Origin of the sequence: Cupriavidus respiraculi, assembly GCF_914271545.1 — a bacterium.
GTDB lineage: Bacteria > Pseudomonadota > Gammaproteobacteria > Burkholderiales > Burkholderiaceae > Cupriavidus > Cupriavidus respiraculi.
Map to the genome: position 1 here is coordinate 903,993 of NZ_CAJZAH010000001.1, position 56,261 is coordinate 960,253.

General features: G+C 68.9%; 54 protein-coding genes (2 of these 54 cut by a window edge). 31 read left to right on the top strand and 23 right to left on the bottom strand.

Going from position 1 to position 56,261, the window contains the following annotated elements:
* Both LDO27_RS04025 and LDO27_RS04030 read right to left on the bottom strand, forming a co-directional pair.
* A protein-coding gene (locus LDO27_RS04025) for a URC4/urg3 family protein (RefSeq protein WP_224039824.1) crosses the window boundary here: on the bottom strand, positions 1–444 show its start. It extends 882 nt beyond the left edge of the window; 444 of the gene's 1,326 nt are visible here — the first part of the coding sequence; it begins with the start codon at positions 442–444; its stop codon lies beyond the left edge, outside the window.
* On the bottom strand, positions 441–1,679 hold the full coding sequence (locus LDO27_RS04030) for a GTP cyclohydrolase II (RefSeq protein ID WP_222206889.1): 1,239 nt from the start codon (positions 1,677–1,679) through the stop codon (positions 441–443). Before LDO27_RS04030 ends, LDO27_RS04025 begins: the two co-directional genes overlap by 4 nt.
* Before the next feature lie 339 nt (positions 1,680–2,018).
* On the opposite strand from LDO27_RS04030, the gene LDO27_RS04035 reads away from it, so the two are divergent.
* The 3 genes from LDO27_RS04035 to LDO27_RS04045 are packed head-to-tail and all read left to right on the top strand — an operon-like array spanning position 2,019 to position 4,732.
* A complete protein-coding gene (locus LDO27_RS04035) occupies positions 2,019–2,546 on the top strand; it encodes an SRPBCC family protein (protein ID WP_224039826.1) in 528 nt (175 codons plus the stop codon).
* Positions 2,547–2,587: 41 nt separating this feature from the next.
* A complete protein-coding gene (locus LDO27_RS04040; RefSeq protein ID WP_224039828.1) occupies positions 2,588–4,072 on the top strand; it encodes a DHA2 family efflux MFS transporter permease subunit in 1,485 nt (494 codons plus the stop codon).
* Between the two features lie 9 nt (positions 4,073–4,081).
* Entirely contained in the window at positions 4,082–4,732 is a 651-nt protein-coding gene (locus tag LDO27_RS04045) for a TetR/AcrR family transcriptional regulator (RefSeq protein WP_224040799.1), read from the top strand.
* Between the two features lie 51 nt (positions 4,733–4,783).
* Here LDO27_RS04045 and LDO27_RS04050 read toward each other — a convergent pair whose 3' ends face one another.
* Positions 4,784–6,007 (bottom strand): acyl-CoA dehydrogenase family protein, encoded by a 1,224-nt coding sequence (locus tag LDO27_RS04050; RefSeq protein WP_224039830.1) that lies wholly within the window; start codon positions 6,005–6,007, stop codon positions 4,784–4,786.
* Between the two features lie 218 nt (positions 6,008–6,225).
* On the opposite strand from LDO27_RS04050, the gene LDO27_RS04055 reads away from it, so the two are divergent.
* The 5 genes from LDO27_RS04055 to LDO27_RS04075 are packed head-to-tail and all read left to right on the top strand — an operon-like array spanning position 6,226 to position 12,169.
* Complete coding sequence (locus LDO27_RS04055; RefSeq protein WP_224039832.1) at positions 6,226–7,854, top strand: ABC transporter substrate-binding protein; 1,629 nt, start codon at positions 6,226–6,228, stop codon at positions 7,852–7,854.
* A 29-nt stretch (positions 7,855–7,883) separates the two neighbouring features.
* Complete coding sequence (locus LDO27_RS04060) at positions 7,884–8,897, top strand: ABC transporter permease (protein ID WP_224039834.1); 1,014 nt, start codon at positions 7,884–7,886, stop codon at positions 8,895–8,897.
* A 39-nt stretch (positions 8,898–8,936) separates the two neighbouring features.
* On the top strand, positions 8,937–9,848 hold the full coding sequence (locus LDO27_RS04065) for an ABC transporter permease (RefSeq protein WP_224039836.1): 912 nt from the start codon (positions 8,937–8,939) through the stop codon (positions 9,846–9,848).
* A gap of 59 nt (positions 9,849–9,907) precedes the next feature.
* Positions 9,908–10,459, top strand: a complete 552-nt coding sequence (locus LDO27_RS04070; protein ID WP_222206895.1) for a carboxymuconolactone decarboxylase family protein — start codon at positions 9,908–9,910, stop codon at positions 10,457–10,459.
* 24 nt (positions 10,460–10,483) lie between these two features.
* Complete coding sequence (locus LDO27_RS04075; RefSeq protein WP_224039838.1) at positions 10,484–12,169, top strand: ABC transporter ATP-binding protein; 1,686 nt, start codon at positions 10,484–10,486, stop codon at positions 12,167–12,169.
* Between the two features lie 17 nt (positions 12,170–12,186).
* On the opposite strand, the gene LDO27_RS25575 is transcribed toward LDO27_RS04075, so the two are convergent.
* Together LDO27_RS25575 and ssuD are read right to left on the bottom strand one after the other, a co-directional pair.
* A complete protein-coding gene (locus LDO27_RS25575) occupies positions 12,187–12,315 on the bottom strand; it encodes a hypothetical protein (protein WP_290368798.1) in 129 nt (42 codons plus the stop codon).
* Between the two features lie 10 nt (positions 12,316–12,325).
* A complete protein-coding gene (gene ssuD, locus LDO27_RS04080; RefSeq protein WP_224040801.1) occupies positions 12,326–13,489 on the bottom strand; it encodes an FMNH2-dependent alkanesulfonate monooxygenase in 1,164 nt (387 codons plus the stop codon).
* A gap of 318 nt (positions 13,490–13,807) precedes the next feature.
* Between ssuD and LDO27_RS04085 the strand changes: the two genes are divergently transcribed.
* The 5 genes from LDO27_RS04085 (at position 13,808) to msuE (ending at position 18,289) form a co-directional block, all read left to right on the top strand.
* Positions 13,808–14,902 carry an ABC transporter substrate-binding protein gene (locus LDO27_RS04085; RefSeq protein WP_224039840.1) on the top strand — a complete coding sequence of 365 codons (1,095 nt, stop codon included), beginning with the start codon at positions 13,808–13,810 and terminating at the stop codon, positions 14,900–14,902.
* Positions 14,899–15,792, top strand: a complete 894-nt coding sequence (locus LDO27_RS04090; protein WP_224039842.1) for an ABC transporter ATP-binding protein — start codon at positions 14,899–14,901, stop codon at positions 15,790–15,792. Before LDO27_RS04085 ends, LDO27_RS04090 begins: the two co-directional genes overlap by 4 nt.
* A gap of 17 nt (positions 15,793–15,809) precedes the next feature.
* Positions 15,810–16,577 (top strand): ABC transporter permease, encoded by a 768-nt coding sequence (locus tag LDO27_RS04095; RefSeq protein ID WP_224040803.1) that lies wholly within the window; start codon positions 15,810–15,812, stop codon positions 16,575–16,577.
* Entirely contained in the window at positions 16,570–17,577 is a 1,008-nt protein-coding gene (locus LDO27_RS04100; RefSeq protein WP_224039843.1) for a type 2 periplasmic-binding domain-containing protein, read from the top strand. The genes LDO27_RS04095 and LDO27_RS04100 overlap by 8 nt, the downstream gene beginning before the upstream one ends.
* 145 nt (positions 17,578–17,722) lie before the next feature.
* A complete protein-coding gene (gene msuE, locus LDO27_RS04105; RefSeq protein ID WP_224039844.1) occupies positions 17,723–18,289 on the top strand; it encodes an FMN reductase in 567 nt (188 codons plus the stop codon).
* An 81-nt stretch (positions 18,290–18,370) separates the two neighbouring features.
* On the opposite strand, the gene LDO27_RS04110 is transcribed toward msuE, so the two are convergent.
* From LDO27_RS04110 to LDO27_RS04125, 4 genes are all read right to left on the bottom strand, one after another.
* Positions 18,371–19,729: an LLM class flavin-dependent oxidoreductase gene (locus LDO27_RS04110; protein ID WP_224039845.1), complete on the bottom strand. Its 1,359-nt coding sequence runs from the start codon at positions 19,727–19,729 to the stop codon at positions 18,371–18,373.
* Positions 19,729–20,979: an SfnB family sulfur acquisition oxidoreductase gene (locus LDO27_RS04115; RefSeq protein WP_224039846.1), complete on the bottom strand. Its 1,251-nt coding sequence runs from the start codon at positions 20,977–20,979 to the stop codon at positions 19,729–19,731. The genes LDO27_RS04110 and LDO27_RS04115 overlap by 1 nt, the downstream gene beginning before the upstream one ends.
* Before the next feature lies 1 nt (position 20,980).
* Positions 20,981–22,237: an SfnB family sulfur acquisition oxidoreductase gene (locus LDO27_RS04120; protein ID WP_224039847.1), complete on the bottom strand. Its 1,257-nt coding sequence runs from the start codon at positions 22,235–22,237 to the stop codon at positions 20,981–20,983.
* 140 nt (positions 22,238–22,377) lie between these two features.
* Positions 22,378–23,184, bottom strand: coding sequence for an IclR family transcriptional regulator (locus LDO27_RS04125; protein WP_224039848.1), 807 nt, complete (start codon positions 23,182–23,184; stop codon positions 22,378–22,380).
* A gap of 99 nt (positions 23,185–23,283) precedes the next feature.
* On the opposite strand from LDO27_RS04125, the gene LDO27_RS04130 reads away from it, so the two are divergent.
* The 10 genes from LDO27_RS04130 (at position 23,284) to LDO27_RS04175 (ending at position 32,928) form a co-directional block, all read left to right on the top strand.
* Complete coding sequence (locus LDO27_RS04130; protein ID WP_224039849.1) at positions 23,284–24,282, top strand: Bug family tripartite tricarboxylate transporter substrate binding protein; 999 nt, start codon at positions 23,284–23,286, stop codon at positions 24,280–24,282.
* 20 nt (positions 24,283–24,302) lie between these two features.
* Positions 24,303–25,823, top strand: a complete 1,521-nt coding sequence (locus LDO27_RS04135) for a class I adenylate-forming enzyme family protein (RefSeq protein ID WP_224039850.1) — start codon at positions 24,303–24,305, stop codon at positions 25,821–25,823.
* Between the two features lie 10 nt (positions 25,824–25,833).
* Positions 25,834–26,631 carry a citryl-CoA lyase gene (locus LDO27_RS04140; RefSeq protein ID WP_224039851.1) on the top strand — a complete coding sequence of 266 codons (798 nt, stop codon included), beginning with the start codon at positions 25,834–25,836 and terminating at the stop codon, positions 26,629–26,631.
* 8 nt (positions 26,632–26,639) lie between these two features.
* Entirely contained in the window at positions 26,640–27,464 is an 825-nt protein-coding gene (locus LDO27_RS04145) for an SDR family NAD(P)-dependent oxidoreductase (RefSeq protein ID WP_224040806.1), read from the top strand.
* A gap of 219 nt (positions 27,465–27,683) precedes the next feature.
* A complete protein-coding gene (locus LDO27_RS04150) occupies positions 27,684–28,400 on the top strand; it encodes a c-type cytochrome (protein WP_224039852.1) in 717 nt (238 codons plus the stop codon).
* Between the two features lie 98 nt (positions 28,401–28,498).
* The gene (locus LDO27_RS04155; protein WP_377747381.1) at positions 28,499–29,725 is read left to right on the top strand and encodes a c-type cytochrome; all 1,227 of its coding nucleotides are present in this window, start codon (positions 28,499–28,501) and stop codon (positions 29,723–29,725) included.
* Positions 29,726–29,740: 15 nt separating this feature from the next.
* A complete protein-coding gene (locus LDO27_RS04160; protein WP_224039854.1) occupies positions 29,741–29,932 on the top strand; it encodes a hypothetical protein in 192 nt (63 codons plus the stop codon).
* Positions 29,929–30,513, top strand: coding sequence for a cupredoxin domain-containing protein (locus LDO27_RS04165; protein ID WP_377747367.1), 585 nt, complete (start codon positions 29,929–29,931; stop codon positions 30,511–30,513). Before LDO27_RS04160 ends, LDO27_RS04165 begins: the two co-directional genes overlap by 4 nt.
* A complete protein-coding gene (locus tag LDO27_RS04170) occupies positions 30,500–32,119 on the top strand; it encodes a cbb3-type cytochrome c oxidase subunit I (protein WP_224039855.1) in 1,620 nt (539 codons plus the stop codon). The genes LDO27_RS04165 and LDO27_RS04170 overlap by 14 nt, the downstream gene beginning before the upstream one ends.
* Positions 32,119–32,928: a c-type cytochrome gene (locus tag LDO27_RS04175; protein WP_222206913.1), complete on the top strand. Its 810-nt coding sequence runs from the start codon at positions 32,119–32,121 to the stop codon at positions 32,926–32,928. Before LDO27_RS04170 ends, LDO27_RS04175 begins: the two co-directional genes overlap by 1 nt.
* Positions 32,929–32,950: 22 nt before the next feature.
* Here the strand turns inward: LDO27_RS04175 and LDO27_RS04180 are convergent, their stop codons facing one another.
* The 3 genes from LDO27_RS04180 to LDO27_RS04190 form a co-directional block, all read right to left on the bottom strand.
* Positions 32,951–34,066 (bottom strand): acyltransferase family protein, encoded by a 1,116-nt coding sequence (locus LDO27_RS04180; protein WP_224039856.1) that lies wholly within the window; start codon positions 34,064–34,066, stop codon positions 32,951–32,953.
* A 69-nt stretch (positions 34,067–34,135) separates the two neighbouring features.
* The gene (locus LDO27_RS04185) at positions 34,136–34,537 is read right to left on the bottom strand and encodes a hypothetical protein (RefSeq protein WP_224039857.1); all 402 of its coding nucleotides are present in this window, start codon (positions 34,535–34,537) and stop codon (positions 34,136–34,138) included.
* The gene (locus tag LDO27_RS04190) at positions 34,534–35,322 is read right to left on the bottom strand and encodes a hypothetical protein (protein ID WP_224039858.1); all 789 of its coding nucleotides are present in this window, start codon (positions 35,320–35,322) and stop codon (positions 34,534–34,536) included. Before LDO27_RS04190 ends, LDO27_RS04185 begins: the two co-directional genes overlap by 4 nt.
* Before the next feature lie 267 nt (positions 35,323–35,589).
* Between LDO27_RS04190 and LDO27_RS04195 the strand changes: the two genes are divergently transcribed.
* Entirely contained in the window at positions 35,590–36,525 is a 936-nt protein-coding gene (locus LDO27_RS04195; protein ID WP_224039860.1) for an amino acid ABC transporter substrate-binding protein, read from the top strand.
* A gap of 166 nt (positions 36,526–36,691) precedes the next feature.
* Entirely contained in the window at positions 36,692–36,973 is a 282-nt protein-coding gene (locus tag LDO27_RS04200) for an amino acid ABC transporter permease (RefSeq protein WP_224039862.1), read from the top strand.
* A 75-nt stretch (positions 36,974–37,048) separates the two neighbouring features.
* Here LDO27_RS04200 and LDO27_RS04205 read toward each other — a convergent pair whose 3' ends face one another.
* The 4 genes from LDO27_RS04205 to LDO27_RS04220 form a co-directional block, all read right to left on the bottom strand.
* Positions 37,049–39,433 carry a heavy metal translocating P-type ATPase gene (locus tag LDO27_RS04205; RefSeq protein WP_224039864.1) on the bottom strand — a complete coding sequence of 795 codons (2,385 nt, stop codon included), beginning with the start codon at positions 39,431–39,433 and terminating at the stop codon, positions 37,049–37,051.
* 143 nt (positions 39,434–39,576) lie between these two features.
* Entirely contained in the window at positions 39,577–39,948 is a 372-nt protein-coding gene (locus LDO27_RS04210) for a hypothetical protein (protein WP_224039866.1), read from the bottom strand.
* 286 nt (positions 39,949–40,234) lie between these two features.
* On the bottom strand, positions 40,235–41,479 hold the full coding sequence (locus LDO27_RS04215; protein WP_222206922.1) for an MFS transporter: 1,245 nt from the start codon (positions 41,477–41,479) through the stop codon (positions 40,235–40,237).
* A gap of 232 nt (positions 41,480–41,711) precedes the next feature.
* A complete protein-coding gene (locus LDO27_RS04220) occupies positions 41,712–42,641 on the bottom strand; it encodes a LysR family transcriptional regulator (protein WP_224039868.1) in 930 nt (309 codons plus the stop codon).
* Between the two features lie 109 nt (positions 42,642–42,750).
* Between LDO27_RS04220 and LDO27_RS04225 the strand changes: the two genes are divergently transcribed.
* The gene (locus LDO27_RS04225) at positions 42,751–43,512 is read left to right on the top strand and encodes a 3-oxoacyl-ACP reductase family protein (RefSeq protein WP_224039870.1); all 762 of its coding nucleotides are present in this window, start codon (positions 42,751–42,753) and stop codon (positions 43,510–43,512) included.
* A gap of 77 nt (positions 43,513–43,589) precedes the next feature.
* Here LDO27_RS04225 and LDO27_RS04230 read toward each other — a convergent pair whose 3' ends face one another.
* The 7 genes from LDO27_RS04230 to cyoA are packed head-to-tail and all read right to left on the bottom strand — an operon-like array spanning position 43,590 to position 50,578.
* Positions 43,590–44,159 carry a response regulator transcription factor gene (locus LDO27_RS04230; protein ID WP_224039872.1) on the bottom strand — a complete coding sequence of 190 codons (570 nt, stop codon included), beginning with the start codon at positions 44,157–44,159 and terminating at the stop codon, positions 43,590–43,592.
* Positions 44,140–45,525, bottom strand: coding sequence for an ATP-binding protein (locus LDO27_RS04235; RefSeq protein WP_224039874.1), 1,386 nt, complete (start codon positions 45,523–45,525; stop codon positions 44,140–44,142). The genes LDO27_RS04230 and LDO27_RS04235 overlap by 20 nt, the downstream gene beginning before the upstream one ends.
* A gap of 37 nt (positions 45,526–45,562) precedes the next feature.
* Complete coding sequence (locus LDO27_RS04240) at positions 45,563–46,348, bottom strand: SURF1 family protein (RefSeq protein ID WP_377747382.1); 786 nt, start codon at positions 46,346–46,348, stop codon at positions 45,563–45,565.
* Positions 46,345–46,767 (bottom strand): cytochrome o ubiquinol oxidase subunit IV, encoded by a 423-nt coding sequence (gene cyoD / locus LDO27_RS04245; RefSeq protein ID WP_224039876.1) that lies wholly within the window; start codon positions 46,765–46,767, stop codon positions 46,345–46,347. The genes LDO27_RS04240 and cyoD overlap by 4 nt, the downstream gene beginning before the upstream one ends.
* Positions 46,764–47,429 (bottom strand): cytochrome o ubiquinol oxidase subunit III, encoded by a 666-nt coding sequence (gene cyoC / locus LDO27_RS04250; RefSeq protein WP_222206929.1) that lies wholly within the window; start codon positions 47,427–47,429, stop codon positions 46,764–46,766. Before cyoC ends, cyoD begins: the two co-directional genes overlap by 4 nt.
* Positions 47,422–49,425: a cytochrome o ubiquinol oxidase subunit I gene (gene cyoB, locus LDO27_RS04255; RefSeq protein WP_222206931.1), complete on the bottom strand. Its 2,004-nt coding sequence runs from the start codon at positions 49,423–49,425 to the stop codon at positions 47,422–47,424. The genes cyoC and cyoB overlap by 8 nt, the downstream gene beginning before the upstream one ends.
* Positions 49,418–50,578, bottom strand: a complete 1,161-nt coding sequence (gene cyoA / locus LDO27_RS04260) for a ubiquinol oxidase subunit II (protein WP_222206933.1) — start codon at positions 50,576–50,578, stop codon at positions 49,418–49,420. The genes cyoB and cyoA overlap by 8 nt, the downstream gene beginning before the upstream one ends.
* A gap of 229 nt (positions 50,579–50,807) precedes the next feature.
* Here cyoA and LDO27_RS04265 point away from each other — a divergent pair, with 229 nt between their 5' ends.
* The 5 genes from LDO27_RS04265 to LDO27_RS04285 all read left to right on the top strand — a co-directional run.
* On the top strand, positions 50,808–52,133 hold the full coding sequence (locus LDO27_RS04265; RefSeq protein ID WP_222206935.1) for an MFS transporter: 1,326 nt from the start codon (positions 50,808–50,810) through the stop codon (positions 52,131–52,133).
* Between the two features lie 69 nt (positions 52,134–52,202).
* Positions 52,203–52,607 (top strand): cation efflux protein, CzcI family, encoded by a 405-nt coding sequence (czcI, locus tag LDO27_RS04270; RefSeq protein WP_224039878.1) that lies wholly within the window; start codon positions 52,203–52,205, stop codon positions 52,605–52,607.
* Positions 52,608–52,702: 95 nt separating this feature from the next.
* Positions 52,703–54,028 carry a TolC family protein gene (locus LDO27_RS04275; RefSeq protein WP_224039880.1) on the top strand — a complete coding sequence of 442 codons (1,326 nt, stop codon included), beginning with the start codon at positions 52,703–52,705 and terminating at the stop codon, positions 54,026–54,028.
* Between the two features lie 15 nt (positions 54,029–54,043).
* Positions 54,044–55,294, top strand: a complete 1,251-nt coding sequence (locus tag LDO27_RS04280) for an efflux RND transporter periplasmic adaptor subunit (RefSeq protein WP_222206939.1) — start codon at positions 54,044–54,046, stop codon at positions 55,292–55,294.
* 12 nt (positions 55,295–55,306) lie between these two features.
* Positions 55,307–56,261, top strand: the 5' portion of a protein-coding gene (locus LDO27_RS04285) for a CusA/CzcA family heavy metal efflux RND transporter (RefSeq protein WP_224039882.1). Its footprint extends 2,222 nt past the window's final position; only the first 955 of its 3,177 coding nucleotides appear in the window; its start codon is at positions 55,307–55,309; its stop codon lies beyond the right edge, outside the window.

A 56,261-nucleotide genomic window follows, 5' to 3' on the forward strand; every position in this document is an offset into this window, starting at 1 on the left:
GGCGTCCAGCAGCACGCTGGGGATCACCAGGTCGATGCCGATGCGCGCGCGCTCCTCGTTCTGATCGTCGCCCGTCATGCCGGCCCGCTCGCAAAGGATGGCCCAGCGGTCGACCAGCTCGCCCGGCACGCCGCTTTCGAAATGCCGCCAGCGGCTGTGGTAGGGCACGTCCAGCTTCCGGTAGCGCTGCTTGATGGTGGCCGCCACGTAGTCGGCCACGGCGGCGATGCGGTCGGGATGCCAGGTGAACAACGCGGATTCCCCGCTGCCCACGAATTCGGTCACCGCGGCGCAGCGCGAGCGCACCGCCTCCGCGGTCAGCAGCGGCGCAGCCGGATGTTCCCGCGGCACCGGTGTATGCCAACCCGCTTCGGCGCCCTCCGTCCTGGCGGGCCGCCGCGCCTCGTCGTCGCCGGCAGCGCCCGCGTCGTATGTCTCGTTCATTCGTCCAGTCCCCTCCCCTTGGCCACGGCCAGATCGGTGGCATCCGGGGGTGTGAAATGCGTGAAGTAGCCGGCGGCGACCTTGGCGTCGATCTCCACCCTCGCGTCGGCCGGAATCAGGGCATCGGGAATGGCGACCTGCTCCACCACCTCGATACCCTGCGCGGTCAGCGCGCCATGTTTCATATTGCTCATCGACGCCCAGCGGTCGATGCGGCGAATGCCGAGCCAGTGGAAGACGTCGGGCATCAGTTCCTGGAAGCGCATGTCCTGCACGCCTGCCACGCATTCGGTCCGCTCGAAGTAGGTCTCCGCCCGGTCGCCGCCGACCTGGCGCTTGCGCGCGTTGTAGACCAGGAACTTGGTGACCTCGCCCAGCGCCCGCCCTTCCTTGCGGTTGTAGACCACCAGGCCGACGCCGCCCTCCTGGGCCATCTCGATGCAGACCTCGATGCCGTGCGCGAGATAGGGGCGACAGGTACAGATGTCGGAGCCGAACACGTCCGAGCCGTTGCACTCGTCGTGGACGCGGCATGCCACGCGCGTCTCGGGCTTGCCGAGCTGGCTGACATCGCCGAAGAAATACAGCGTCATGCCGCCGATCGGCGGCAGGAAGACCTTCAGGTCCGGCCGCGTCACCAGTTCGGGAAACATGCCGCTGGTCTGCTCGAACAGGCTGCGGCGCAGCACGCTTTCCTTGATATTGAAGCGGCGGGCCATGCCGGGCAGATACCAGACCGGATCGATCGCCGCCTTCGTCACGCGGACGTCGCCGTTGGAGAACAGGATCCTGCCGTCCGGCTTGAGCCGGCCCGCGGCGATGGCGGCGACCAGCTCGGGCATGTTGATATGGGCCCGCGTGATCGCGATGGTCGGGCGGATGTCCACACCGGCCGCGATGCGGTCGGCAAATACAGTCGATACCAGATGGCCCCAGGGGTCCAGCGAGACGATCCTGTCCGGGTCGGCCCATTGGGGATGGGGCCCGATGGATTCTGCCGGCGCGGTATTGGTCAGGTCCGGCCGATGATCGCGCTGCAAGGCGCCCGAGGCCACGGCGAGCGCGCGATACACCGCGTAGGCGCCGGCGTGCGTACCGATGACGTTGCGATGCGCGGGATTGCCGAGGCTGGCGATCACCGGCCCGCGTTCTGCGGCGGTGGCCGCGCCCCACTGGATCGGCTCGGCAGGCTTGTCGCGCCGGGCATGCGACGTCAGGACGATGTGATCGGACATGGGAGCCTCGAACAGGAATCCTGACCAAATGGTCAGGTTTATATCCCATGGTAGGCAACGATCGTGCCACGGAAAAATGCGCGTTTTCCCACCCGTTTCGGGACCGCAACACTGCTCCGCCCAGGTGAACTGCACGACACCGGTGCAACGTCGCGCGCCCGGCCGCACCGCGACGGCTACCCTCGCACCACGGCAAGGCGCACCCCACCAAATTCATGTGGACAGCGTCAACTTTCGTGGCTATCGTTTGTGGACGCTGTACACAAAGCATCGGCGACGCACCAGCCGCACTTGCGCGATCGCCGCATTCGAGACCCCGTACCGGCCCTGGAGGCCCCCGTGTTGAAAGTCGTTTCCCTGGTCGTGGCCGTACTGGTCGCGGCCGTACTGATCCTCGCCGCCACGCGCCCGGACAGCTTCCGCGTCGAACGCGCCATCACCATCGACGCGCCGCCGGATCGCGTCTACGCTTTGCTCGCCGATTTCCGGGAATGGAGCGCGTGGTCTCCCTACGAGAAGCGTGACCCCGCCATGCGCCGCAACTTCGAGGGTCCGGCCAGCGGCCCCGGCGCCGTCTATGCGTGGGCCGGCAACAAGGAAGTCGGCGAAGGCCGCATGGAGATCGTCAACTCGGCGCCGCCCACCGAGCTGACCATCCAGCTGAACTTCATCGAACCGTTCACGGCCCACAACACCGCGCAGTTCACGCTGGCGCCCGCGCAAGGCGGCACCCGTGTCACGTGGGCGATGTGGGGACCGAGCCCGTTCGTGTCGCGCCTGATCGGGCTGTTCATCGATATGGACACGATGATCGGCCGCGATTTCGAGGCGGGCCTGGCCAATCTGAAAGCGCTGGCACAACGCTAGCGATGGCAAAAGGGGCCGCGCCGGCCCCGAAAGGAATAGCGATGCATCACGCAATCGACGACCGCAAGCGCTGGCTTGCGCTGACGGTGCTCTGCCTGGGCGTCCTGATGATCGTGCTCGATACGACCATCGTGAACGTTGCCCTGCCCTCGATCCGCACCGACCTGGGCTTTACCGAAACCTCGCTGGTCTGGGTGGTCAACGCCTACATGCTGACCTTCGGCGGCTTCCTGCTGCTGGGCGGCAGGCTGGGCGACCTGTTCGGCCACCGCCGGCTGTTCCTGCTCGGCATCACGCTGTTTACGCTGGCGTCGCTCGCGTGCGGGCTGGCACAGGGCCAGGCGCTGCTGGTCGCGGCGCGCGCCGTGCAGGGCGTTGGCGGCGCGGTGGTATCGGCCGTGTCGCTGTCGCTGATCATGGATCTGTTCCGCACGCCGGGCGACCGCGCCAAGGCGATGGGCGTGTATGGCTTCGTGTGCGCGGGCGGAGGGAGCATCGGCGTACTGCTCGGCGGCCTGCTGACCGGCGCGCTGAGCTGGCACTGGATCTTCCTGGTCAACCTGCCGATCGGCGTGGCGGTGTATGCGCTGAGCCTGGCGCTGATTCCTAACCTGCCGGGGTCCGCCAACGGCCAGCGGCTCGACGTGGGCGGCGCGGTCACGATCACCAGTTCGCTGATGCTCGCCGTGTACGCGGTGGTCAACGGCAACGAGGCCGGCTGGCTGGCGGCCTCGACGCTGGTCATGCTGGCCGTGGCCGTCGCGCTGCTGCTGGCATTCCTGCTGATCGAGTCGCGCGTGGCCAATCCGCTGATGCCGCTGGCGCTCTTCCGGCTGCGCAACGTCGCCGTGTCGAACGTGGTCGGCGTGCTGTGGGCCGCGGCGATGTTCGCGTGGTTCTTCATCTCGGCGCTATACATGCAGCTGGTGCTCGGCTACAGCCCCATGCAGGTGGGGCTCGCCTTCCTCCCTGCCAACCTGATCATGGCCTTCTTCTCGCTCGGACTGTCGGCGCGGCTGGTGATGCGCTACGGCATCCGCGCGCCGCTGGCGGTGGGGCTGCTGCTGGCCGCGCTCGGGCTGGCGCTGTTCGCGCGGGCGCCGGTCGATGGCGTGTTCCTGCGCGACGTGCTGCCCGGCATGCTGCTGCTCGGCCTTGGCGCCGGGGTCGCCTTCAACCCGGTGCTGCTCGCGGCGATGAGCGACGTCAGGGAGAGCGACTCCGGGCTGGCGTCGGGCGTGGTGAATACGTCGTTCATGATGGGCGGCTCGCTCGGGCTGGCGGTACTGGCCAGCCTCGCGGCCGCGCGCACCGCCGGCATGGCGGCGACAGGGGCCGCCCCTGCCGTGGCGCTCAATGGCGGCTACCAGCTTGCGTTCCTGGTGGGCGCGTTGTTCGCCACCGTCGCCGCCCTGCTAGGCGGCGCGCTGCTGCGCACGCGCACGCAGCCGCCCGTCGCGGTCACGCCGTCCGGCGGCGATGTCGCCACCGACGACATGGACGCGGGAGGCGGCCAGACGGCCTGAATCGTGCCCATCCCCATCCCGCCCGTCGAAGCCCCCACGCGGTCCACCTACCGTCATGGCGACCTGCGCCAGGCGCTGATCGACGCCGGCGTGCAGCTTGCGCGCGACGGCGGGCCCGATGCGGTCGTGCTGCGCGAGGCCACCCGCCGGGCCGGCGTCGCGCCCAATGCCGCGTACCGCCACTTCGCCAACCGGCAGGACCTGTTCGAGGCGGTGCGCGCGGCGGCGCTGCGCGCGCTGGCCGTGACCATGGAGGCCAAGCTGTCCGAGGCCGGCGGTGATGTGGACGCCGATGCAGCGGCGGCCGCGCGGGCAAAGCTGCGGGCCGTCGGCGCTGGCTATCTCGCCTTCGCGCAGGCCGAGCCGGGGCTCTTCCGCACCGCCTTCGCCGCCGCGCCGCCGGTGGAGCAGGACCCCGATCCGTCCAAGGCCGGGGCCAGCGGGCTGAATCCCTTCCAGCTGCTCGGCGCCGCGCTCGACGGCCTGGTCGCCGCCGGCGTCATCCCGGCGCAGCGGCGTCCGGGCGCCGAGTATCTGGCATGGTCGGCGGTTCACGGGCTGGCCATACTGCTGATCGACGGACCACTGCGCCATGTCCCCGAAGCGCAGCGCCTCGCGCTCGGCGGACGTGTGCTGGCGATGGTGGAAGACGGCCTGTAGGCGACACGCGTCGCCTACCTGCAGACGCTCCCGACAGGCGGCCTTGCGCGGCTATGCCGCCTTGGTGCCCACCGACCAGTAGAAGCTCGGCGCGGTTCCGTTGATCGCATGGTCGCCCAGCAGGCGCGCCTTGTAGATGACGGGGTTGTGCGACGCGAGCGTGCGGGCGTTGCGCCAGTGCCTGTCGAGCTGCGCGTCGGGGCCGAGGGCCGAGGCGCCGCCCACGTCGAACAGGCGGCTCGCGGCCGCGAGCACCATGTCGAGGATTCCAACCTGGGCCCTCGCCGCGCTCAGCTCGACTTCCTGCAGCGCCTCCCCGGACACCGCATCGCCGCGCCGGCGCCGCTGGTCGATCTCGCCCAGCAGCCGCGCCACCGCGCCCACCGTCGCGCCGGCGACGAACGCCGTACCGCTCAACTGCCCCACCACCTGCTGCACCAGCGGGTCCTGCGCGGCGGTGTCGCCGCTGCCATGGCTGTACACCCGCCTGCGATCGCGCACGAACGCCGCGGCGTCACGCTCCACGGCGCGGGCGAGGCCCGCCAGCGTGGCCAGATGGACCAGCTGGAACGTGGCGGTGACGGTGGTCGGCTCCTGGCGGGAAAAGATCAGCACGTTGGCGTCCGGCACCGCCACGCGATGAAAGCGCGTCGTGCCGGAGGCGCTCATGCGCTGGCCGAAGCCGCGCCAGTCGTCGACGCGTTCGACGCCTGGCGCATCGGCCGGCACCAGCACATAGACGGGCACGCCATCGTCCACGCGCGTGGCCGAGACCGCGATCCAGTCGGCGTACAGCGTGCCGGTGCTGTAGAACTTCTCGCCGTCGAGCACCCAGCCGTCGCCGTCGCGCGAGAGTTCGGTCTGGTAGCGCCCGAGCTTGCCCTCGCCGCGCTCCATCGCGGCATTGCCGAAGATCGCGCCCTGCGCGGCCAGCCGCAACCACGGCTCGCGCCGCGCCAGCGGGATTTCGGCATGGAGACGCTCCACGAAGCCGATATGTGCCCGCAGGATCTGCGGCAGGTTCGAATCGGCCTCGCCAAGCTCGATCAGCAACGCGAACAGCTGTTCCACCGAAGCGCCCAGTCCCCCCAGCGCCACCGGCACGCGCAGCGCGCCGAAGCCCGCGTCGCGCAGCTGCGCCACCGCGTCGTACGGCAGGTCGCGTTCGCGCTCGCGGCGCACGGCCTGCGCGGCGATATCGGCGAACACAGGGCGAAAGCGCGCCGCGAGATCTGGGGTCGAAGGTGAAGCGGGGATTGGGGTGTGGTCGGCCATGGGGGTGGGTCGGAACGGAACCGCGCCACGATAGCGCAGCGGCGCGATCGGCCGAACGACGCGTTTGTTCTATGGATACGCGGTGATCCCGCATATGCCGATGCCAAATCATTCGTTCTGCTGCGCAAGCGGCTTTCATACAGTGGCCCCCTCGCTTGCTGTTCCGTCCTTTCTGTTCCGTCCTTTATCGCTACTCGTCGATCTCACCTCGGGCCACTATGACGACCTTATTCTGGCATGCGCGCCTGGCGCGTCCCCTGACCCTGCTGGCCAGCGCGCTGGCGCTGACCGCTTCCACCCTGGCCCATGCCGAGACCCCGCGCGCGGGCGGCACGCTGACCGCGGTGATCCAGCCCGAGCCGGTCATCCTGACCTCGGCGCTGAACTCCGCCGCGCCGACCGGATTCTTCAGCGCCAACGTGTTCGATGGCCTGGTGGAGTACGACAACGATTTCAAGCTGCGGCCGGCGCTGGCGGAGCGCTGGGACATCTCCAAGGATTCGAAGACGCTGACGTTCCATCTGCGCCCCAACGTGAAGTGGCACGACGGCAAGCCCTTCACTTCGGCCGACGTCAAATGGACGCTGGAAAACGTCTGGAAGACGCTGCATCCCCGCAACCAGACGCTGTTCGGCAAGGTCACGCAGGTCGATACGCCCGATGCGCTGACCGTGGTGCTCCGCTTCTCCGAGCCTTCGCTGGCCGTGCTCAGCTCGCTGAACAGCAACGGCGCGCAGGTGCTGCCCAAGCATCTGTACGAGAACACCGACATCCTGAACAACCCCTACAACAACAAGCCGGTCGGCACCGGGCCCTTCGTGTTCAAGGAATGGAGCAAGGGCAACTACATCGTGCTCGAGCGCAATCCGAACTACTGGGACAAGGGCAAGCCGTACCTGGACAAGATCGTCTTCAAGGTCATTCCGGATGCCAGCGCGCGCGCCGCGGCGCTGGAAAAGGGCGAGGTGCAGTACGCCCCGTTCAGCCCCGTGCCGCTGAAGGACGCCCAGCGCCTGGCGCAACTGCCCACGCTGAAGCTGGAGACGCGCGGCTACCAGTGGCTCTCGCCATGGCTGTTCATGGACATCAATGTCGAACGCCCATATTTCAAGGACGTGCGCGTGCGGCAGGCGCTGTCGCATGCCATCAACCAAGATGCGCTGAACAAGGTGGTGTGGTTCGGCTTCGGCAAGCCGGCGGTCAGCCCCGTGGTCTCCACGCTGGGGCAGTTCTTCAATCCGGACGTGCCCCGCTATCCGTATGACCCCGCCAAGGCGGAGGCGCTGTTGGACGCCGCAGGGCTCAAGCGCGGGGCCGACGGCTCGCGGCTGAAGATCCAGATCGACTACCTGCCCTACGGCGACGACTACAAGCGCAGCGCGGAATATGTGAAACAGGCGCTCAAGCGCGTGGGCATCGACGTCAACGTGCGCACGCAGGACACGCCGACCTACACCCGCCGCGTCTATGGCGATCGCGACTTCGACCTCGCCGTGGTCTGGTTCGCCGGCTTCGCCGATCCGCTGGTGGGCGTGACGCGCGCCTATCGGGCCGACACCGTGGGCAAGAACATTCCGTGGTCCAACGGCTCCGGGTATCGCGGCGAGGAAGCCAACCGCCTGATCGACCAGGCGCAGGGCTCGCCGAGCCAGGCCGAGCGTGTGGCGCTGTTCCGCAAGTTCCAGACCGTGGTGCAAACGGATGTGCCGTCGATCCCGCTGCTCGAGCTGCAGTTCTTCACGCTGCAGTCGGCCAGCTTGCGCGATACGGTCAGCGGAGTGGACCAGGTGTACGCCTCGCTCAAGCGCGCCTGGTTCGCGCCCACGCAGACCACCGCCTCGCGCTGAGCGCCCACCAACACGCCCGGCATCGGCACATGACCACCACCCTCACCGCCGCGCCCGCGCGGCAGACGGCCGGCCGCTCGCGTGCGCCGTGGCGCCGGCTCGCGCATGCGGCCGGCATCGTGCTCGGCATGGCCATCGTCAACTTCTTCCTGCTGCGGCTTGCGCCCGGCGACGCCGCGCAGGTCATCGCCGGCGAGGCCGGCGCGGCGTCGCCGGAATATCTCGCCGCGCTGCGGGCCCAGTTCGGGCTGGACCAGCCGCTGTGGGTCCAGCTCGGCAAGTACCTGTGGCATCTGGTCCAGCTCGACCTGGGCTTCTCGTTCCGCCAGGGCATGCCGGTGCTCGATCTGATCGTGCAGCGCCTGCCCGCCACGTTGCTGCTGATGGGGGCGAGCATCGCCTTCGCGGTGGTGGCCGGCGCCGCGCTGGGCGCACTCGCCGCGTACCGCGCCGGGCGGCCGCTCGATACCCTCGTGTCCACGCTGGCGCTGCTGTTCTTCGCCACGCCGCTGTTCTGCATCGGCCTGCTGCTGGTGCTGGTGTTCTCGCTGTGGCTGGACTGGCTTCCCGTGGGCGGCATGTTCACGGTCGAAGCCGACCTTGGCGGATGGCGCCATGCTCTGGACGTGGCGCGCCACCTCGTGCTGCCGGCGCTGACGCTGGGCCTGTTCTATATGGCCGTGTACGTGCGGCTGATGCGCGCCAGCATGATAGACGTGCGCCGCCAGGACTTCGTGCGGACCGCCGTGGCCAAGGGCGCACCGCCGCGCCGCGTGCTCGCCGCGCATGTCTTGCGCAATGCGCTGCTGCCGCTGATCACGATGATCGGTGTGCAGGCGAGCTCCGTGATCGGCGGCGCGGTGCTGGTGGAAACGGTGTTCTCGTGGCCCGGCCTCGGCCGCATGGCCTTCGAGGCCCTCTATCAGCGCGACTACAACCTGCTGCTGGGCATCCTGTTGTGCAGTTCGGTGGTGGTGATCGCCGTCAACTGGCTGGTCGACCTGGTCTATGCCCGTGTCGACCCACGCATCCGGCTCGCGTGATTCGCCGCATCCCTCCCCTTCACGGCCCGACTCGACACCATGTCCCGAACCCACTCGTCCCCAGCCCCCATTCCCGCGCTCGTTCCGGCGGCGCCGGTCCAGGCACACGCCAGCGACGGCGCGCTGCGTCGCACTGCCCGGCGCATCGCGGCCTCGCCCAGCGCCGTGGTCGGCGGGGTACTGCTGGCGCTGGTGCTCGCCGCGGCGCTGTGCGCGGGCTGGCTTTTTCCCGGCGATCCGCTCGACATGGCCACCGAACCGCTGCTGCGGCCGGGACAGGATGCCGCGTACCCGCTGGGCTCCGACATGCTGGGCCGCGACCTGCTGGCCGGACTGTTCCACGGCGCGCGCGCCTCGCTGCTGATCGCCGGCGTATCCACCGCGATCGCCGTGCTGCTGGGGGTGGCGGGCGGCCTCGCGGCCGGATTCCATGGCGGCCGCGTCGATCGGGCCATCGACACCGTCACCACCTTCTTCCAGACCATTCCGTCGTTCCTCTTCGCGCTGGCCATCGTCGCGGTGGCGCAGCCCTCGCTGTGGAAGATCGCGCTCGCCATCGGCGTGACCTCGTGGCCGGGGCTGGCCCGCCTGGTTCGCGCCGAAGTCATGCGGCTGCGCCACGGCGACATGGTGCTGGCCAGCGAGGCGCTGGGCGCGAGCGACCTTCGCATCATCCTCAGCGACATCCTGCCCAATACGCTCACGCCCGTGCTGGTGTCGGCCTCGCTGATGGTGGCCACGGCCATCCTGACCGAATCGAGCCTGGCCTTCCTCGGCCTGGGCGACCCCAACGTCGCGAGCTGGGGAAACATGGTCGGCGCCGGCCGCGAGGTGCTGCGCACCGACTGGTATGTGGCCGCATTGCCGGGAGCGGCCATCGTCGTCACGGTGCTCGCGCTCAATCTGCTGGGCGACGGCCTGGCGGCGGCCTTCGATCCGCGGGGGCGCTGACCGTCCGGTCTCGCCCACGCGGGCATCTTTCCTTCCCAACGCTTTCCAGGAGTCCTTCCATGGCCCGTGTCGCCGACATCCATCCCACGTCCCTGCCCGCCCCGGCGCGCGCGGTGTTCGAACGAGTCGAGCAGGAGTACGGCGCCTTCGGCAACATGCTGCGCGTACTGGCGCACCGGCCGCCCGCGGTCGAGCATCTGTTCGGCCTGCTGCTCGACTTCGCGCGCGACGGCCTCATTTCCCGCCGCCATCTGGAGGTGGTGCTCGTCACGGCGTCCCGCCTCAATGCCTGCCACTACTGCATCCAGCACCATGAGCCGCGGCTCGAAGCGCTGGGCGTCACGGCCGAGGCGATCGAACGCATCCTGGAGCCCGAGGTGCCGGGATTCGACGCCACCGATCTGCTGGTGCGCGACTACACCGTGCAGGTCACCACCCAGCGGGTCACCGACACGCTCGTCGACGCCCTGAGGGCGCGCTTCTCCGAGGCCCAGATCGTCGAACTGACGCTGCGTGCCGCGCTGTGCGCGTTCTTCGCCCGCTTCAACGAAGCGCTCGAGATCCAGGTCGAGCCGGAACTGCTGGCCGCCGAAGTCCACGGCGCCCACTGAGCCCGCATTCATCCAGGGATCGCCATGTCACCACTGCTTTCGCTGCGGGACCTCACCATCCGCTATCCGGGCCCGCCATCGCAGCGGGCCGCCGTGTCGGGCCTGAATCTGGACGTGTCGGCCGGCGAAACCGTCGCGCTGGTCGGCGAATCCGGCTGCGGCAAATCCACCACCGCGCTGTCGTTGCTGCGGCTGTTGCCGCCCGCGGCGCAGGTAGGCGGACGCATCCTGCTTGACGGGCGCGACCTGGCCAGCCTGGACGAGCCCGCCATGGTCGGGCTGCGCGGCAACACCGTCTCGATGATCTTCCAGGAGCCCATGACGTCGCTGAATCCGGTGAGCTCGGTGGGCGCGCAGCTGGTGGAGGCGTTGCGGCTGCATCTGCCGCTGTCGCCGGCGGCCGCGCGCGCACGGGCCGTCGAACTGCTGGAACAGGTGCGCCTGCCCGAGCCGCAACGGCGCTTCCATGCCTATCCGCACCAGCTGTCGGGAGGCCAGCGCCAGCGCGTGATGATCGCCATGGCGATCGCCTGCTCGCCGCGCCTGCTGGTGGCGGACGAACCGACCACGGCGCTCGATGTCACGGTGCAGGCCCAGATCCTGGAACTGCTGGACACCCTGCGGCGCGAGCTGTCGATGGCCATGCTGCTGATCACCCACGACCTGGGCGTCGTCGCGCAATGGGCCGACCGCGTGGCCGTCATGCACGACGGCATCAAGGTGGAGGAGAACACGACGCAGGCGCTGTTCGAAGCGCCTTCGCATCCCTATACCCGCGGCCTGCTCGGCGCCTCGCTCAGTTTCTCGCAGGACGCGCACTACCGGCACGCGCGCCTGCCCGAGATCCGGGTCGAGCGCCAGGGCGATGGCGCGGCCGTGGCATTCCGGCTGGAGCGGCCGCCCGTCCACCAACAAGCCCGCGCGCGCGTCGCGGACCAGGCCCCGCTGCTGCGGGTCGAAAACCTGCATGTGCGCCACACGACGGCGTCCAGCGACGTGCACGCGGTGCGCGGCGTGTCATTCGCCATCGGCGAGGGCGAAACGGTGGGGCTCGTCGGGGAATCGGGCTGCGGCAAATCGACCCTTGCCAAGGCGATCCTGCGGCTGACGCAGGCCGAGTCCGGCGCGATCCGCTTCGACGGCGTCGATCTGGTGCCGCTGGACCGCAATGCCATGCGGCCGCTGCGTGGAGCGATGCAGCTGGTGTTCCAGGACCCATACGGCTCCCTGAACCCGCGCCGCACGGTGGCGGAACTGCTGGACGGCGCGCTGCGCATCCATGGCGTCGCGGATCGCCGCGAACGGGCCCGCCGTGCGACCGCGATGCTGGATCGCGTCGGCCTGCCCGCCACGGCGCTGCGCCGCCATCCGCACGAGTTCTCCGGTGGCCAGCGGCAGCGCATCGGGATCGCGCGGGCCCTCGTGCTCAAGCCCAGGCTGCTGATCTGCGACGAGCCCGTCTCGGCGCTCGATGTCTCCGTGCAGGCCCAGGTACTGAACCTGCTGGCGGACCTGCAGGGGGAGTTCGGACTGTCCTACCTGTTTATCTCCCACGACCTTGGCGTGGTGCGCTATATCGCCGACCGCGTGCTGGTGATGCAGCACGGCCAGCTGGTCGAAGCGGGCGAGCAGCGGCAGATCTGGGAGCGGCCGGCCCATCCTTATACGCGCGCGCTGCTCGACGCGGTGCCGCGGCCCCGCTTCCACTGAGCCCCCGGGGCTCCGTTTCAGTGGCGGCGGAGCCAGGGCAGCCAGCGCCGCCAACGCCCCGGCACGCCCGCCAGGCCGCGCGCCTTGCGGGCGAGCAGCCTGGCCGCGAGGTCTAGCGCGGCCTGCTCCAGAGGATTCGTATGCATGCGGCCCCTGTCAGCTTTGCGAGGCACGCGGCACGATGCCGGTGGCCATCACTTCGCCGAACGGGCCCGACAGCACCTGCCCCGGCAGCTTGTCGCGCACCGCGCGCGGCAGCAGCGGAAACACCAGCTCCGCAAAGCGGTACGCCTCTTCCAGATGCGGGTAGCCTGACAGCACGAACGTATCGATGCCCAATTCGGCGTACTCGCGCATGCGCTCGGCCACGGTGTGCGGATCGCCCACCAGCGCGGTGCCCGCGCCACCGCGCACCAGGCCCACGCCGGCCCACAGGTTCGGACTGACCTCCAGCGCCTCGCGTGTGCGCTTGCTGCCGCCGGCATGCAGCGCCGCCATCCGGCGCTGGCCCTCGGAATCCATCTTGGCGAACACGGCCTGCGCACGCGACACGGTCTCGTCGTCGAGCCGGCTGATCAGCGATTCGGCGGCCGCCCATGCTTCGGCGTCCGTCTCGCGCACGATCACATGCAGGCGGATGCCGAAGGTCACGGTGCGCCCGTGGCGGGCCGCTTCGGCGCGCACGTCCGCGAGCTTCTTCGCCACATCGGCGGGCGGCTCGCCCCAGGTCAGGTACGTGTCGACCTGCTCGCCGGCGAGCTTGTGCGCGGCCTCGGACGATCCGCCGAAGTAGACCGGCGGATAGGGCCGCTGGATCGGGGGATACAGCACGCGCGCGCTTTTGACCGACAGGTGCCCGCCGGTGAAGCTCACCTCGCCGCTGTCGTGGCTTGCCGCCAGCACGTCGCGCCAGATGCGGATGAATTCGGCCGAAGCTTCATAGCGCGCGGCATGGTCGAGGAACACGCCGTCCCCCTCGAGCTCCGCCACGTCGCCGCCGGTCACCAGATTGACCAGCAGCCGGCCGCCGGAGATCCGGTCAAAGGTGGCCGCCATGCGCGCGGCCAGCGTCGGTGTCATCAGTCCCGGGCGCACCGCGACCAGGAATTTCAGCCGGCGCGTGACGGCCGCCAGGCCCGAGGCAGCGACCCACGGGTCTTCGCACGAGCGTCCGGTCGGAATCAGCACGCCCTCGTAGCCGAGCGTGTCGGCGGCGACGGCGATCTGCTTCAGGTAGTCGAAGCTGACCTCGCGCGCGCCCTCCGAGGTGCCTAGGTAGCGGCTGTCCCCATGGGTGGGAATGAACCAGAAGACCTGCATATGTGCCCTTGTGGTGAGGTGTTGCATGTGTCGATGCCGCGTTGCGCGCGATGCGGCGCGCGGCGTTGGCAGTCGAGAGTAGCGAGCCGGGGCGGCCACGGGAACGAAGGGTTTCGCCCATCCATGTGTGCTCCGCGCATAAGCGGCGCGATCCCGTCGACGCCTCGCGTTCGCCGCGCGCCGAACACATATGGGTCTGCGAAATCGTTCGTTCCGGCCGGCGCGAGCCGGGCGATACAGTGGCCGCAGAGCCACGCCATCCGGCGATACCAACGGCAGGCCGCACCCCGGATCTGCCTCCACCGTTCAGGAATCTCCATGCACGCCACCGACCCTTCCCTGCGCGCCCGCCGCGGGGCACTGAAACGCCTCGGATCCCTCGCGCTGCTCGGCGGCAGCGGCCTGGCCCTCGCCGGGTGCTCGCGCGACAAGTCGGCCCCGTCATCGGCGGCCGCCGGCAAGGCGCCCTCGGTGGTGAAGAAGACGGGGGACAAGGTCGAGTTCAAGTATCCGGACAACCCCACCTTCGACCTGGTCTATCTCGCCGAGCAGCTGGGCTACTTCGAGGGCACCACCACGCGACCGAAGTACGTCGGCAAGGTGGCCGCGCCGCAGATCATTCCGCTGACCGGCACGGGCGAGATCGACTTCGGCTCCCGCATGGTGCCGCTGGTGATTTCCGCGGTGGCGAGCGGCGCCGACATCAAGGTCGTGGCGGCGGGCAACCGCACGCTTCAGGACGCGCCGCACATGAAGTATTTCGTGCGCAAGGCCTCCGGCATCCGCGCGCCCAAGGACCTCGAAGGCAAGACCGTGGGCATCAACAGCTTCGGCGCCTGCGCGGAGTTCGTCACCAAGACCTACCTGCGCCAGCAGGGCGTCAACGTGGACAAGATCCAGTTCGTCGTCATTCCCGACGACCAGGCGGAGCAGACGCTGGTGACCGGCAACACCGACATGGCCATCATCCACGCGCCCTTCTCCGGCCGGGCCGACCATGCCGACAAGCTGGTGCGGCTGTGGAGCGACTTCGACCTCGACGGCGGGCTGGGCGGCATGCAGCCGTACAGCGCGCACGGCCGCTTCATCCGCGAGCATCCCGAAGCCGTGCGCGACGTCGTCACCGCGCTGGCCAAAGCCGCGAACTGGGTCAATGCGAATCCCGAAGACGCGCGCAAGCTCGTCTCCGACCGCATCAAGCTGCAGCTCGACTACGTGGACCGCTATGCCTACGTGGAGAATCTCGTGGTCACCGAACCGCCGATCCAGTACTACATCGACGTGCTGGAGAACGAGGGCAAGCTGGCCAAGGGGAAGGTCAACGTGCGCGACATCTACACCAACGAGTTCAACCCGTTCGCCGGCGCCAAGGCCACCGGGGCCGTGGCGCCAGGCCGGAGCGGCGCGGCATGACGAACAAGATCACCGCACGCAACGTGCGCATGGAGTACAACGTGCGCAACGAACAGGGCCAGCCGGATCGCGTCGAGGTGCTCCGGGAGTTCGACCTGGACATCCGCGACGGCGAATTCCTGTCGATCCTGGGCCCGTCGGGCTGCGGCAAGTCCACCTTCCTCAGCATCCTTGCCGGCCTCACCGACCGCACCGGCGGCGACATTGCCATCGGCGGCCGGCCGCTTGCCGGCATCAACCCGGACCAGGGCGTGGTGTTCCAGGGCTACGCGCTGTTTCCGTGGCGCACGGTGCTGGAGAACATCGCCTTCGGCCTGGAGATCCGCGGCGTACCGCGCGGCGAGCGCAACCGCATTGCCGGCGAATACCTCGAACTGGTCGGGCTGCACGGCTTCGGGCATCGCTATCCCCACGAACTGTCGGGGGGCATGAAGCAGCGTGTTGCCATCGCCCGGTCGCTGGCCTACCGGCCCGACGTGCTGCTGATGGACGAACCGTTCGCGGCGCTCGACGCGCAGACGCGCGAGATCCTGCAGGGCGAGCTGCTGCGCATCTGGGAGCAGTACCGCAAGACCATCGTCTTCATCACGCACAGCCTGGACGAGGCGATCTTCCTGTCCGACCGCATCGTGGTGATGACGCGCCGGCCCGGCACCGTCAAGCAGATCCTCGACGTGCCGCTGCCGCGCCCGCGTGCGCCGGAGCTGCGGCATGCCGACGCCTTTATCAAGCTGCGCCAGCAGGCGTGGGACATCCTGAAGGACGAAGTGCAACTGACCCAACCCGCCGCGGCGCCACGCCCGTTCGGCGCCACGGCCAATCCGGGCGAACGCGCGCCCGCCGAACCCGCCGCGCCGGCCGGCACCCACGCGCAAGGAGCGGCACTGTGAGCGCCACCACTACCGTCATCCGCCACGGGGACCGCACGCTCGGCCTGATCGGCATCGCGGCATTCCTGCTGCTGTGGGAGCTGGTGCCGCGGCTTGGCATCGTCAGCCAGGCCTACCTGAGCCCGCCGTCGCAGATCCTGCCTACGCTGTGGGAGCTGATTACCAGCGGCACGCTACTCAAGCATGTCGTCGCCAGCCTGCAGCGCTCGCTGTGGGGCCTGTTCGCCGCCATCGGCTTCGGCGTTGTGCTGGGGCTGCTCATGGGCTGGTTCAGCCGATTCGAGGCCGTCGTCGATCCCATTCTCCAGTTGTTCCGGCAAACCTCGGCCTTCGCGCTGTTCCCGGTGTTCGTGCTGTTCTTCGGCATCGGGGAGCTGTCCAAGGTGGCCATCATCTTCTGGGCGTCGTTCTGGCCGGTGCTGTTGAGCACGATCGGCGGCGTCAAGCAGGTGGACCGGCTGCTGATCGACTCCGCGCGATCGATGGGCGCGTCGCGTCCCTTCGTGTTCCGCAAGGTCGTGCTGCCGGCGGCGCTGCCGTCGATCTTCACCGGCGTGCGGCTGGCGGGTACCTATTGCATTACCGCGCTGGTGGCCGCGGAGATGATCGGCGCGCATGCCGGGCTGGGATTCCTGACGCTGAACTCGCAGGAGGTGTTCCAGATCCCCACCATGTACGCCGGCATCCTGCTGCTCGCGCTGCTGGGCCTGCTGCTCAACTACGTGCTCGCCGCGGTCGAGCATCGGCTCACGCGCTGGCGCAAGGGCCTGACCCTCAATGGCTGAGCGAGGCGTGGCCGCGTGCGCGGCCTGCGAGTGGGAGACCTCCGACCCGGCGCGCCCGGCCGCGCCGCGACCGGTGGCGCGTGTTGCACGGCGCGTGGCCGGCATCGCGGCCGTGGCCACGCTGGTGGCCGCCGCGTCATGGCTGGCCGCGCCCGTCTGGATGCCGCGCCTGCCGCATCTGCCGGAACGTCTTCCTGTCGCATGGCAGACCGCGTTAGCGCATCACCCGCTGCTCGCGTCGGCGTCTTTGCCACCGACTTCGCCCGAGGCGATCGGCCCCGTGCTGCAGGCGGCGACGGCCCGTGGCGAACTGGTGGTGGCGGTCCGCCACTACCGCCGGCCCACCGTCGTGGGCGCGCAGGCGCCGCTGGAGCCCGACCGCTTCGATGCGGAGATGGCGGACTTCGTCGCCACGCGGCTAGGGCTGCCGTTGCGGCTGGTGATGGCCGGCGCTGGCGAGGCTGTGGCGGACCTGACCATCGCGGGAGCGCCGTCGGTGTCCGAAGGCGCTCAGGCCCGCATCCCGACCGCCTACACCGGTGGCAACGGCGCGCTCGTCGTACTGCGCGGCGGCCCGGTCGCGCATGCCGCCGATCTGCATGGCGCGCGCATCTGCGTGCCGGCCGGTAGTCCCCATGCGCGTACGTTGGCCGAGCGGCACGGCGCCGTCGTGCGGTCCTATGGCGCGGCGGTGCAGGCCGTGGCCGCGTTCATGGCCGGCGAATGCCACGGGCTCGCGGATGACGAGCTGACCATCGCGCGGCTGATGCGAACGCCCGAATGGCGCTTCTACCGCCGCCTCGATATCGGACTGCCGCCGGACAACGACACCGCGCAGATCGCGCTGCGCGCGGCCGATGCGCGCTCGCTGGCCTGGCTGGACAAGGCGGTGCGGCAGTGGAAGGCCAATGGCGCCTTGCTGCAGGCGCGGCAGCACCGCGCCGCCAATGTCGGCTTCGAAGCCAGCCAGTTGCAGGACGGGCTGGTGTGCCATTCATGAGCCTGCGTTATGCGATGCGCCCGTCTATGGATAGGCGAAACGCGTCGTTCGTTGCCGGCGCCCCTTGCGCTAAGGTGATGCGGTCGCTCCCTGGCGCGCCGCGGGGCGCCTTTCACCGTCATCACGCCTATTCCGGAGTTCTCGGATGTCCAAGCCTCTGAACGTAGTTGCCGTCAATGGCAGCACCCAAACACCCTCGCGCACGCTGGCGCTGGTCAATGCCCTGCTGCAGGAAGTCGGCACGCGCCTCCGCATCGATGCGCAGGTCGTGAGCCTTGCCGACATCGCGCGGCCGCTGGGCGGCGCGCTGTGGCGCACGGAGCTGCCGGCGCCGGTCGAGGCCCGGCTGCAGGCCATCGAGCAGGCCGACCTGCTGATTGTGGCGGCACCGGTCTATCGCGGCTCCTATCCCGGGCACTTCAAGCAGCTGTTCGACCTGATCGGACAGGAGGCGCTGGTCGACAAGCCCGTGCTGCTGGCCGCGACCGGCGGCAGCGACCGTCACGCGCTGGTGCTCGAACATCAGCTGCGCCCGCTGTTCGGCTTCCTGCAGGCGCTGACGCTGCCCATCGGGGTGTACGCCAGCCAGGCGGATTTCGATGACCATACGATCCGCAGCGCCTCGCTGATCGAGCGGATCCGGCTTGCCGCCGACCGGGCCACGCCACTGTTTCCCGCCAGCGCGCAGGCGGCCCTCGCCAGGGCGGCATGAACGAGCCGGACGACCACGGTCCGGATGAGACAAGGCCCCGCAGCGCGGGGCCTTGTCATTGCTAGCACGGCGGCACGTGCGTCATGACCGCCGGAATTGCGCCGCCGCATGGCGCGCGGGCAGGCGGTCGCTCTCGCCGAACAGCTTCCGCCGCAGGCTGCCCTCGGCGTACGCGGTCTTGTAGACCCCGCGCTCCTGCAGCACCGGCACGACCAGATCCACAAAGTCCTCGTAGCTCTCCGGCACCACGGTGCGACTCAGATTGAAGCCGTCGATGCCGGTGTCCTCCACCCACGACTGCAGTTCATCCGCAACCTGCGCCGGATCGCCGACGAGGGCCGGGTAGCGCCCGCCGAGTTCGAACAGCGACAGCAGCTTGCGGCGGGTCCAGCCCTGTTGCTGCGCGGTGCGGCTCGCCGACTCGATGGCATTGCCGCCCGCATAGTCCACCGGGGCATCGAGATCGTACTGCCCGAAGTCCACGCCGGTGCTGGCCGCGAAATGGGCCAGGCCCGCCTCGCGGCTGGCGTAGTCCTTGTATTCGGCGTGCTTTGCGCGCGCCTGCTGCTCGGTCGGGCCGGTGACCACGGCGGCGCCGGCGAATACCTTGACGTCGTCGGGGCGGCGCCCGGCCGCCACCAGTTGCTCTCGCAGCGCCTTTACCGTGTTGCGGGCCGCCTCGCGGTTGGGCGGCGAGATGAAAACGCACTCGGCATGCCGCGCGGCGAACTGTTGGCCGCGGCCCGAGCTGCCGGCCTGGAACAGCACCGGCGTGCGCTGCGGCGACGGCTCGGCGAGGTGATAGCCGTCGACGCGATAGTGCGCGCCCTCATGGCGCACGCGGTGCACGCGCGCCGGGTCCGCGAACACGCGCGCGGCCTTGTCGCGCCGCACGGCGCCATCCTCCCAGCTGCCCTCCCACAGCTGGTACATCACGTCCAGGTATTCGTCCGCGCGATCGTAGCGCTGGTCGTGCGGCAGCTGCGCCTGCACGCCCATCGCGCGTGCCGCGCTGTCGAGGTAGCCGGTGACGATATTCCAGCCGATGCGCCCGCGCGTGAGGTGGTCCAGCGTGGAGAAGCGTCGGGCCAGCAGGTAGGGCGGCTCGTACGACAGGTTCACGGTCACGCCGAAGCCCAGATGCCGCGTCACCGCGGCCATGGCCGGCACCAGCAGCATCGGGTCGTTGACCGGCAGCTGGATCGACTCGCGCAGCGTCACATCGACATTGCCCTGGTAGACGTCGTAGACGCCGACGATATCGGCGAGGAAGAGGCCGTCGAACAATCCGCGCTCCAGCGTGCGGGCCTGGTCGGTCCAGTATTCGATGGTGTTGTATTCGGTGGAGCGATCGCGCGGATGCGTCCACAGGCCATGGTTGATATGGCCTACGCAATTCATGTTGAACGCGTTGAGCAGGATCGTCTTCTTGTGCGCCATCACAACGCTCCGTGCCGCGCCGGCAGCTTTCCGTTCAGATGGAAGTTGCCCACCGCGTGGTACTTCCAGCGCACCGGATCGTGCAGCGTGTGCGTGCGGGCGTTGCGCCAGAAGCGGTCGAGTCCCTGGTGGTCCAGCGTGGCCGCGGTGCCGCCGAGCTCGAACAGCTTGTTGCTGGCCAGCAGCGACGCCGTGGTGGTCAGCGCGCGCGCCTCCGCCACCGCGATGGAGGCCTCGGCCACGCTGCGCTCGTCGGGCGCGCCGCGCGCCACGTCGACGGCGCGGGCCGCGCGGCGCAACAGCGCCTCGGCCGCGCGCAGCCGCACGGCCACGTCTCCCACCTGGTGGATGGTCAGCGGGTCGTCCGCCGCGCGTTCCACGCCCGCGCCCACCCATGCGCGCGCCCGCTCACGGACGAACGTCAGCGTCGCGTCGAAGGCGCCGCGGCCGATGCCCAGGTCGATGGCGGCATGCAGCAGCTGCGCGAATGGTCCGATGGACGTGGGACGCTCGAACGAAGCGAGAAACGGCACCACCCACTCGCGCTCCACGCGCACGTTGTCGAACGAGACGGAGCCACTGCCGGTCAGGCGCTGCCCGAAGCCATCCCAGTCGTCGACAATGGAGACGCCCTGCGCGCCGCGCGGCACGAAGGCGAGATAGGTCACCTCCCGCCCCGCCTCCTGCGCCACCACCAGCGTGGGGATCCAGTGCGCGTAGAGCGCGCCCGTGCAGTAGAACTTGTTGCCGTTGACCCGCCACCCATCGCCGTCTGGCTCGATGCGGGTACGGCGCTTGAAGTCCTTGTGGCCGATCTCGGCCAGCGCGTTGCCGAAGCGCTCCCCGGCCAGCACGCGCTCGTGGAAGAAGCGCTGCTGCGCCTCGGTGCCGCCCACGCGCAGTACCTCCAGCGCATAGAAATGGTTCTGCGGAATCTGTCCCAGCGACCCGTCGGCGGCGGAGATCGTCGCCACGACCTCTGCCAGCGTGCCGCTGCTTACGCCGGGTCCGCCATGGTCGCGCGGCACGGTGATGGCCCACAGGCCGCTGTCGGTGAAGGCTTCCAGCTCGCGCCACGGCAGGCGGCGCGCCTGGTCGCGCGCCACCGCGTCGCGTGCGAACGCGCCGGCCAGCTCGCGGGCCGTGCGGATGGCGTCGGCATCGTCGGCCAGGCGCGCCGGCGGGCGCGGCGGCGGTGGCGCGCTGGCGGGTTCGTTGGCGGTGGGCGCAGGCTCAAGAAGTGCGGGCATATCAGTTCCAGGCGTGCCGGGCGGGCAGGATGTCATTCAGGTAGTAGTTGCCGATCAGGTGGGTCTTCCAGCGCACGGGATCATGCAGCGTGTGCGTGCGGGCATTGCGCCAGTGGCGGTCCAGGTTGTGCCCGGCCCGGGTGGCCGACGCGCCGGCCAGCTCGAACAGCTTCTCGCTCGCCTCCAGCGCCGCCTCGGTGGTCAGCACCTTGGCCTCGGCCACGGCGACGGACGCGCGCGCGCTCGCCTGCGCATCGACCGGTCCGGCCGCGATCTCGTCCAGCACGCGGCCGGCGTCGAGCAGCACCTCGCGGGCCGCATGGACGTCGATCTGCAAGCGGCCCACGTCCTGGATGATGTAGGGGTCCTGCGTGGCATGCTCGCAGCCCGAATCGACCCATGGCCGCGCGTGCTGGCGCACGTAGGCCAGCGTATCGGCCAGCGCGCCTTCGGCGATGCCCAGGTCGATGGCGGCCTGGATCAGTTGCGAGGTGGGGCCGGACAGGCCGGGCCGATCGCTCAGCTGCCACAGCGGCAGCACGTCGTCCGCGTTGACCGGCACGTTGTCGAACACCACGCTGCCGCTTGCCGTGATGCGCTGGCCGAACGAGGACCAGTCGTCGATCACCGTCAGGCCGGACACCTCGCGTGGCGTCCATATCTGGACCGCGCGCCCCTCGTCGTCGAGCGCGCGCGTGGGCACCCGGTGCGCGAACAGCGCGCCGGTCGAATAGAAGCGGCGCCCGTTCAGGCGCAGGCCCTGCGGCGTGGCCGTCAGCCGCGTGGTGCCCTGCAGGATGGTCTTGCTGGTGGCGGAACGGCGTTCGGGACCGGCATTGCCGAGCCGCGCGCCCGCCAGCACCTCGCCATAGAAGCGCCGCTTCTGGCGTTCGCCGCCGATCTCGCGCAGCACGGCCAGCAGGCCGAAATGGTTTTGCGGGATCTGGCCCAACGCCGGATCCGCGGCGCACACGATGGCGAAGACCTCCGCCAGCGTGGCATAGGAAACCTGCGCACCGCCGAACTCGCACGGCACCGTGATGCCGCCGAGGCCGCTGGCGGACCAGCGTTCCAGCTCGGCCCATGGCAGCCGGCGCTCGCGGTCCCGCAGCGACGCCTCGACCGCGAACTCGCGCGCCAGTTCGTGGGCGGTCTCGATGGCCTCGGCGTCGCCGGCGATGCGCCGCACGGTGGCGGGGTCCGGCAGCCTCGCGGCGGGCGCGGCGGTTGCCGCGGGATATTCGCGGGGATGATTCATGGCTTCGTCCGTGCGTTTCACTGGGAAAGACTGCAAAGCCGCGCGCGGCCTCATGCGCGGGCGGGACAAGCATTGTTGTTCCCGCGCGCAGCGCGTGGGAACGAAGCATTCCGCATGTCGTTAGAAGGCGCCGAGGACGGCTACAGGCCCTTGGGCAACAGCGTGCCCACCGCCTCGCGGATCAGCCGCGAGATCAGTTGCTGGCGCTCGCGCGGCATGCGGGCCAGCGTCGTTGCGACGCTGATGCCGGCCACCGGCTCCCCGCCGCGATCGCGCACTGCCATGCCGACCGCCAGCGCGCCGCGCGTGGCATGGTTCCCGATCACCGACCAGCCCCGCTCGCGAGTAGCCCGCACCAGGATGCGCATGCGCTCGGCCGTCATGCCGCCGTAGCGCCCGAGCGTGTCGGCATTGGCGGCGATGACTTCCTCCACCTGCCCATCCGGCAGCGCGGCCAGCAGCGCGAGCCCCGCCGCGCCTACGCCCAGCGGCTGGCGGGTGCCGACCTGGATCACCAGCACCTGCACGGGATGCGTGCCGACGTGGCGGGCGATGCAGTGGGACAGCGCGCCGTCGCGCACGATGGCGAATGCCGCGTCGCCGCAGCCGCCGCTGATCTGGGCAAGCACCGGCTTGAGTCTGGCGGCCAGATCCGTGGACGCGCCCCGCTGCGGCACGGCCGCCAGCCGCGGCCCGCCGACATAGTGCCAGCGGCCCCGCTGCGCGACATAGCCGCAATCGACCAGCGTCGCCAGCAGGCGGTACACCGTGGGCCGCTCCAGCGCGACGGCGCGGCACATCTCGACCACGCGCAGGCCATCGGGTCCGGCCGCAAGGATGGCGTCGAGCAGGTCCAGGCCACGGCGCAGCGCGCGGGTGCCGTCCTCGGCCGGGCGCCGGCCAACGTCCGCCTGGCGGACATTTCGATTCGCGGTACGGGCAGTCATCGGAAAGAATTTCCGTGTCGGGGCGATAGTCCGCAGTATGCCGCAGCGCTCAGTAGACGGACGTCCCCCGGCGAGGCATCCACTCAGGAGACAATCGACATGAGCTATTCCCCTACGCCGCGCCGGCGCCTGCTCGGCTGCGCACTCGCCCTCGCCGGGGTCTTCGCCGGCGGCTTTTCTACCGCCCTGCATGCCGACCCGGTCTGGCCGTCCAAGCCGGTCAAGCTGGTGGTCGGCTATGCCGCCGGCGGCGCCACCGACGTGCTGGCGCGCCTGGTCGCCGTCAAGCTCGGCGACGGCCTCGGCCAGCCGGTCGTGGTGGAGAACCGCGCCGGCGCCAACAGCAACGTCGGCGCCGAGGTGGTGGCCAAGGCCGCGCCTGACGGCTACACGCTGTACGTGTACACCATCGCCAATACGATCAACGCCTCGCTCTACGACAAGCTGGCCTACGACCCGGCGAAGGATTTCGAGCTGGTGGGCATGATCGCCAAGATTCCCAACGTGCTGGTGGTCAATCCGTCGCTGCCGGTCAAGAGCGTGAACGACTACATCCGCCTGGGCAAGGAGTCGGCGAGCGGGGTGACGTTCGCCTCGTCCGGCAGCGGCTCGTCGATCCACCTGTCCGGCGAGATCTTCCGCATGCGCAGCGGCATCAAGATGCTGCACGTGCCCTACCGCGGCAGCGCGCCGGCGGTGACGGACCTGCTGGGCGGACAGGTCCAGTCGATGTTCGACAACACGCCGTCCGCGCTGCCGCACGTCAAGGCCGGCAAGCTGCGCGCCATCGCGGTGACCAGCGCCCAGCGGCTGCCCTCGCTGCCCGATGTGCCCACCGTGTCCGAATCGGGCTTTCCCGGCTTCGACGTGCAATCGTGGTTCGCCATCGCCGCGCCCGCGGGCACGCCGAAGGCGGTGACCGACAAGCTCAATGCGGCGTTGAACAAGGCGCTGGCCGCGCCGGACGTGCGCCAGCGGATGCAGGACCTGGCCGCGACGCCGGAGCCGGGCACGCCGGAGCAGGCGCGCACCTTCGCCATGGCGGAGATCAAGCGCTGGCGCGAGGTGGTGCAGCAATCGGGCGCGCGCGTCAACTGACCACGGAACCAAGGAGAGCCATGCTTCCCATCGATCTGTTCTGGCGGGCCGCGCAGCGCTGGCCCGACAACGTGGCCATCGACGCGCCGCAGGCCAGCATCACGTACCGCGCGCTGGCCGCGCGCGTGGCGGCGCTGGCCACCGCCATGCAGGCCATCGATCCCGCCGCGCAGAGCCGCGTCGGCATCTGCGCCGGCAATTCGGCCGAGCACATCGTCGCCCTGCTGGCGGTGCTGGCCAGCGGCAAGATCTGGGTGCCGCTCAATCCCAAGAGCACGCAGCCCGAACTGCGGCGGATCGTCGATGCCACCGAGCCAAGCATTCTCGTGCTCGACGCCGAACTCGCGCCGCTGCTCGAAGGCGCGCCAGCGACCCGGCTGTTCACGTCGCCGGCGCCCGCCGGCGCCGACTCGCTGGAGAGCGCCATCGGGCGCCACGCCGGCGCGCCGCCTCCCGTGCTGTCTCTCCATCGCGACGACACGCAGGCGATCAAGTTCACCGGCGGCACCACCGGCGCACCCAAGGGCGTGATGCAGCCCTACCGCGCGTGGGTGGCGAATATCGTCAACCAGATCCATGCATGGGGCTTCGACGAGCACGACCGCTACGTGGTGGCGGCGCCCATCACGCATGGCACCTCCACGTATGTGCTGCCCATCCTCGCCCAGGGCGGCTGCCACGTGATCATGGCCGGCGGCGGTGCCGAGGCGGTGCGCCGCACGTTCCGCGAGCGCCGCGGCACCGTGTCGTTCATGCCCCCCACGCTGATCTACATGCTGATGGCGCTGCCCGGCGCCTCGCGCGACGACTATCCGGCCCTGCGTCGGCTGATCTACGGTGGCGCGCCGATGCCGACCGAGAAGATCCGCGAGGCGCGCGCCTTCTTCGGTCCCGTGGTGGGCACCACCTATGGCCAGACCGAGGCGCCCCAGCTGCTGACCGTACTGCGTCCCGACGATTACGAGCAGGACTGCAACCTCGCCTCGGTCGGGCGCACCACGTGGTTCAGCGAGGTCTCGATCATGGCGCCCGACGGCCGGCTGCTGCCGAGCGGCGAAGTCGGCGAGGTGGTCGCGCGCGGCGACCTGGTGATGACCGGCTACTGGCGCCGCCCCGACCTGACCGACACCACCATCGTCGATGGCTGGCTCCATACCGGCGACCGCGGGCTGATCGACGAACGCGGCTACCTGTACCTGAAGGACAGGCTGCGCGATGTCGTGATCACCGGCGGTTTCAACGTCTATCCCATCGACGTGGAGAACGCGCTGGGCCAGCATCCCGCCGTCCACGAGTGCGCGGTGTTCGGCATGCCCGACGACAAGTGGGGCGAGGCGGTGCACGCGGCCGTGCAGCTGCGCGAGGGCAGCAAGGCCACGGAGGCGGAACTGGTCGCCTTCGTGCGCGAGCGGCTGGGGCCGGTGCAGACGCCCAAGCGCATCCATTTCCACGACAGCCTGCCCCGCTCCACCGTGGGCAAGGTACTGAAAAATGCCGTGCGGGACCGGGCCATGGCCGGCAACGCCGCGGGCATTCACTGAAGGAGACCGCATGACCCAGACCGCCAACCCCTCCGGCAAGCCGGTCACCCGGCTGTGCACGCATACGCTGACCAGCCTGCACTACCGGGATGCCAATCTGGTCGAGGACCTGATGGGCAAGGCCACCTTCACCGAGGTGATGCTGATGCAGATTCTCGGCCGCAAGCCGCGGCCCGTGGACATGCGCATCACGGACGTGGTGCTGATCGTGCTGATGGAACACGGCCTCACCCCAAGCGCCATTGCCACGCGGCTGATCTACATGAGCGCGCCGGAGAACCTGCAGGGCGCCGTCTCGGCCGGACTGCTGGCCGTGGGCAGTTCCTTCGTCGGCACCATGGAGAACTGCTCCCAGCTGCTCGATCGCGTGCTGGCGGCGGACGATCCCGACGCCGAAGCCCAGGCCATCGCGCGCCACTACCGGGCGCAAAAGGCTGCGGTGCCCGGCTTCGGCCACCACCTGCACAAGCCCGTCGATCCCCGCGCATACAAGCTGCTGGAACTGGCCGGGGCGGAGCCCGAGCTGGGCGGCGAGCGCATCCGGGCGTTGAAGCGGCTCTCGGCCGCGGTCGACGAGGCAGCGGGGCGCCCGATCACCATCAACGCCACCGGCGCGGTGGCCGCGCTGCTGGGCGAGATCGGCGTGCCCACCGCCGTGATGCGAGGCTTCGCGGTGATCTCGCGCGCCGCCGGTCTGGTGGCGCATATCGTCGAGGAGCAGGCGAGCCCGTCGGGGCGCTTCATCTGGGACACGGTGGAGCACGCCATTCCCTACGTGGGCAATGCCCCCGCGGGGGACGCGCCGTGAGCGGGGCGATGCCGCCGGGCACGGGGTCGCCCCTGCCGCTGAGCCTGGCCGGGCGCACGGTCTTCGTGGCGGGTGCCGGCTCGGCGGGACCGGGCTGGAGCATCGGCCGCGCCGCGAGCGCGACGTACGCGCGCCTGGGCGCACGCGTCTGCGTGGTCGACCGCGACGAAGCCTCCGCGCGGGAGACCACCGCGCTGATTCGCGGCGAGGGCGGCACGGCCGAGACCTTCGTCGGCGATGTCGCGGTGGACGCCGACGTCGAACGGCTGTTCGCGCAGGCCCGCGCCTGCTTCGGACCCATCGACGTGCTGCATCACAACGTGGGCATCGGCAAGACCGGAGGGCCGCTGGACACCGCCGTGCAGGACTTCGACCAGGCCCACCAGGTCAACGTGCGCAGCCTGCTGCTGGCGTCGCAGCAGGTGCTGCCCGACATGGTGGACCGCGGACGCGGCGCGATCGTGACCATCTCGTCGGTCGCGGGGCTGCGCTACCTTGGCTATCCGCATCTGTCGTACTGCGTGACCAAGGCGGCGGTGATCCAGTTCACGCGCATGCTCGCCCAGCAATACGCGGCGCACGGCATTCGCGCCAACACGGTCGTGCCCGGCCTGATCGATACGCCGCGGATCGCGCATACGGTGGCGAAGATGTTCTCCGCCACCGATCTGGACGAGGCGCGCGCCGCGCGGGCCCGCCAGGTGCCGATGCAACGGATGGGCACGGCATGGGATGTGGCGAACGCCTGCGCCTTCCTGGCATCGGACGCGGCGGCCTACGTGACCGGCACCGAGCTGGTGGTCGACGGCGGCCTGACCGGGAAGTTCGTCTAGCACGGTAAGGAAGCGAAGCGCGATCTAAGGATTTCTAATATCGCTAGTCATTGACTTCGTCCTAAAAGCGCCTACGCTGGTGTGTACCTTGTCCGGCACAGGGCACGGTGCATGCGTGTGGGCGCTTCCCCATGGGCCTGCCCACGGGCCCGCATCGGCACCAGCCCAGCATCAGCCATTGCCGGCCTGCACCCACTCGCATGGAGGCCTTGTAGCGGCATGCACAAGTTCGGGTCAGCTTGCCTTTTCGCGATTCTGGCCGGCCTCGGGTCCGGCGCGGCGCGCGCCCAGTCCGAGGCGGTGCCGGCGTTCAAGCAGCTCGACTCGATGGAGGCGCGGGTGCAGGGCTGCGTGACGTGCCACGGCCAGAGCGGTCAGGGCACCAGCAACGGCTACTTTCCCCGCATCGCCGGCAAGCCAGCCGGCTACCTGTACAACCAGCTCGTGGCCTTTCGCGACGGCACCCGCAAGTACCCGCCGATGAACTATCTGGTGGCCTACTTGCCCGATCCGTACCTGCGCGAGATGGCCGAGTACTTCTCCAGGCTGCACCCTCCGTTCGCGCCCGGCGAGCCGGCTCCCGTCGACCCCGCCACGCTCGCGCGCGGGCAGGCGCTGGTCACCGCCGGTGACGCGGGCAAGGGCATTCCCGCCTGCGCGACGTGCCACGGCAGCGCCCTGACCGGCATGAACCCGGGCATCCCCGGACTGGTCGGACTGCGGCCGACCTATATCGTGGCGCAGCTCACGCGCTGGAAGGTGGGCGACCGGCACGCGGCCGAGCCCGATTGCATGAAGCGCATCGCGACGCGGCTCAGCGATGTCGATATCGCCGCGGTGGCGGGCTGGCTGGGGCAGCAGCCCGCGCCAAGCGACCCGGCGCCCGAATCCTCCAATCTCGTCCGCATGCCGCTGGCCTGCGGCAGCCAGCGATGAAGCGCGCCCGTCGACGCCAGGCCATCATCGCGGGCATCGTCGGACTCGCGGTGATCGTGGCCGTCGTGCTCGCCGCCCTCCACGTGCTGCGGCCCGGCATGCTGGATCCCCGCGATACCAGCCGGCCCGCCGATCTGGCCGGCGGCGCCGGCGTCGATCCCACCACGCAGATCATCAACCGCGGCGAATACCTGGCGCGCGCCGGCGACTGCATTGCCTGCCATACCGAGCCCAACGGCAAGCAGTTCGCGGGCGGGCGGGCGATGCCCACGCCGTTCGGCAATCTCTACGTGCCGAACATCACGCCGGACGACGAGACCGGCATCGGCCAGTGGACCGCCGACGAGTTCTACCGGATGATGCATACCGGCATCTCGCGCGACGGCACCCTGCTCTATCCGGCCATGCCCTTCGCCTCCTACACCAAGGTCACGCGCGAGGACTCCGACGCCATCTACGCCTATCTGATGTCGGTGCCGCCGGTGAAGCATGCCAACCGTCCGCACGAGCTACGCTTTCCCTTCAACAACCGCGATCTGCTGATCGGCTGGCGCGCGCTGTATTTCCGCGAGGGCGAATACCAGCCCGATCCCAGCCAGTCGGCGCAGTGGAACCGCGGCGCCTACCTGGTGCAGGGGCTGGGCCACTGCGCGATGTGCCATACCGCGGTCAATATGCTGGGCGGCTCCAGCGAGTCCAAGGCGTTCGAGGGCGGCATGATCCCGAACCAGAACTGGTATGCGCCATCCCTGACCTCCAACCGCGAGGCGGGCCTGGGCAACTGGGAGATCAAGGACATCGTCGACCTGCTGCAGGTAGGCGTATCGCATCGCGGCACCGTCTACGGGCCGATGGCCGAGGTGGTCTACAACAGCCTGCAATACATGAGCGACGAGGACGTGGATGCGATGGCCGTCTACCTGAAGGCACTGCCGCCTCGCGATTCGGAGCCGCCTCCCTCGAGCCAGGCGCGACTGGTGGACCCCGGCGTCATGGAGCTGGGCCGGCAGGTCTATGTCGCGCAATGCGCGATGTGCCACGGCGAGGATGGCAAGGGTCAGCCCCCGGCATTCCCGCCGCTGGCCGGTAACCAGTCCATCACCATGTCGTCGCCCGTGAACCCGATCCGCATGGTGCTCAACGGCGGCTATCCGCCCGGCACGCAGAAGAACCCGCGCCCGCACGGCATGCCGCCCTTCTCCCATATCCTGGACGACGCGCAGGCGGCCGCCGTCGTGACCTATATCCGTGTTGCCTGGGACAACCGCGGCACGCCGGTGACGACGGCCCAGGTCAACGATCTTCGCAAGCTGCTGCCCGAGTAAGGAGAGCGCCCGAGCATGACGACGCCCGAGACCGCCCGTCCGCGACGCCCCGACGATCCGCCGGCCGAGGAAGAGGAAGTGCACCGCATCGTCGCCCGCGGGCCTACGGGCGCCTTCGCCGTGGCCGGCGTGGCGACCGCCATCGTCGTGGCGATGTATCTCGCCTTCTACGCCTTCGTGTATCTGCCGCGGGGAACGGTCCAGTGAGCGCGCCGCCCACCGCCACGGATACCAACGGAGGGCACGGCGCCGGGGACGTCGCGGTAGCGGCCGAGAAGCGCTGGGCCATCGTGGTGACCCTCATCATCGTGGTGCTGATCGCCATGATGGTGCTGGCCGGCCTGCACTGGGCGGCGATGCCGCCCTCGCGCGTGGAGACCATCGACGTGCGGACCGCCCACATGCAGGGCGAATTCGTCGAGAGCAACCTCGGCACCGCCGTCGACGCGGACGGCAGCGTCACCGTGCGGCTGATCGCGCAGCAATACTCGTTCGAGCCGCAGTGCATCGTGGTGCCGGCCGGCGTGCCGGTCAGGTTCCGCGGCACCAGCACCGATGCCGTCCATGGCTTCGTGGTGGGCACTACCAACGCCAACACCATGCTGATTCCCGGGTTCGTCGCCACGTTCACCACCACCTTCGACAAGACCGGCGAACTGCTGATGCCGTGCCACGAGTATTGCGGCACCGGCCACGAGGCAATGTGGGCACGCGTGCAGGTGCTGCCTCCCAACGAATTCCTTGCCAGGGCTCGCGCCGAAGAGAGGCTGAACTGTGTTTCTCGCTAGAAAACTCGTGCTGGCGCACTTCTGGATCGCCTTCATCGCCTTCTTCGGCGCGATCCTGCTCGGCGAGTGGCAGATGTTCGTCCGCTCTCCGCTCGCCAACTGGGTCAACAACCCGGAGCACTACTACCGCTCGGTGACCGCGCACGGCACGGTGATGGCCTACGTGCTGCCGACCCTGGTCGCCATGGGCTTCGGTTACGCGCTGACCGAACTCACGCTCAAGCGTGCGCTGATCGGCATGCGCTGGGCATGGGCGGGCTTCTGGCTGGTGATCGCCGGCACGGTGATCGCGGCAATCACCATGGGGCTGGGCAAGGCCTCGGTGCTGTACACCTTCTACCCGCCGATGATCGGCAGCCCGTTCTACTACATCGGCGTGGTGCTGGTGGTCGTGGGCTCGTGGGTGTGGGTGGCGCTGATGTCCGTCAACCTGCGCGCATGGAAGAAGGACAATCCCGGCGCGACCGTGCCGCTGGCGATGTACGGCAACGTCGCCGGCGCGTATCTGTGGGCCTGGACGTCGGTGGGGGCGGCGGTCGAGGTCCTCTTCATGATCCTGCCCGCCTCGCTGGGCTGGACCGACACCATCAACGCGGGCCTGGCGCGCGTGTTCTTCTCCTGGACGCTGCACGCCATCGTCTACTTCTGGCTGATGCCGGCCTATATCGCCTTCTACACCATCGTGCCCCGTGCGATCGGCGGACGGCTATACAGCGACACCATGGGCCGGGTCGCCTTCGCGCTGTTCCTGGTGTTCTCCATGCCGATCGGCATTCACCATCTGTTCGCCGATCCGCAGGTCGGCGCGGGCTTCAAGTTCGTGCATGCGGCCATGACCGCGATGGTGTCGGTGCCAACGCTCCTGACCGTCTTCACCATCGTCGCGTCGGTGGAGATCGCCGCGCGCCTGCGCGGCGGCAAGGGGGCGTTCGGCTGGGTCAAGGCCCTGCCCTGGGGCAATCCGGTCATGCTGGCGGTGACCTTCTCGTTCGTGATGCTGGGCTTCGGCGGCGCCGGCGGCATCATCAACATGAGCTACCAGCTCAACGAGACCGTGCACAACACGCAGTGGGTCACCGGGCATTTCCACCTGATCTTCGCCGGCGCCATCGTCATCATGTACATGGTCATCGCGTACGACCTGTGGCCGCAGCTGACCGGATGCGCGCCCCTGCCGCGCCGCTGGCTGCAGGTGCAGCTGTGGCTGTGGTTCGTCGGCATGCTGGTGCTGTCGCTGCCCTGGCATCTGGTGGGCCTGCTCGGCATGCCGCGCCGGATGGCGTACTACGACTACACGCATCCGGCCCTGCAGCCCCAGGCGTGGACGGTCATCGTTTCCACGCTGGGCGGACTGGTACTTGTGATCTCCGCGGCAATGTTCGTATGGGTGCTGGCCCGCGCGCGGCGGGGCGCGCAGACGCCCGAGCCCTACACCTTCAGCACGCCGCTGCACGCCAGCGCCCGCGTTCCCGCGGCGCTGAACGGCTTTGCGCTGTGGGTGGCCATGATGATCGGGCTGACGCTGGTCAACTACGGATTTCCGATCGTGCAACTGGCGATGCTCGACCACGCGTCGGTGCCGGTCGTTCCCATCGGGAGCCGATGATGGCGCAGGCACACCGACTGTCGTGGCGCAGTCCGCTCGTTCGCTGGAGCGTGCTGTCGCTGATCGCGATGACCGCCCTGTTCGCCTTTGTCGGCTTCGTATGGCTGCCTTCCGTGCAGGGCGACTTCTCCGCGCAGGGTATTTGGGCCACCATCTGCCGCGCCGCGGGCGTGCCGGAGTCGTGGAGCCGCTCCAATGCCACGCGGGGCGGTCCCGTGTCGACGCAGGTGGTGATGGAGCCCGCCCTGGCGGTATCGGGGCCGCCGGACGCCGTGGGCCGCGGCGCGACGCTGGCGCTGAACTGCACCATGTGCCACGGCGCGCAAGGCATGAGCATCTCGAACGCGCCCAACCTCGCCGGGCAGTACCCGGAAGTGGTGATCAAGCAGTTGCGCGACTACCAGACCGGCAAGCGCTCCAGCCCCATCATGGAAGCGCTGGCGCGCAACCTGTCGGAGCGGGACATCGCCGATCTGGCCGCCTACTACGCCTACCTGCCCAAGGCGCGCACGGCGCCGACCACCTACGACGAAACGCTGCCGGCGCTCGTCCGCGTGGGCGATCCGCTGCGCAATATCGCACCGTGCATCTCGTGCCACGGTGGCGTCGACCAGAAACTGGGCGCGCCATGGCTGGAGGGCATGCCGCGCGACTACCTCGTCGAGCAGCTGGTGGCCTTCCGCGCCGGAGACCGCCGCAACGACGCGCAGGCGCAGATGCGCAATATGGTCCGGGCGATGACCGACAGCGAGATCGAGGAAGTGGCCCGCTTCTACGCGCGCAAGAGCGCCAACGCCGAAGGGCGCTAGTTCGCCCGCGCGCGGCCGGCCATCAGGGCTCGCGCGTCGCGCCGAAGCCCGCCAGTTGCGCCGCGCGCGTCCGCAGTCCCCGCAACATCGCGGCGAAGTCCGCCGTTTCGACATAGCGGTGGAACCACGCTCCGGCCAGATTGCTGGCGAGCCACGCCCCCACCATGCCGGCGGCCTGCCACGACGGCGCGCGCGGCCCCAGCGTTCCGAAGCAGGCATTGGCCACGAGGCAGATCGGGAAGTGCACGAGAAACACCGAATACGAGATGCGGCCAAAGTAGCCGACCAGGGCGGCCCACGGACCCCGCGGCCATGCCGTCAGCCACCCTCCACGCTGCGCCACACCCAGCCAGAGCGCCACCGCCAGCGCCACGGCGATGCGCTCGCGGAAATCCACCCACAGCGCCAGCGCACCGAGCACGCCAAGCGCCAGCAGCGCCCATCCCGGCCGGCCGGGCAGCGACGCCCGGTAGGCCAGCACGCCCATGCCATACGCCCCGAAGAAGTAGATGGCCCAGGCATCCCAGGTGGCCTGGCGATTGAACCAGTAGAGCGAGGCGGCCACCAGCCCGACCACCGCCAACGTGCCCAGCCGCGCGCTTTCCGCGCGCGCCGTCGTGGACAGCGCGCCCGGAAGCCATAGCGCCAGCATCAGCAGCGCGAACAGTTGCAGGTCGATGGCGACATACCAGACACCCGCGGACAGCGCGTCGAACCCCAGCAGATCGTGCAATAGCAGCAGATGGACGACAAACTGCGCGAGCGTGGGCGGCGCGGGAATCGCGTCGTGCGTCATCAACGCGCGCGCGATCACCGCGCCAACCATGGCGATCACCAGCGCGGCGGCATACGGCACGACCAGCTTCCGGTAGCGCCGCCACAGCGTTGCCACCGGATTGGCAACCACCAGAACGCCCTGCGGCGCCAGGCTGCGCGCCGCCAGAAAACCGCCCACCACCAGGAAGACCTGCACCGCGATGCGTGCGTGCTGGCAGAGCCAGTCGAACAGCCCCGGCGCCAGAGGATGCGCCAGATCGGACATCGGTCCGTAAAACGCCAGGTGATGCAGCACGATCAGTTGGGCACCGACGGCCTTGAGCGCATCGACACCTGGCAAACGCGAGGTACGCGTGGTCATTTGTAGTTATTGGAAACGCGAAAGGCGGGATTTTACCTGCTACCCGCGCGCGCCGCGCTTGCCCCCGGGTCAGCGTGCAGCCGTCGACGGCTCTACCTCAATGAGCCGCGCTTCGAGTGTACGGATGCGATCGCGCAGAGTCGCGCAGTCCTGTACCTGGCGGGTTGCCTGCGCCTGGGCAAAGCCGCCGCTGATGTCGTAGTCCGCAAGATGGCGGACCCGCTTCATCGCCTCCAGCGCAAAGCCAATGCCTCGGGCCAGACGGCTTCCCTCCAGCACGAACTGATTGCTCAGGCGCTTGTGGTCCCCCATCCGCCAGTGGGCGTTGTCCGGCAGGCGGCAAGCCAGCAACCGCGCAGCATGGAAGGCACCGTAGTACGCGCGCGAAGCGGCATTGCGCCAGTCCATCTCCTGGGAACCCAAGGCCAGCGTGGCGGCGGCGTCGGCGAAATCGTCGCCACTCACGCTCATAGCGCGACCTCGTTTTCCGCGGCGGGCCCACACATATCGAAATAGGCATCGACGGGCAGACAGCGGAAGCTCATCACCTCGCCGCCCGCGCGCTCGAACCGCTCCACTACCCGGTCGATGATCAGCCAGTCCAGCGCTGCACAACGCTCCAACGACGCATCGACGAAAAAGGTATGGGCCGACGACCCGTCCTGCAGGATCCAGTGGCAATGCCGCAGCAGATAAGCGAGACCCTCCTCCCGCATGACATCGATGGCGAAGCGCAGACGATCCTGCATATCCTGGCGGCTATAGCCCTCGATCGCCCTTGCCTCGATCGAGCGTGCCAGGGCCTTTTGCAGCAGGGCCCTGTCCGCCGATCGGCTCGCCGGCTTGAGCGCACTCAGTTCGGCGAGGATCTGCAGGCTGTCCTCGGCCCGATAGGCGCTCTTGTATGCCGTGCAGAGGGCGGAAAGAAGGTGCGGGTCGCCCGTCGCGCGGTTGCGCCATTCGTCGGCGAGCGAGCCGGCCTCCCGGATCTCCCCAAGGTTCTGCAACGCGGCCAGAAGGTTGATGACCGTCCCGCTGTCCGCCGGCTTCAGCCGCCGGGCATTGCGGATCGCATCCAACGCGCCTTTGCCATCGGACCGGATGACGCGCAACAGTCCAAGAACGACGTAGCAGCGAGCCGGATCCGTGTCCGGTCCCGGAGGTTCCAGCAGGCGCCGGACGCCGGACTCGCACCGGCGCACTTCGAAGTCGTTCGGATACCTTTGCGTGGTCAGTTCCACCACTTTGTTGGTCAAAGCAATGTCCTGGCGGACGGGTCGTGGCGTTGTCATGAGCGCTCTTGCCTGCGTGGCAACAGGAGCCGCGAACCGGCTCCGGGATTGATGGGGTCGGTGGATTACAGCACGCGGATGCCGGGATGTGCTTGTCGAAAATGGCTGGAGAACTCCACATTCGACCGAAGCCGCGGCACGCCGACCGCCGGCATTTGCATATGAAAAAGATGTCCTTCCCCCGCAACGGTCCGCTCTGTACCCTGCGTTTTTTTTGCCGAACAAGAAACGATGCCGTCCCTGCTTACCCCGACCCGCGCTAATTTCACCGTGACCCGCCGCGCCCTCCTCGCCTTCCCGCTCGCCTTCGCCCTGCTGGCCGGCGCGCCTGCCCGGGCCGAGACCTCGGCCACGCCGGTGCTCGACAAGATCCGTTCGACCTCGACCATCGTCCTGGGCTACCGCGAATCCGCGTTGCCGTTCTCCTTTGCGGACGAGCGCGGCGAGCCGTCCGGCTATGCCGTCGATCTGTGCCTGCGCGCCGCGGAGGCCGCCAAACAGAAGCTGGGCCTGCAGGAGCTGAAGGTTCGCTGGATGCCGCTGACCCCGCAGAACCGGATTCCGGCGGTCATGAACGGGCTGGTCGATCTGGATTGCGCCCCCAATACCAATTCGCTGGAGCGCCAGAAGCAAGTTGCCTTCAGCGTGTCGCACTATGTCTCGACGGTGCGCATGCTGGTGCGCGCGGATTCGGGCATCAAGTCGTTCGACGATCTGCGCGGCAAGACCGTGGTTACCAGCGCCGGCTCCACCGGCGACCGTCACGTGCGGCGCCTGAAGGCGCAATACGGCTATCGCGACATCTACGCCAAGGACCACGGCGAGTCGTTCCTGCTGCTGGACTCCGGCCGTGCGCAGGCGTTCGTGATGGACGACGTGCTGCTGGCCGGCCTGCGGGCTCGCGCGAAGCAGCCGTCGGACTACGTGATTGTCGGCCCTGCGCTGTCGGTCGAGCAGAACGCGCTGATGCTGTCCAAGGCGGACCCGGCCTGGAAGCAACTGGTGGACGAGACGCTGTCGACGGTGTTCGCCGGCCCCGATGTCACCGCATTGCAGAAGCGCTGGTTCCAGCAGCCGATCGGCACGCGCGCGGTGAACCTGGCGCTGGCGCCGTCCGCCGAAGTCCGCAATGCGTGGAAACACCCCTCCGACGTGGCGACCGAGTAGGACGCGCAACAGTTCGGTTTCCGCTCGCCGACCCCGGCGGGCCGGCATTGACAGCGGCGTGCAATGTTGGCGACACTGGCTGCAAGCGGCCCACCGCGTACCCGTCCCGGGCGCCGGCAGCAGGCCGCATGACACCGCCGCAGGGCGGCACTAAAGGAGAGAGACCATGAGCAAGTTCGTCGCAGCCGCGTTCGCACTGTGCATCGGCGCCGCATCGGTGGCGGTCCACGCCCAGGGCAGCGGCAAGCAGTTCGATCCGCACAGCCAGGGTGCGCGCGCGGGCGAGAAATTCGACCCGCATACCCAGGGCGCCCGTTCCGGCGACAAGTTCGATCCGTACTCGCAGGGCGCCAACAAGAGCACGCGTGCCGATCTGAACGCCGCGCCGGCGCAGAAGAAGGACGACAAGAAGGCGAAGAAGGCCAAGCCGGCCCAACCGGCGAACTGAGCCAGCGGACCGGCGCGCCGGTCCCCTTCGCAAGCTGTCCCAAACCCGCCCCGCGCGGGTTTTTTCTTTGGGCGGCTAGCGGCGTGCGCCGTCGCCGGCCAGGCGCAAGCCGTTGAACACCACCAGCAGACTCGCCCCCATGTCGGCGAACACGGCCATCCACATGGTGCCCATGCCGGCCAGGGTCAGAGCCAGGAACACGACCTTGATGCCGAGCGCGAGCGCGATGTTCTGCGCCAGGATGGCCGCGGTGCGCCGCGACAGCCGGATGAAAGCGGGGATGCGCCGCAGGTCGTCGTCCATCAGCGCGACGTCCGCCGTCTCGATGGCGGTGTCCGTGCCGGCGGCGCCCATCGCGAAGCCGATATCGGCGCGCGCCAGCGCTGGCGCATCGTTGATGCCGTCGCCCACCATGCCGATGACGCCGCCGCGCGCACGCGCGCCATCCGCGAGCGCTGCGATGGCATCCGCCTTGTCCTGCGGCAGCTGATTGCCGCGCGCCTCGTCGATGCCGACCTGCGCCGCGATGGCCTGCGCGGTATGGGGATTGTCGCCCGACAGCATCAGCGTCTTGACGCCCAGCGCATGCAGATCGGCGATGGCGGCGCGGCTGGTTTCCTTTACCGTATCCGCGACCGCGAACATCGCCAGCACGCCGCCTTCGTCGGCCAGCAGCACCAGGGTCTTGCCCGCGCGCTCCAGCGCCTCCATGCGGGTTTCGAGTTCGTCCGAGCACAGGCCCATGTCGTGCACCAGACGGTGATTGCCGAGCCAGTACCGGCGGCCGGCCACCAGGCCCTTGACGCCCATGCCGGGCAACGATTCGAAGGCGTCCACTTCGACCATGGCGATGCCGGCCTCGCGCGCCGCCGTGGCGACCGCCGCCGAGACCGGGTGGTCCGAACGCGCGGCCAGGCTCGCGGCAATCGCGCGCGCTTCGCCGGCGTTCGCGCTCAGCGGCACATGGTCGGTCTGCGCGGGCCTGCCGTGAGTCAGCGTACCGGTCTTGTCCAGCGCGAGCCAACGCAGGCTCTTGCCCTGTTCCAGATAGACCCCGCCCTTGACCAGGATGCCGTGGCGCGCGGCGGCGGCCAGCGCGCTGACGATCGTCACCGGGGTGGAAATCACCAGCGCGCACGGACACGCGATGACCAGCAGCACCAGCGCCTTGTAGATCCAGTCGAACCAGTCACCGCCCAGCAGCAGCGGCGGCACGGTCGCCACGAGCACCGCGGCGGCGAAGACGGTTGGGGTGTAGACCCGGGCGAAGCGATCGACGAACCGCTGCGTCGGCGCCCGGCTGCCCTGCGCCGCTTCCACGGCGTGGATAATGCGCGCGAGCGTGGAGTCGGCCGCCGGCGCGGTCACGCTGTACTCGAGTTCGCCAGTCTGGTTGATCGAGCCGGCGAACAGCGGATCGCCCACGGTCTTGTCCACCGGCACGCTTTCGCCGGTGATGGGCGCCTGGTCCAGCGCCGACTGGCCGCGCAGCACGCGCCCGTCCAGCGCCACGCGTTCGCCGGGCCGCAGCCGCACCACGGCGCCGATGCCGACCGAGGCGGCCGCCACCGCTTCCCATGCACCGTCCGGCTGCCGCACGGTGGCCTGCTCCGGCGCCATGGCCAACAGGCCGCGGATGGCGTTGCGGGCGCGATCGAGCGACGCCGCCTCGATCCGTTCCGCGATGGCGAACAGCACCATCACCATGGCCGCTTCCGGCCATTGGCCGATCAGCAGCGCGCCGGTCACGGCGATGCTCATCAGCGCGTTGATATTGAGATTGCCGTTGCGCAGCGCGATCCAGCCCTTGCGATAGGTCGTCAGGCCCGACAGCGCCACCGCGACGAGCGCGAGCAAGGCGGGCAGCCACGGCTCGGCGAGCCCTGCCCAGTGCGCCACCTCGGCGCCCAGCGCGGCGGCACCGGCCAGGGCCAGCGGCCACCACGGCTGGCGGGCTTCCGCGGGGGACGGCATGGTCGAGTCCGGCGTCTGCACAGCCAGCGGTTCGGCTTTCATGCCGAGGCTTTCGATGGCTGCGACTACCCCCTCCAGAGACGGCAGCGAATGGTGGACCGTCAGCACGCGCTGCATCAGATTGAACTGCAGCGCCTGCACGCCCGGCATGCCGCCGAGCTTGTTGCGGATCAGCGTTTCCTCGGTCGGGCAGTCCATGGCCGCGATGCGGTAGCGGGCGGCGTTGGTGCCGGCGGGGATGTCGGAGGCAGCTAGCGGCGTCTGTGTCAGCGGCACGGCGGAACCGCACGCCGAGCCGCAGCAGGCGGGCGCCGCGGCCGGCGCGGGGGCCGCGCATCCGTCGGCGCAGGGATTGCCGTCGTGGCCGTGGTCGTGGCCGTGGCCGTGGCCGGAGGGGTGCCCGTGATGGGCGTCATGGTGATGCGCGCCATGGCGGCAGTCACCAGGACGCGCCCCACCATCGTGCTGCGGGAGGATACTTGCCATGCCGATAGGTCCTTGCGGTCAGCGCTCGTCCGTAGTCAGTCTGTCCCCGCATTGAAGACCTTGGAGCCACTACAGGGTCAAGGGGGCCGAACCCCCCGCCTTCCAGGCATGGCGGCAACGCTGCGCGGGCGTTGCCTTGCCCGCTAGAGCATGTCTTGCCGCGTATCCATGTAACAGTGCAGCGCCGGACCGATCACGCCCGCTCCGCCCGCTACGAACCAGAGCGCCGCCGCAAGCTTGGCATGGGGATCGTGGGCCAGTGTGATGGCCCCGGCGGCAATGAAGAGCAATCCACCCAGCATGCCAGCGCCGTGACAAACCCTGGGATGATTGGCGGACCACTCCGTCACCCGCCGGCAAAGGCGACTGCAACAGCCCTCATCCGTGTCGGTCTGGCGGATGCGGGTCGATCCGAGCAACCCGCCGGTCGGTTCCAGCTCGTCACCGTACCGCTGAGCCTCCAGCGCCCCCAGGCTCTGCGGCCGGGCAATTGATGCAGCATGCGTTCCATACATGATCGTTCTCCACCGAAAGGTCGAAGGGAGGAAGGCTGTACACCGCCTTCGCAGGGAACTCCTGCACGCCGCAGATGGTTTGCCCAAGGTCCCGCGATGGCCACATAGCGGAGCCGGCATCGCGCGGTCGGAGTCATCCGCGCGATGCGCTGCCCGGTACGCGAAAAAGGACGCTTCGGAGGTCGTCAGCGGCGGTCCGACTGTAACGGCGCACGGGCGCCGCCCTTGCGCAAAGGCGCCGAAATCATGTCCATAGCGACCGCGGCGCGCCCGGAACGGGCTGCGCTTACGCCGCCGCCGGCGCGCCTTGCCGCCGCGTGGTGGTCACGGAAACGGCAAACACCAGCAGCCCACCCAGCGCCAGCAGCAGACCGACCCATCCCGTCGACGCCCAGCCCAGTCCCGCCGCGATGGTCACGCCGCCCAGCCAGGCGCCGAGCGCATTGGCGAGGTTGAACGCCGAATGGTTCAGCGCGGCGGCCAGGGTCTGCGCATCGCCTGCGACGTCCATCAGCCGGATCTGCAAGGCCGGGCCCAGGGCCACCACCGTGCCGATCAGCAGCACATTGGCCGACGCCAGCCAGGCATGCGGCGCGGTGAAGACGAAGAGCCCGAGCACCAGCGCCGACCACACCAGCAGGCCGCCGATGGTCGGCATCAGGGCCTTGTCGGCCAGCTTTGCGCCGGCGAGGTTGCCGGCCACCATGCCGACGCCGAACAGCGCCAGCACGAACGGAATGCCGCTCGCCGGCAGATGGGCCAGCTCGATCATGGTCGGCTTGATATAGCTGAAGACCGCGAACATGCCGCCAAAGCCGATGGCGCCGATGCCCAGCGTCAGCCACACCTGCTTGCGGCGAAACGCCGACAGCTCGCGCAGCGGACTGGCGAGGCGGTCCGCCGGCACGAACGGCACCCACCGCCATACCGTGACCACCGCGAGCAAGCCGATGGCGCCGACCAGTGCGAAGGCCGACCGCCATCCGAGCCACTGGCCGATGGCGGCCGCAATTGGCACCCCGACCAGCGTCGCAATGGTCAGGCCCAGCATCACCATGCCCACCGCCTGCGCCCGCTTCTCGCGCGCCACCAGGCTGGCCGCCACCAGGGCCGCCACACCGAAATAGGTACCGTGCGGAAAGCCGGTCAGCAGGCGTGCCACGATCATCGAGCCATAAGAGGGCGCGAGCGCGCTGGCGAAGTTGCCGGCGGCGAACACGGCCATCAGCGCGATCAGCAGGTTGCGCCGCGGCCAGCGCGCGCCGAGCACCGCGAGCAGCGGCGCGCCGATGACCACGCCGAGGGCATACGCGCTGATCAGGTGTCCCGCCTCGGGAATCGAAATGGCAAGGTCGCTTGCCGCATCGGGCAAGAGACCCATGATCACGAATTCGCCGGTGCCGATGCCAAAGCCCCCAATGCCCAGCGCGAGCAGCGCGAGACGGCTCGAGACGGGACGGGATTCAGCGGGGAGGAGTTCGGTGTCGGGGGATGGAAATGGGGATGTGGGGGCGCCGTCAGGGACTGTCATCGAGGAAACCGGAAGAGAGATCGCAAAGCTGGTTTTTTGGTGTATCCGCAGCTGGACGGGGGCATCTGCGTCCCTCCTGTCGGCGGGCCAATGGCCCTTGCAGCGCGGCTCGACGCGGCGCCCGGTGCCGCTTGCGGCATGGGCGGCGCGCGTCGAAGGGCGTTATTGTGAAGCAATATGCCGGCGCGCGTGCGGGCCGCATATGGCGCGGTCTCGCGGGTCCGCCGCAGACTTACGCCTGCGCAGCCGAAAAGCGCTGCGCGAACCGCTCGCGCTCGAAGGCTTCCACCAGGAAATCGACGAACACGCGCGTCTTGGCCGGCATCAGCGCCCGGGTGGCGTAATAGAGCGAGATCGTGCCTGCATCCGCATGCCAGCCCGGCAGCAGCCGCATCAGTTGGCCGCGCTCGAGGCAGGTCAGCACGTCCGGCATCGCCACCAGCGCCACGCCAAGGCCGAGCAACGCCGCCTCGCGCAGCGCGGCGGGATCGTTCACCGTGATGGTGTGGGACAGGCGCGCCGGCACTTCGCTGCCATCGGTGTCGCGCATGGTCCACTGGTGCAGCCGTCCGCTGCGCGCCGAACGCATCGCGATGCCGCTGAGGGCCCCCAGATCGTCGGGGGATACCGGCAAGGCGCGGCCCGCCATATAGGCCGGCGACGCCACCGCGACGAGATGGGCGGGGGCCAGGGGCCGGGACACCACGCCCGGCGACAACGCAAAACCGCCGCCGATCGCGGCGTCGTAGCCCTCCGCGACCAGGTCGACCGGCCGGTTCTCGAACCGCCAGTCGGGGCGGATCAGCGGATGGCGCTGGAGAAAGGCGGGCAGCAGCGGGAGCACATACTCGAGCCCAAAGGTGGGAGCCATGCTGATCTTCAGCACACCGGCCGGCTCGCCCGAGTCCGTGGCCGCCGCCGCAATGGCCGCCTGCAATGCATCCAGATTGCCGCCGATCGCCTGCAGAAACCGCTCGCCGGCCTCCGTCAGTGTCAGCTTGCGCGTGGAGCGCTGGAACAGCCGCGCGCCGATATTGCGCTCCAGCATGGCCACGTTGCGGCTCACCGCCGCCGGCGTCAGCGCCAGCCGGCGCGCAGCCGCCGAAAAACTGCCGGATTCGGCGCTACGGACGAAGGACTCGAGATTGGCGAGGGATTCCATCCACCTATCTTAGACGAACGCTTGAAAATCACTCAAGCCATTACCGGCTAATCAAACGGTAATCGATGCAGCAACATGCAGCCATCCACTCATCCACAGGAGTCCTGCAATGTCTGCAACCCATTCCAACCAGCTTCCCCTTTCCGGCAAGGTAGCCCTCGTCACCGGCGGCTCGCGTTCCATCGGCGCGGCCATCGCCAGGCGTCTGGCCGCGGATGGCGCCGCCGTCGCGCTGACCTACAGCGCGTCTCCGGACAAGGCCGCCGACGTCGTGCGGGCCATCGAGGCCGCGGGCGGCCGCGCCCTCGCGATCCAGGCGGATTCGGGCAACCCCGCCGCCGTGCGTGCGGCGGTGGCCGGCGCCGTCGAGGCCTTCGGCTGGATCGATATCCTGGTGAACAACGCGGGGCTCGCGCTCGGGGGGCCGATCGAGGAGATTTCGCTGGAGACCTACGAGCGCATGATCGCGGTCAACGTGACCGGCGTGTTCGTCGCGACCCAGGAGGCCGCGCGCCATATGAAGGCGGGCGGGCGCATCGTTCATATCGGCTCGTCGATGACCCGCTACGCGGCCTTCCCGACCGCCTCGCTGTACACGCTGACCAAGGGCGCGATCAGCGGCTTCAACCGCAGCCTGGTGCGCGACCTCGGCCCCCGCGGTATTACCGTCAATACGGTGCACCCGGGCCCGACCGACACCGACATGAACCCGGACGGCGGGCCCGTGAGCAAGATCGTGGGCCCGGGCATGGCCATCGGCCGCTACGGCAAGGACTACGAGATCGCCAGCGTCGTGGCCTTCCTGGCCGGTCCGGAGTCGGCCTTCGTGACCGGCGCGGATATCGTGGCCGACGGTGGCTTTACCGCCTGAGCGCTCCAGCGCTTGAGCGCTTGAGGGCTAGGGACCTGCACGCCTGTCTGGCGGCAGGCCGGCCTTGCCGCCCCGCCCTACTTGATCCGCTGCTTCCCCAACTTGCGCGCCAGCGTGCGCCGATGCATGCCGAGCCGGCGCGCGGCCTCGGAGATATTGAAGTCGCTGGCGGCGAGCGTCTCGTGGATATGCTCCCATTCCAGGGTCTTGATCGACGTGGTGGGACGCTCGGTGACCTCGACTTCGACATCGCCGGCGGCGCGTTCGAACGCGGCCTCGATATCGTCGGTGGTCGACGGCTTGGCAAGATAGTGGCAGGCGCCGAGCTTGATGGCTTCCACCGCGGTGGCGATGCTGGCAAAGCCGGTCAGCACGACGATCAGCATGTCGGCGTTGTGCGTGTGCAAAGCCTGCACGCAGGCGAGGCCGGACGCCTCGCCCTTGAGCTTCAGGTCCACCACCGCATAGCCTGGCGTCTCGTCGCGCAGCACCTCCGTGACATCGTCCAGGCTCGTGGCGTGCAACACGCGGTAGCCGCGGCGCTCGAACGAGCGGCGCAGGGTACGGGCGAAGGCGGCGTCGTCCTCCACGACCAGCAGCACGCGTTCGGGCGCCGTCGGCGCGGCATCAGTTTCCATTGGGGGCATGGTGCGGGTCTTCTACGGTGATGGCCGACAGTGGCAGGGTCAGCGTGACCTCCGCCCCGCCGTCGGAGCGGTTACGCGCGGCGACGGTGCCGCCCAGCGTGCGGGCGACGTTGACGACCAGGAACAGGCCCAGTCCGCCGCCGGGCCGGCCCTTGCTGGACTGGTAGGGCTTGCCGAGCCGCTCCAGCATTTCGGGCGGGAAGCCCAGGCCGTCGTCGCGGATGGCCAGCACCAGCGCGTCGTCCTCCCGGGTGACGTCGAGATGGACCCAGCTCAACGAGGCCTCCAGCGCGTTGTCCAGCACGTTGTGCACCATCTGCTTGATGGCCGAATCCGAGATGATCGCCAGGTCCTGCCCGAAGCGGTTTTCGTACGAGAATTCGTTGACCGGGCGCGTTGCGCGCCATTCGGTGACCAGGTCGTCCAGGAAGGTATGCACGGTGGTCTGCATCGGCGCCTCGCCCCGCGCCTCCCCGGCCGACATCAGGATGCCGCTGACGATGGACTTGCAGCGCTGCACCTGCGCCTGCATCTCGCCGATTTCCTGCATCAGCTCGGGATCGCTGGTGAAGGGCTTCATGCGCCGCCAGTCGGCCATGATCACCGCCAGCGTGGACAGCGGCGTGCCCAGTTCATGGGCCGCACCCGAGGCGAGCAGCCCCATCCGCACGATATGTTCCTCCTCGGCCGCACGCTGGCGCAGCACCGCGAGACGCTCGTCGCGAGCCCGCAGGTTGTGCCCGATCCGGGTGACGAAGATGACCAGCAGCGAGGCGTTGAGCACGATGCAGATCAGCATGCCCTTGATATAGAGGCTGCCCAGTCCGCGTTCGTGGTCGGGCGGCAACGCAAGCGGCTTGCCCACGATGGCAAGTCCCGCGAAACAGGCCGCGGCTACCGCCACGATGACCCACGTCGACCATGCCTCGAGCAGCACCGCGCCCAGGATCACCTGCAGCAAATAGAGAAAGATAAAGGGATTGGAGGCGCCGCCGCTCATGTAGAGCTGGGCCGTCAGCATGCCCACATCGACCAGCATCGCGACGAACAGTTGCCCGTTCGAGACCTCGCGCACGAGGTACAGGTGCAGCAGGCTCACCGCATTGAAGGCCGCGAGGCCGAGGGCGATGGTCAGCATGCCTCCCAGCGGCAGCGGGATTTCGAGCCCGTAGTGGACCAGGCTGATGGTGGCCACCTGGCCGAGCACGGCGATCCAGCGCAGCTCGATCAGCTGCTGCATGTTCTGGCGCGCCGTGGTATCGGCCGCGCCCGCGCGCCAGCGCGATGCCCGCTGGGCGCCACGGGCCTGGCTCGCGGCATGACGCCGGTCCGACTCCAGTTCGGCGGCCTCGGGGGAACGTAGCATCTTCACTCTCTTGGTTTCAAGCGAAGTGCATTGTCCCTCATCGGCTACGTCGAAGTCGACTTTCCTCCCGGCCCACGTACCAGGCGGCACCCACGACCATCAGCGCGAGTCCGTACCAGGTCAGCGCGTAGACCAGGTGGCTGTTGGGAAACGAGATGACGGTCAGGCCCGGAACCGGCCAGCGTTGGGCGCTGCCGGATGCCGGCGGATCGGCCTGCGCGTCGATGAAGTAAGGGGCAACCTGCCCGAGGCCACGGGCCGCCGCGATCGCCTGCACGTCGCGGGAGAACCAGCGCCCGCCCGCCGGATCGTTGCGGCGCAGGAAGCCGCCGCCCGGCTCGGTAAGGCGCAGCAGCCCGGTCACCGTGGTGGTGCCGTGCGGGGCGTCGGCGCTACGGGTGGACGGCTCTCGCCGTTCGGGGGAAACGAAACCACGGTTGACGAGCACGATGGTGCCGTCGGCCTGGCGCAGCGGGGTGATGACCCAATGGCCCGCGCCGAGCGTGGTGCTGGCCTGCACCAGCGTTTCCCGGTCATGAAGGAAAGTGCCGGTGGCCTGCACGCGGCGGTATTCGTCGTTGGCCGCGTTCACCTGCGGCCATTGCGCCGGGCCCGGCGCAGCGGTGGCGGGCGCATGCACCCGCTGGTCCACCCGCTCGATCAGGTCGAGCTTCCATGCCCGCCGCTCCACCTGCCACGTTCCCAGTGCGACGAAGCCGGCAAACGCCAGCACCGCGATCAGGGCCAGCATCACCAGCGTGGCACGGGAACGAAGGCGCGGAGCAGCGTCCGCGCCGGTGGCGGCTTGGCGCGGCAAGGTCAGGGCATGCTCTTCATGTCATGCATCATCGTGGGCATCATGTTCGTGTTCATATGGAACATGACCCAAAGCGAGCCGCTCAGTGTGATGACGACCAGCACGATGGTGAAGATCAACGCCAGCATGGTCCAGCCGCCTTCGGAGCGCGCGTTCATATGCAGGAAGTAGATCATGTGCACGACGATCTGCACCGCGGCGAAACCGAGGATCACCATCGCGGTGGTCGCGGGGTTCTCGATCACGTTGTCCATCACCAGCCAGAACGGAATGGCGGTCAGGATCACCGACAGCACGAAGCCGATCACATAGCCCTTGAAGGTGCCATGGGGCTCGCCGGCATGGTCCTCGCCATGGTGGTGGCCATGGTCGCCACCGCCGTGCTCGGCGAGATTGTCGAAGGAATAGTCGTGAGGCTGGCTCATGGCAGCACTCCCATCAGATAAACGAAGGTAAACACACCGATCCAGACCACATCCAGGAAGTGCCAGAACATCGACAGGCACATCAGGCGGCGCTTGTTCTCGGCGATCAGGCCGTGGCGCTTGAGCTGGAACATCAGCGTGATCAGCCACACGATGCCGAACGTCACGTGCAGGCCGTGCGTGCCGACCAGCGTGAAGAACGACGACAGGAAGGCGCTGCGCTGCGGCACCGCGCCTTCGTGGATCAGGTGGGCGAATTCATAGAGCTCCAGCCCGATGAAGGCGGCGCCCAGCAGGCCGGTGATGGCCAGCCACACCATGGTCTGCTGCTTGCGGTTGCGCTGCATCTCCAGCATGGCGAAGCCATAGGTGATGGAGGACAGCAGCAGCATGGAGGTGTTCAGCGCCACCAGCGGCAGGTTGAACAGGTCGGCGCCCGACGGACCCGCCGCGTAGCTTCGGCCCAGCACGCCGTGGACGGCGAACAGGCAGGCGAAGATCAGGCAGTCGCTCATCAGGTACAGCCAGAACCCGAGCAGCGTCCCGTTTTGCGGGTGGTGGTCGCCTTCCACATGGAAGCGCAGCTCGGACGAGGCCGGTTGGCCCGGCTGGGCCGGGGACGCCGGATGGCCGGCGTGGGCGGGGGCGAGAGTATCAAGCATGTTTGGCAAGCAGTCGGGTGCGTTCCGCCTCGGTGCGGATCACGTCTTCAGCCGGGATGTAGTAGTCGCGCTGATAGTTGAAGGTATGGCCGATCGCCACGGCGAGCAGCACGACGAACGACACACCGGCCAGCAGCCACATCTGCCAGATCATCGCGAAGCCGAACACGGCGCTCAGGCCCGCGAGGATGATGCCCGCGCTGGTGTTCTTCGGCATGTGGATCGCGCGGAAGCCTTCCAGCGGACGCTTGTAGCCGCGCTGCTTCATCTGCCACCACGCATCGCCGTCATGGATCTGCGGGGTGAAGGCGAAGTTGTACGACGGCGGCGGCGACGAGGTCGACCACTCCAGCGTGCGGCCGGCCCAGGGATCGCCCGTGTGGTCGCGCAGCTGTTCGCGGCGGCGATAGCTCACCACCAGCTGGATCAGGAAGCTGGCGATGCCCAGCGCGATCAGGAAGGCCCCCACGGCGGCGATCTGGAACCAGATCTGCAGCGACGGATCCTCGAAATGGTTCACCCGGCGGGTCACGCCCATCAGGCCCAGCACGTACAGCGGCATGAAGGCGACGTAGAAGCCCACCAGCCAGAACCAGAACGAGCACTTGCCCCAGAACGGATCGAGCTTGTAGCCGAAGGCCTTCGGGAACCAGTAGGTGATGCCGGCCATCATGCCGAACAGCACGCCGCCGATGATCACGTTGTGGAAGTGGGCGATCAGGAACAGGCTGTTGTGCAGCACGAAGTCGGCGGGCGGCACGGCGAGCAGCACACCGGTCATGCCACCGATCACGAAGGTGACCATGAAGCCGATCGTCCACAGCATCGGCACCTCGAAGCGGATGCGGCCCCGGTACATCGTGAACAGCCAGTTGAAGATCTTCGCCCCGGTCGGGATCGAGATGATCATCGTCGTGATGCCGAAGAACGAATTGACGCTCGCCCCCGACCCCATCGTGAAGAAGTGGTGCAGCCACACGAGGTACGACAGCACCGTGATCACGACGGTCGCGTAGACCATCGACGCATAGCCGAACAGGCGCTTGCTGCTGAAGGTGGAAACCACCTCCGAGAAGATGCCGAACGCGGGCAGGATCAGGATGTACACCTCGGGGTGGCCCCAGATCCAGATCAGGTTCACGTACATCATGGCGTTGCCGCCGAAGTCGTTCGTGAAGAAGTTCGTGCCCACGTAGCGATCCATCGACAGCAGGGCCAGCACGGCCGTCAGCACCGGGAAGGCGGCCACGATCAGCACGTTGGTGCACAGCGAGGTCCACGTGAAGACGGGCATCTTCATCAGGCTCATGCCGGGTGCGCGCATCTTGACGATGGTCACCAGCAAGTTGATGCCCGATAGCAATGTCCCGACCCCCGCGATCTGCAAGGACCATATGTAGTAGTCGACCCCGACGTCCGGACTCTGCAGGATGCCCGACAGCGGCGGATAGGCCAGCCAGCCCGTCTTGGCGAATTCACCGACGAACAGCGACGCCATCACCAGGCCAGCGCCGGCGGTGGTCATCCAGAAGCTGAAGTTGTTCAGGAACGGGAACGCCACGTCGCGCGCGCCGATCTGCAGGGGCACGATGTAGTTCATCAGGCCCGTCACCAGCGGCATGGCCACGAAGAAGATCATGATCACGCCGTGGGCGGTGAAGATCTGGTCGTAGTGGTGCGGCGGCAGATAGCCCGCGTTTTCGCCGAAAGCGATGGCCTGCTGCAGACGCATCATGATCGCGTCGGCGAAGCCGCGCAGCAGCATCACCAGACCCAGCACGATATACATGATGCCGATCTTCTTGTGGTCGATGCTGGTAAACCAGTCGCGCCACAGCGTGCCCCAGACCTTGAAATAGGTCAGCGCGCCAACGAGCGCCAGTCCACCGAGCACCACGGCCGCGAAGGTCGCGATCAGGATCGGCTCGTGCAGCGGAATCGCCTCCCAGGAGAGGCGGCCAAAAATAAGCTTGGTAAGGTCGAAGCTGTCAGACATGCTGGTCAACGGCGTCGGGGGCGCGCCGCGAAAGAGGAAGCAGAGGGGTCGTCACGGCGGCGGACTGGCCGGCCGGGTCGAGCGTCGGCAGGTTGGCGGGCGAGGTGTTCGCGCTGCCTTCCGGATTGGCCGGGGTGCACATGCCGCCGACGTAGTTGCGCACGGGCGCGTTCTCCAGGCCCAGGCGGGCGCGGGTGGACGCATCCAGCGTGGCGACGTTGAAGGCGCCCGGCTTGCCTTGGCCGCCTTGCGCGTCGATCGCCATCATGTCGCGCATGCACATCCGGTTCGGCTCGACGCAGCGGTTGAGCACGGCGTCGTACAGGCCCGGCGCGACGCTGGCGAAATGGCGCACCGGCTCGTGGCTGCTCGGCTGTTCGAGCTTCAGGTACAGGTCGCGCGACAGTTCCTTGCCGTCGGCCTTGGCCTGCGCGACCCAGCGGTCGAACTCGGCGTTGTCCATGCCGTGGAACTTGAAGCGCATGCCGGAGAAGCCCTCGCCACTGTAGTTGGCAGAGATGCCGTCGTAGACGCCGGCGCGGTTGATCACCGCGTGCAGCTTGGTCTCCATGCCCGGCATGGCGTAGACCATGCCCGCCAGCGACGGCACGAAGAAGGCGTTCATCACGGTCGAGGCGGTGATCTTGAAGCGGATCTCGCGGTCGACCGGCGCGGCCAGTTCGTTCACGGTCGCAATGCCCTGCTCCGGATAGAGGAACAGCCACTTCCAGTCCATGGCCACCACTTCCACCACCAGCGGCTTGGCGTCGGCCGGCTTGGCGCGGGTGGCGTCGATGCGGTCCAGCGGACGGTACGGATCCAGCAGGTGGGTGCTGACCCACGTGATGGCGCCCAGCGCGATGATGATCAGCAGCGGCGCGGCCCAGATCAGCAGTTCGAGCTGCGTCGAGTGGTCCCACTCGGGATCGTACGGTGCATCCTTGTTGGTGGCGCGATAGCGCCAGGCAAAGATGAACGTGAGCGCGATCACCGGGACGATGATCAGCAGCATCAGCACCGTCGAGATGATGATCAGGTCGCGTTGCTGGACCGCGACGTCTCCGGAAGGAGACAGCAGCACAGCGTTGCAGCCCGACAGCAGGGCAAAAGCGGGTAGCAGGACGAGGCTGCGGAGGAGAGAATGAGGGCGCATTGCCGGCAGGAATAGCTTAGCCGTGAAAATGGAAGCGAAATGTACGCGCATCGGCATGTCTGGTGAATTGGACATTTTGTCCTATGGTGAATCTGCGTAAGGAATGCGATCCTCCGGGGTCCGCGCCCTGTACGCTGCACCCGTCGCGCGCCCGCGACAGCGATTGCCCACCGCGAGAGCGCCTGTAAGAGCACACCGCGCAACACTTATTCGAACCAGAGCAAGCACGATGTCGAGCATCACGCACCAGCCCCACGCCCCCTCCCCTGCGCCGAACGCGCGCGACACCGGGCACCGGTCCAGGGTCGCCCCCGGAGAAATCGCCACCGGCGTGGTCATCGGACGCGCATCCGAGTATTTCGATTTCTTCGTCTTCGGCATCGCCTCGGTACTGGTGTTCCCGACGGTGTTCTTTCCGTTCGTGGGGCGCCTGGAAGGCACACTCTACGCCTTCGCGATCTTCGCGCTCGCCTTCATCGCCCGGCCGTTCGGCACGGCGCTGTTCATGGCGATCCAGCGCCGTTGGGGCCGGGGCGTGAAGCTGACCGGCGCGCTGTTCCTGCTCGGCACGGCGACCTGCGGCATGGCGTTCCTGCCAGCCTATGCGAGCCTGGGCCAGAACACCATCATCCTGCTTGCATTCTTCCGCGTGCTCCAGGGCATCGCCTTCGGCGGCTCGTGGGACGGCCTGCCGTCGCTGCTGGCGCTGAACGCACCGCGCGAGCGCCGCGGCTGGTTCGCGATGCTGGGCCAGCTCGGCGCGCCGATCGGCTTCCTGATCGCCAGCGCCCTGTTCCTGTTCCTGCACGTGAGCCTCTCTCCCACCGATTTCATGGAATGGGGCTGGCGCTATCCGTTCTTCGTCGCCTTCGCCATCAACGTGGTAGCGCTGTTCGCCCGCCTGCGGCTGGTGGTGACCGAGGAATACACCGCGCTGCTGGAAGAAGGCGAGCTCGAGCCCATTGGCACCCGCGAAATGGTGCGTGCCCAGGGCTACAACATCGTGCTGGGCGCCTTCACCGCGCTCGCCAGCTACGCGCTGTTCCACCTCGTGACCGTGTTCCCGCTGTCGTGGATGGCCCTGACCTCGTCGCAGTCCATCGACGACGTGCTGATCGTGCAGGTGGTGGGCGCCGCCATCGGCATCGTCTCCACCATCGCCTCGGGCGTGATCGCCGACCGCATCGGCCGCCGCACGATGCTCGGCCTGCTGGCCCTGCTCATCGGCATCTTCAGCCTCTTCGCGCCGATGCTGCTGGGCGGCGAGGCCGCCGCGCAGGACGCCTTCATCCTGATCGGCTTCGCGCTGCTGGGCCTGTCCTATGGCCAGGCATCGGGCACCGTCACCGCCAACTTCGAATCGCGCTTCCGCTATACCGGCGCCGCGCTGACGTCGGACTTCGCGTGGCTGTTCGGCGCGGCCTTCGCTCCGCTGGTGGCCCTGGGCCTGTCCGTCAAGTTCGGGCTGGTGGCCGTCAGCGTCTATCTGCTGTCCGGCGCTGTCTGCACGCTGCTGGCGCTGCGTGTGAACAAGCTGCTCGAGACGCGCGACTGAGTCGCGACCGCGGGCACCGGGCGGCACTTCCGCCTCGGTGCCCGCGACGGTGCCGCTATAATCGCCGCCATGCGCCGCCTCCTCATCGTCCTGCTAGCCATCGTGCTGCCGCTCCAGTTCGCCTGGGCCGGGGCCGCGGCCTATTGCGGACATGAGCCCGAGGGCACGGCGGCGCGGCACTGGGGCCATCACGGCCATGCCCATCAGGGCAGCGAGGGCGTCGCACTGAGCGCCAAGGCCGACAAGGCCGGCAAGGCGAGCAGCAAGCACGCCGACAAGCCCGATACGCCTTACCAGGCCCCCGACCTCGACTGCGCGGTATGCCATCTGGCAGCCTCCGCCGCCGTTCCCTCGGTCGCCGACCTCACCCACGCCACGCTTGGCGCGACCGCGCGCCATCCCCTCGTGCGGGCGCTGTTCCGCTCCGCCCCCGACGCCCTGCCCGACCGGCCTCAGTGGCCCCGCCTTGCCTGACCGGCGAGACGACCGCTTCCTTCCCCTTCCCGACCTCCCGTCTCGCCGAATCTGCCTGGTCTCGACCCTGGTGACATTCGATGAGAAAAACCTGCATGCCGCTCGCATTGGCGGCGCTATGGCTCTACGCCCCCGGGGCGTGCGCTGACGCACGCGTGCCGGACGCTGGCGCAATCGCCGCAAATACGCGGCAGGCGCCGCCTCCCGCCCCCGCCCCCGCCTCCGCCGACCCGTTCCGGGCCGCCCGGTCGTCGGCGGCAATCCCTCCCGATGGCGCACTGACGCTGGACGCCGCGCTTGCGCTGGCCACCGAACGCAGCCCGGCGCTGGCGGCCGCCCGCAACGAACTGGAGTCCGCCGAGGGCGGCGTGACCCAGGCAGGCGTGCTGCCCAACCCGGAAGTGGCCGTGCTGATGGAAGACACGCGGCGCGATTCCCGCACGACCACCGCGCAGCTGAACGTGCCACTGGAGCTGGGCGGCAAACGCGCCGCCCGCCTCGGCGCCGCCGGCAAGTCACGCGAACTGGCGCGATCGCAGCTGGCGGCCGCGCGGCTGGAACTGCGCAGCGCCGTCTATGGCGCCTTCTTCGCCATGCTGGTCGCGCAGGAACGTGCGCGGCTGGCGCGGGAAGCCGTGTCGCTCGCCTCCCATGCCTTGCAGGTGGCCACGCGCCGCGTTGCCGCTGGCAAGGCCGCGCCGCTGGAGCAGTCACGGGCCGGCGTCGAACAAGCCAATGCGGCGCTGGAGCAGGCCGATGCCGATGCCGCGCTCGCGCTGGCCCGTCACGCGCTCGCCGCGCTGTGCGGGCTGGCCGACGCCGACATGCCGCCGCTCGCCCGGCCCGAGGACCTTCGGCCCGCGCCGCCGCGGCCGGGCATGGCGCAGCTGAACGACCAGATCGAGCTCGCGCCCGCGCTGGAGGCCAGCCGCATCGAGGTCGAACGCCGTCAGGCGGTGGTCGGCGTCGAGCGCAGCCGCCAGTACCCGGACCTGACGCTGACCGTGGGAACCAAGCGCGACAACGCCAGCGACCGCGGCACCATGCCCGTGATCGGGGTCTCGATCCCGCTGCCGCTGTTCGACCGCAATCAGGGCAACGTCTATACGGCCATGCGCCAGGCGGACAAGGCGGCGGACGAATACCGCGCCACGCGCCTGCGGCTGGGCACCGAGCTGCGGCAGGCGGCGACGCAGCTGAGCGTCTCGCGCACCCTGGCCGACACGTTGCGGCAGGACGTCCTGCCGGCGGCGAACCAGGCCTACGACGCCGCAGTGCGCGGCTTCGAGGCGGGCAAGTTCGCCTTTCTCGACGTGATCGACGCACAGCGCACGCTGCTGCAGGCCCGCATCCGCCATCTGAACGCCATCGCCGCCTCCCACGAGGCCGCGGCCGCCATCGACCGCATTCTCGGTCACTGAACGAGGACAGCCACCATGAAGACGAACAAGCCATCGGGCCTGTCTCGCAGGCAGAAAGCCGCGATTGCCCTGATCGTGCTGGCGGGCCTGCTGGCCGGCACGGCATTGCTGATGACCGGACACGGCGAGCGCCACGATGACCACGGCGGTCACGCGGCAGACACCGCGGCCCACGATCAGCACGAGGACCGCGAGAAGCACGAGGACCACGACCACGCCAAGGGCGCGCCCGCCGCCACGGAGACGGTCGCGATGACCGCAGAGCAGATCCGGGAAGCCGGCATCGCGGTGCGCAGCGCCGGACCGGCGCAACTGGCCGCGACCGTTCCCTTCCCCGGAGAGATCCGGTTCAACGAGGACCGCACGGCACACGTGACTCCGCGCGTCGGGGGCGTGGTGGAAAGCGTGCCCGCCGCGCTCGGGCAGCAGGTGAAGAAGGGCGAGGTACTGGCGGTGATCGCCAGCAGCGCGCTGGCCGACCTGCGCGGCGAATGGCAGGCGGCGCGCCGCCGGCTGGAGCTGGCGCAGTCCACCTACCAGCGCGAAAAGACCCTGTGGCAGGACAGGATCTCCGCCGAGCAGGACTATCTCGCCGCACGCACGGCCATGCAGGAAGCGCGGATCGCCGCCGACAACGCGGCGCAGAAGCTCAACGCCATCGGCGCCGGCACCGCGGACGGCGCCTCCAACCGCTTCACGCTGCGCGCCCCCTTCGACGGCGTCATCGTCGAGAAGCACATCACCTTGGGCGAGGCGGTGGCGGCCGAGACCAATGTGTTCACCCTGTCGGACCTGAGCACGGTGTGGGCCGAATTCTCTATCGCGCCCAAGGATCTGGCGCACGTCCGCGTGGGCGAGCGGGCCAGCGTCGCGTCGGCCGCGCAGGACGGCGCGGTCCAGGGCACGGTGTCGTATGTCGGCGCGCTGCTGGGGCAGCAGACCCGCACGGCCACCGCGCGCGTGACGCTGCGCAATCCGAGCCTTGCATGGCGGCCGGGACTGTTCGTCACGGTCAGCGTCGCCGGCCCGGAGGTGGCATTGCCAATCGCGGTCGAGGCCGAGGCCGTGCAGACCGAGGGCGACCACGCCACCGTATTCGTCGCCGTGCCGGGCGGCTTCGTCGCGCGCAGCGTGCGCACCGGCCGCCGGATCGGCGACCACGTCGAGATCGTGCAGGGTCTGGCGCCCGGCGAGACCTACGCGGCCACCAACACCTTCGTGCTGAAGGCCGAACGCGGCAAGGCCGATGCCGAGCACACCCACTGAGCGGAGCCCATCATGTTCGAACGACTGATCCGCTTCGCCATCGCCCAGCGCTGGCTGGTGATGATCGCCGCGCTGGCCGCGGCGCTGCTGGGCGCGCACAGCTACAGCCGCCTGCCCATCGATGCGGTGCCCGACATCACCAACATCCAGGTGCAGATCAACACCACCGCGCCGGGCTCCTCGCCGCTGGAGACCGAGCAGCGCGTCAGCTATCCCATCGAGACCGCGATGGCCGGCCTGCCGGGACTGGAACAGACGCGCTCGCTGTCGCGCTACGGGCTGTCCCAGGTGACCGTGATCTTCCGCGACGGCACCGATATCCACTTCGCCCGTCAGCTCGTCAACCAGCGCCTGCAGGCGGCGCGCGAGCAGCTGCCCGCCGGCGTCAATCCGCAGATGGGCCCGATCTCCACCGGCCTCGGGGAAATCTACCTGTGGACGGTCGAGGCCGAGGACGGCGCCCGCAAGCCGGACGGCGGCGCCTATACGCTCTCCGATCTGCGCGAGATCCAGGACTGGGTCATCAAGCCGCAGCTGCGCACCGTGCCGGGCGTCACCGAGATCAACACCATCGGGGGCTACGCCCGCGAGTACATGGTCGCCCCATCGCCGGAGACGCTCGCCGCCCATGGCCTGACGCTGCAGCATGTGGTGCAGGCCCTGGAGAAGAACAACGGCAACGTCGGGGCCGGCTATATCGAACGCCACGGCGAGCAGTACCTGGTGCGCGCGCCCGGCCAACTGGCTTCGACCGAGGAGATCGGCGACGTCATCGTCGGCACCGCGCAGGGGCTGCCCATCCGCATCCGCGACGTGGCGCGCGTCGAGCTTGGCCGCGAACTGCGCACCGGCGCGGCCACGGAAAACGGCCGGGAAGTCGTGCTGGGCACCGCCTTCATGCTGATGGGCGAAAACAGCCGCGCGGTGTCCCGGGCGGTCGACGAACGCATGGCGCAGATCAACCGGA

Bases quoted from the DNA above. Each gene is read 5' to 3' on its own strand.
- LDO27_RS04030 (WP_222206889.1), bottom strand. From the start codon at position 1,679: ATGTCCGATCACATCGTCCTGACGTCGCATGCCCGGCGCGACAAGCCT.
- LDO27_RS04040 (WP_224039828.1), top strand. From the start codon at position 2,588: ATGCATCACGCAATCGACGACCGCAAGCGCTGGCTTGCGCTGACGGTG.
- LDO27_RS04050 (WP_224039830.1), bottom strand. From the start codon at position 6,007: ATGGCCGACCACACCCCAATCCCCGCTTCACCTTCGACCCCAGATCTC.
- LDO27_RS04055 (WP_224039832.1), top strand. From the start codon at position 6,226: ATGACGACCTTATTCTGGCATGCGCGCCTGGCGCGTCCCCTGACCCTG.
- LDO27_RS04060 (WP_224039834.1), top strand. From the start codon at position 7,884: ATGACCACCACCCTCACCGCCGCGCCCGCGCGGCAGACGGCCGGCCGC.
- LDO27_RS04065 (WP_224039836.1), top strand. From the start codon at position 8,937: ATGTCCCGAACCCACTCGTCCCCAGCCCCCATTCCCGCGCTCGTTCCG.
- LDO27_RS04070 (WP_222206895.1), top strand. From the start codon at position 9,908: ATGGCCCGTGTCGCCGACATCCATCCCACGTCCCTGCCCGCCCCGGCG.
- LDO27_RS04075 (WP_224039838.1), top strand. From the start codon at position 10,484: ATGTCACCACTGCTTTCGCTGCGGGACCTCACCATCCGCTATCCGGGC.
- LDO27_RS25575 (WP_290368798.1), bottom strand. From the start codon at position 12,315: ATGCATACGAATCCTCTGGAGCAGGCCGCGCTAGACCTCGCGGCCAGG.
- ssuD (WP_224040801.1), bottom strand. From the start codon at position 13,489: ATGCAGGTCTTCTGGTTCATTCCCACCCATGGGGACAGCCGCTACCTA.
- LDO27_RS04085 (WP_224039840.1), top strand. From the start codon at position 13,808: ATGCACGCCACCGACCCTTCCCTGCGCGCCCGCCGCGGGGCACTGAAA.
- LDO27_RS04090 (WP_224039842.1), top strand. From the start codon at position 14,899: ATGACGAACAAGATCACCGCACGCAACGTGCGCATGGAGTACAACGTG.
- LDO27_RS04100 (WP_224039843.1), top strand. From the start codon at position 16,570: ATGGCTGAGCGAGGCGTGGCCGCGTGCGCGGCCTGCGAGTGGGAGACC.
- msuE (WP_224039844.1), top strand. From the start codon at position 17,723: ATGTCCAAGCCTCTGAACGTAGTTGCCGTCAATGGCAGCACCCAAACA.
- LDO27_RS04110 (WP_224039845.1), bottom strand. From the start codon at position 19,729: ATGGCGCACAAGAAGACGATCCTGCTCAACGCGTTCAACATGAATTGC.
- LDO27_RS04115 (WP_224039846.1), bottom strand. From the start codon at position 20,979: ATGCCCGCACTTCTTGAGCCTGCGCCCACCGCCAACGAACCCGCCAGC.
- LDO27_RS04120 (WP_224039847.1), bottom strand. From the start codon at position 22,237: ATGAATCATCCCCGCGAATATCCCGCGGCAACCGCCGCGCCCGCCGCG.
- LDO27_RS04125 (WP_224039848.1), bottom strand. From the start codon at position 23,184: ATGACTGCCCGTACCGCGAATCGAAATGTCCGCCAGGCGGACGTTGGC.
- LDO27_RS04130 (WP_224039849.1), top strand. From the start codon at position 23,284: ATGAGCTATTCCCCTACGCCGCGCCGGCGCCTGCTCGGCTGCGCACTC.
- LDO27_RS04135 (WP_224039850.1), top strand. From the start codon at position 24,303: ATGCTTCCCATCGATCTGTTCTGGCGGGCCGCGCAGCGCTGGCCCGAC.
- LDO27_RS04140 (WP_224039851.1), top strand. From the start codon at position 25,834: ATGACCCAGACCGCCAACCCCTCCGGCAAGCCGGTCACCCGGCTGTGC.
- LDO27_RS04145 (WP_224040806.1), top strand. From the start codon at position 26,640: ATGCCGCCGGGCACGGGGTCGCCCCTGCCGCTGAGCCTGGCCGGGCGC.
- LDO27_RS04150 (WP_224039852.1), top strand. From the start codon at position 27,684: ATGCACAAGTTCGGGTCAGCTTGCCTTTTCGCGATTCTGGCCGGCCTC.
- LDO27_RS04155 (WP_377747381.1), top strand. From the start codon at position 28,499: ATGCTGGATCCCCGCGATACCAGCCGGCCCGCCGATCTGGCCGGCGGC.
- LDO27_RS04160 (WP_224039854.1), top strand. From the start codon at position 29,741: ATGACGACGCCCGAGACCGCCCGTCCGCGACGCCCCGACGATCCGCCG.
- LDO27_RS04175 (WP_222206913.1), top strand. From the start codon at position 32,119: ATGGCGCAGGCACACCGACTGTCGTGGCGCAGTCCGCTCGTTCGCTGG.
- LDO27_RS04180 (WP_224039856.1), bottom strand. From the start codon at position 34,066: ATGACCACGCGTACCTCGCGTTTGCCAGGTGTCGATGCGCTCAAGGCC.
- LDO27_RS04185 (WP_224039857.1), bottom strand. From the start codon at position 34,537: ATGAGCGTGAGTGGCGACGATTTCGCCGACGCCGCCGCCACGCTGGCC.
- LDO27_RS04195 (WP_224039860.1), top strand. From the start codon at position 35,590: ATGCCGTCCCTGCTTACCCCGACCCGCGCTAATTTCACCGTGACCCGC.
- LDO27_RS04200 (WP_224039862.1), top strand. From the start codon at position 36,692: ATGAGCAAGTTCGTCGCAGCCGCGTTCGCACTGTGCATCGGCGCCGCA.
- LDO27_RS04205 (WP_224039864.1), bottom strand. From the start codon at position 39,433: ATGGCAAGTATCCTCCCGCAGCACGATGGTGGGGCGCGTCCTGGTGAC.
- LDO27_RS04210 (WP_224039866.1), bottom strand. From the start codon at position 39,948: ATGTATGGAACGCATGCTGCATCAATTGCCCGGCCGCAGAGCCTGGGG.
- LDO27_RS04215 (WP_222206922.1), bottom strand. From the start codon at position 41,479: ATGACAGTCCCTGACGGCGCCCCCACATCCCCATTTCCATCCCCCGAC.
- LDO27_RS04220 (WP_224039868.1), bottom strand. From the start codon at position 42,641: ATGGAATCCCTCGCCAATCTCGAGTCCTTCGTCCGTAGCGCCGAATCC.
- LDO27_RS04225 (WP_224039870.1), top strand. From the start codon at position 42,751: ATGTCTGCAACCCATTCCAACCAGCTTCCCCTTTCCGGCAAGGTAGCC.
- LDO27_RS04230 (WP_224039872.1), bottom strand. From the start codon at position 44,159: ATGCCCCCAATGGAAACTGATGCCGCGCCGACGGCGCCCGAACGCGTG.
- LDO27_RS04235 (WP_224039874.1), bottom strand. From the start codon at position 45,525: ATGCTACGTTCCCCCGAGGCCGCCGAACTGGAGTCGGACCGGCGTCAT.
- cyoD (WP_224039876.1), bottom strand. From the start codon at position 46,767: ATGAGCCAGCCTCACGACTATTCCTTCGACAATCTCGCCGAGCACGGC.
- cyoC (WP_222206929.1), bottom strand. From the start codon at position 47,429: ATGCTTGATACTCTCGCCCCCGCCCACGCCGGCCATCCGGCGTCCCCG.
- cyoB (WP_222206931.1), bottom strand. From the start codon at position 49,425: ATGTCTGACAGCTTCGACCTTACCAAGCTTATTTTTGGCCGCCTCTCC.
- cyoA (WP_222206933.1), bottom strand. From the start codon at position 50,578: ATGCGCCCTCATTCTCTCCTCCGCAGCCTCGTCCTGCTACCCGCTTTT.
- LDO27_RS04265 (WP_222206935.1), top strand. From the start codon at position 50,808: ATGTCGAGCATCACGCACCAGCCCCACGCCCCCTCCCCTGCGCCGAAC.
- czcI (WP_224039878.1), top strand. From the start codon at position 52,203: ATGCGCCGCCTCCTCATCGTCCTGCTAGCCATCGTGCTGCCGCTCCAG.
- LDO27_RS04275 (WP_224039880.1), top strand. From the start codon at position 52,703: ATGCCGCTCGCATTGGCGGCGCTATGGCTCTACGCCCCCGGGGCGTGC.
- LDO27_RS04280 (WP_222206939.1), top strand. From the start codon at position 54,044: ATGAAGACGAACAAGCCATCGGGCCTGTCTCGCAGGCAGAAAGCCGCG.